This window comes from Halalkalibaculum sp. DA384 (assembly GCF_043951955.1).
Classification (GTDB): domain Bacteria; phylum Bacteroidota; class Rhodothermia; order Balneolales; family Balneolaceae; genus JAMQKA01.
In genome coordinates this window covers 1-57671 of record NZ_JBINJE010000020.1, presented here as the reverse complement: position 1 = coordinate 57671, position 57671 = coordinate 1, and the positions used below count along the sequence as shown (strand labels likewise).

General features: G+C 50.6%; 50 protein-coding genes, 1 tRNA gene and 1 pseudogene (1 of these 52 running past the window's edge). 29 read left to right on the top strand and 23 right to left on the bottom strand.

All coding sequences use genetic code 11. From position 1 onward, the window contains the following. The 12 genes from ACG2E4_RS12235 to msrB form a co-directional block, all read left to right on the top strand. A protein-coding gene (locus ACG2E4_RS12235) for a sensor histidine kinase (RefSeq protein ID WP_395276735.1) crosses the window boundary here: on the top strand, positions 1 to 570 show its final stretch. Its footprint begins 735 nt before the window's first position; only the last 570 of its 1305 coding nucleotides appear in the window; the start codon falls outside the window, past its left edge; the stop codon is at positions 568 to 570. Between the two features lie 353 nt (positions 571 to 923). Further along, positions 924 to 3188, top strand: a complete 2265-nt coding sequence (locus ACG2E4_RS12230; RefSeq protein ID WP_395276734.1) for a DUF5916 domain-containing protein — start codon at positions 924 to 926, stop codon at positions 3186 to 3188. A gap of 164 nt (positions 3189 to 3352) precedes the next feature. Beyond that, positions 3353 to 3949, top strand: coding sequence for an outer membrane protein (locus ACG2E4_RS12225; protein WP_395276733.1), 597 nt, complete (start codon positions 3353 to 3355; stop codon positions 3947 to 3949). 227 nt (positions 3950 to 4176) lie between these two features. Continuing rightward, positions 4177 to 6426 carry a RelA/SpoT family protein gene (locus ACG2E4_RS12220; RefSeq protein WP_395276732.1) on the top strand — a complete coding sequence of 750 codons (2250 nt, stop codon included), beginning with the start codon at positions 4177 to 4179 and terminating at the stop codon, positions 6424 to 6426. A gap of 150 nt (positions 6427 to 6576) precedes the next feature. Next, positions 6577 to 6909, top strand: a complete 333-nt coding sequence (locus ACG2E4_RS12215) for an HU family DNA-binding protein (protein WP_395261749.1) — start codon at positions 6577 to 6579, stop codon at positions 6907 to 6909. Continuing rightward, positions 6910 to 7344 (top strand): Holliday junction resolvase RuvX, encoded by a 435-nt coding sequence (gene ruvX, locus ACG2E4_RS12210; RefSeq protein WP_395261748.1) that lies wholly within the window; start codon positions 6910 to 6912, stop codon positions 7342 to 7344. 1 nt (position 7345) lies between these two features. Beyond that, a complete protein-coding gene (def, locus tag ACG2E4_RS12205; protein WP_395276731.1) occupies positions 7346 to 7927 on the top strand; it encodes a peptide deformylase in 582 nt (193 codons plus the stop codon). 361 nt (positions 7928 to 8288) lie between these two features. Next, complete coding sequence (gene fmt, locus ACG2E4_RS12200) at positions 8289 to 9206, top strand: methionyl-tRNA formyltransferase (protein ID WP_395276730.1); 918 nt, start codon at positions 8289 to 8291, stop codon at positions 9204 to 9206. Between the two features lie 251 nt (positions 9207 to 9457). Continuing rightward, positions 9458 to 10147, top strand: coding sequence for an ankyrin repeat domain-containing protein (locus ACG2E4_RS12195; RefSeq protein ID WP_395276729.1), 690 nt, complete (start codon positions 9458 to 9460; stop codon positions 10145 to 10147). A gap of 200 nt (positions 10148 to 10347) precedes the next feature. Further along, entirely contained in the window at positions 10348 to 11349 is a 1002-nt protein-coding gene (gap, locus tag ACG2E4_RS12190; RefSeq protein ID WP_395261744.1) for a type I glyceraldehyde-3-phosphate dehydrogenase, read from the top strand. A 71-nt stretch (positions 11350 to 11420) separates the two neighbouring features. Then, positions 11421 to 11494 (top strand) — tRNA-Pro (locus ACG2E4_RS12185). A gap of 62 nt (positions 11495 to 11556) precedes the next feature. After that, positions 11557 to 12000, top strand: coding sequence for a peptide-methionine (R)-S-oxide reductase MsrB (gene msrB, locus ACG2E4_RS12180; RefSeq protein ID WP_395261743.1), 444 nt, complete (start codon positions 11557 to 11559; stop codon positions 11998 to 12000). A 64-nt stretch (positions 12001 to 12064) separates the two neighbouring features. Here msrB and moeB read toward each other — a convergent pair whose 3' ends face one another. The 4 genes from moeB to ACG2E4_RS12160 form a co-directional block, all read right to left on the bottom strand. Next, positions 12065 to 13252: a molybdopterin-synthase adenylyltransferase MoeB gene (moeB, locus tag ACG2E4_RS12175; protein WP_395276728.1), complete on the bottom strand. Its 1188-nt coding sequence runs from the start codon at positions 13250 to 13252 to the stop codon at positions 12065 to 12067. 87 nt (positions 13253 to 13339) lie between these two features. Continuing rightward, positions 13340 to 13615: a MoaD/ThiS family protein gene (locus ACG2E4_RS12170; protein ID WP_395276727.1), complete on the bottom strand. Its 276-nt coding sequence runs from the start codon at positions 13613 to 13615 to the stop codon at positions 13340 to 13342. A gap of 17 nt (positions 13616 to 13632) precedes the next feature. Continuing rightward, entirely contained in the window at positions 13633 to 14073 is a 441-nt protein-coding gene (locus ACG2E4_RS12165) for a Mov34/MPN/PAD-1 family protein (protein WP_395261740.1), read from the bottom strand. Between the two features lie 8 nt (positions 14074 to 14081). Beyond that, positions 14082 to 15035: a PLP-dependent cysteine synthase family protein gene (locus ACG2E4_RS12160; protein ID WP_395276726.1), complete on the bottom strand. Its 954-nt coding sequence runs from the start codon at positions 15033 to 15035 to the stop codon at positions 14082 to 14084. 811 nt (positions 15036 to 15846) lie between these two features. Between ACG2E4_RS12160 and ACG2E4_RS12155 the strand changes: the two genes are divergently transcribed. The 6 genes from ACG2E4_RS12155 to ACG2E4_RS12130 all read left to right on the top strand — a co-directional run bounded on the left by ACG2E4_RS12155 (position 15847) and on the right by ACG2E4_RS12130 (position 21287). Then, positions 15847 to 16689 carry a sulfurtransferase gene (locus tag ACG2E4_RS12155; RefSeq protein WP_395261738.1) on the top strand — a complete coding sequence of 281 codons (843 nt, stop codon included), beginning with the start codon at positions 15847 to 15849 and terminating at the stop codon, positions 16687 to 16689. A 36-nt stretch (positions 16690 to 16725) separates the two neighbouring features. Next, positions 16726 to 18405, top strand: coding sequence for an NADPH-dependent assimilatory sulfite reductase hemoprotein subunit (locus ACG2E4_RS12150; protein ID WP_395276725.1), 1680 nt, complete (start codon positions 16726 to 16728; stop codon positions 18403 to 18405). 17 nt (positions 18406 to 18422) lie between these two features. After that, positions 18423 to 19235, top strand: coding sequence for a uroporphyrinogen-III C-methyltransferase (cobA, locus tag ACG2E4_RS12145; protein WP_395276724.1), 813 nt, complete (start codon positions 18423 to 18425; stop codon positions 19233 to 19235). A 15-nt stretch (positions 19236 to 19250) separates the two neighbouring features. Continuing rightward, entirely contained in the window at positions 19251 to 20018 is a 768-nt protein-coding gene (locus tag ACG2E4_RS12140; protein ID WP_395261735.1) for a phosphoadenylyl-sulfate reductase, read from the top strand. A 60-nt stretch (positions 20019 to 20078) separates the two neighbouring features. Then, positions 20079 to 20831 (top strand): bifunctional precorrin-2 dehydrogenase/sirohydrochlorin ferrochelatase, encoded by a 753-nt coding sequence (locus ACG2E4_RS12135; protein WP_395261734.1) that lies wholly within the window; start codon positions 20079 to 20081, stop codon positions 20829 to 20831. A gap of 120 nt (positions 20832 to 20951) precedes the next feature. Next, on the top strand, positions 20952 to 21287 hold the full coding sequence (locus tag ACG2E4_RS12130) for a ferredoxin family protein (RefSeq protein ID WP_395261733.1): 336 nt from the start codon (positions 20952 to 20954) through the stop codon (positions 21285 to 21287). A 563-nt stretch (positions 21288 to 21850) separates the two neighbouring features. On the opposite strand, the gene ACG2E4_RS12125 is transcribed toward ACG2E4_RS12130, so the two are convergent. The 11 genes and pseudogenes from ACG2E4_RS12125 to ilvB form a co-directional block, all read right to left on the bottom strand. Then, on the bottom strand, positions 21851 to 23026 hold the full coding sequence (locus ACG2E4_RS12125) for a trans-sulfuration enzyme family protein (protein ID WP_395261732.1): 1176 nt from the start codon (positions 23024 to 23026) through the stop codon (positions 21851 to 21853). Positions 23027 to 23037: 11 nt separating this feature from the next. Then, on the bottom strand, positions 23038 to 23451 hold the full coding sequence (locus tag ACG2E4_RS12120) for an OsmC family protein (protein WP_395261731.1): 414 nt from the start codon (positions 23449 to 23451) through the stop codon (positions 23038 to 23040). A 258-nt stretch (positions 23452 to 23709) separates the two neighbouring features. Then, positions 23710 to 24831 carry a branched-chain amino acid aminotransferase gene (locus ACG2E4_RS12115; RefSeq protein ID WP_395261730.1) on the bottom strand — a complete coding sequence of 374 codons (1122 nt, stop codon included), beginning with the start codon at positions 24829 to 24831 and terminating at the stop codon, positions 23710 to 23712. Continuing rightward, positions 24828 to 25937, bottom strand: coding sequence for a 3-isopropylmalate dehydrogenase (leuB, locus tag ACG2E4_RS12110; RefSeq protein ID WP_395276723.1), 1110 nt, complete (start codon positions 25935 to 25937; stop codon positions 24828 to 24830). Before leuB ends, ACG2E4_RS12115 begins: the two co-directional genes overlap by 4 nt. Then, positions 25934 to 26500, bottom strand: coding sequence for a 3-isopropylmalate dehydratase (locus ACG2E4_RS12105; RefSeq protein ID WP_395261728.1), 567 nt, complete (start codon positions 26498 to 26500; stop codon positions 25934 to 25936). The genes leuB and ACG2E4_RS12105 overlap by 4 nt, the downstream gene beginning before the upstream one ends. A 136-nt stretch (positions 26501 to 26636) precedes the next feature. After that, entirely contained in the window at positions 26637 to 27938 is a 1302-nt protein-coding gene (locus ACG2E4_RS12100; protein WP_395261727.1) for an aconitase/3-isopropylmalate dehydratase large subunit family protein, read from the bottom strand. A gap of 105 nt (positions 27939 to 28043) precedes the next feature. Next, a pseudogene (locus ACG2E4_RS12095) lies at positions 28044 to 29192 on the bottom strand (2-isopropylmalate synthase); the annotation flags it as partial. 140 nt (positions 29193 to 29332) lie between these two features. Further along, a complete protein-coding gene (gene cimA, locus ACG2E4_RS12090) occupies positions 29333 to 30937 on the bottom strand; it encodes a citramalate synthase (protein WP_395276722.1) in 1605 nt (534 codons plus the stop codon). A gap of 31 nt (positions 30938 to 30968) precedes the next feature. After that, on the bottom strand, positions 30969 to 31985 hold the full coding sequence (gene ilvC, locus ACG2E4_RS12085) for a ketol-acid reductoisomerase (RefSeq protein ID WP_395261725.1): 1017 nt from the start codon (positions 31983 to 31985) through the stop codon (positions 30969 to 30971). A 56-nt stretch (positions 31986 to 32041) separates the two neighbouring features. Further along, positions 32042 to 32566 (bottom strand): acetolactate synthase small subunit, encoded by a 525-nt coding sequence (ilvN, locus tag ACG2E4_RS12080; protein ID WP_395261724.1) that lies wholly within the window; start codon positions 32564 to 32566, stop codon positions 32042 to 32044. Further along, complete coding sequence (gene ilvB / locus ACG2E4_RS12075) at positions 32563 to 34242, bottom strand: biosynthetic-type acetolactate synthase large subunit (protein WP_395261762.1); 1680 nt, start codon at positions 34240 to 34242, stop codon at positions 32563 to 32565. The genes ilvN and ilvB overlap by 4 nt, the downstream gene beginning before the upstream one ends. Before the next feature lie 226 nt (positions 34243 to 34468). Between ilvB and ACG2E4_RS12070 the strand changes: the two genes are divergently transcribed. From ACG2E4_RS12070 to ACG2E4_RS12060, 3 genes are all read left to right on the top strand, one after another. Beyond that, on the top strand, positions 34469 to 34717 hold the full coding sequence (locus tag ACG2E4_RS12070; RefSeq protein ID WP_395261723.1) for a hypothetical protein: 249 nt from the start codon (positions 34469 to 34471) through the stop codon (positions 34715 to 34717). 183 nt (positions 34718 to 34900) lie between these two features. Further along, entirely contained in the window at positions 34901 to 36631 is a 1731-nt protein-coding gene (ilvD, locus tag ACG2E4_RS12065; RefSeq protein WP_395261722.1) for a dihydroxy-acid dehydratase, read from the top strand. 287 nt (positions 36632 to 36918) lie between these two features. Next, positions 36919 to 38967 carry an OPT family oligopeptide transporter gene (locus tag ACG2E4_RS12060; RefSeq protein WP_395276721.1) on the top strand — a complete coding sequence of 683 codons (2049 nt, stop codon included), beginning with the start codon at positions 36919 to 36921 and terminating at the stop codon, positions 38965 to 38967. 55 nt (positions 38968 to 39022) lie between these two features. Here the strand turns inward: ACG2E4_RS12060 and hisIE are convergent, their stop codons facing one another. Together hisIE and hisF are read right to left on the bottom strand one after the other, a co-directional pair. Beyond that, on the bottom strand, positions 39023 to 39661 hold the full coding sequence (gene hisIE, locus ACG2E4_RS12055; RefSeq protein ID WP_395276720.1) for a bifunctional phosphoribosyl-AMP cyclohydrolase/phosphoribosyl-ATP diphosphatase HisIE: 639 nt from the start codon (positions 39659 to 39661) through the stop codon (positions 39023 to 39025). 132 nt (positions 39662 to 39793) lie between these two features. Next, positions 39794 to 40555 (bottom strand): imidazole glycerol phosphate synthase subunit HisF, encoded by a 762-nt coding sequence (gene hisF / locus ACG2E4_RS12050; protein ID WP_395276719.1) that lies wholly within the window; start codon positions 40553 to 40555, stop codon positions 39794 to 39796. Between the two features lie 514 nt (positions 40556 to 41069). Here hisF and ACG2E4_RS12045 point away from each other — a divergent pair. Further along, a complete protein-coding gene (locus ACG2E4_RS12045; RefSeq protein ID WP_395276718.1) occupies positions 41070 to 42065 on the top strand; it encodes a hypothetical protein in 996 nt (331 codons plus the stop codon). Positions 42066 to 42200: 135 nt separating this feature from the next. Next, positions 42201 to 42704: a phosphoheptose isomerase gene (locus ACG2E4_RS12040; RefSeq protein ID WP_395276717.1), complete on the top strand. Its 504-nt coding sequence runs from the start codon at positions 42201 to 42203 to the stop codon at positions 42702 to 42704. A 95-nt stretch (positions 42705 to 42799) separates the two neighbouring features. Here the strand turns inward: ACG2E4_RS12040 and hisA are convergent, their stop codons facing one another. After that, entirely contained in the window at positions 42800 to 43513 is a 714-nt protein-coding gene (gene hisA / locus ACG2E4_RS12035; protein ID WP_395276716.1) for a 1-(5-phosphoribosyl)-5-[(5-phosphoribosylamino)methylideneamino]imidazole-4-carboxamide isomerase, read from the bottom strand. Between the two features lie 139 nt (positions 43514 to 43652). On the opposite strand from hisA, the gene ACG2E4_RS12030 reads away from it, so the two are divergent. The 4 genes from ACG2E4_RS12030 (at position 43653) to ACG2E4_RS12015 (ending at position 50758) form a co-directional block, all read left to right on the top strand. Continuing rightward, a complete protein-coding gene (locus tag ACG2E4_RS12030) occupies positions 43653 to 45236 on the top strand; it encodes a calcineurin-like phosphoesterase C-terminal domain-containing protein (protein WP_395276715.1) in 1584 nt (527 codons plus the stop codon). Positions 45237 to 45928: 692 nt separating this feature from the next. Then, positions 45929 to 46495, top strand: coding sequence for a DUF2267 domain-containing protein (locus ACG2E4_RS12025; RefSeq protein ID WP_395276714.1), 567 nt, complete (start codon positions 45929 to 45931; stop codon positions 46493 to 46495). Between the two features lie 73 nt (positions 46496 to 46568). After that, a complete protein-coding gene (locus ACG2E4_RS12020) occupies positions 46569 to 46916 on the top strand; it encodes a hypothetical protein (RefSeq protein ID WP_395276713.1) in 348 nt (115 codons plus the stop codon). Between the two features lie 464 nt (positions 46917 to 47380). Further along, positions 47381 to 50758: a peptidase MA family metallohydrolase gene (locus ACG2E4_RS12015; protein WP_395276712.1), complete on the top strand. Its 3378-nt coding sequence runs from the start codon at positions 47381 to 47383 to the stop codon at positions 50756 to 50758. A gap of 388 nt (positions 50759 to 51146) precedes the next feature. Here the strand turns inward: ACG2E4_RS12015 and ACG2E4_RS12010 are convergent, their stop codons facing one another. The 4 genes from ACG2E4_RS12010 to ACG2E4_RS11995 form a co-directional block, all read right to left on the bottom strand. Next, complete coding sequence (locus tag ACG2E4_RS12010; RefSeq protein ID WP_395261709.1) at positions 51147 to 51398, bottom strand: hypothetical protein; 252 nt, start codon at positions 51396 to 51398, stop codon at positions 51147 to 51149. A gap of 323 nt (positions 51399 to 51721) precedes the next feature. Further along, complete coding sequence (locus ACG2E4_RS12005) at positions 51722 to 52558, bottom strand: universal stress protein (RefSeq protein WP_395261708.1); 837 nt, start codon at positions 52556 to 52558, stop codon at positions 51722 to 51724. 55 nt (positions 52559 to 52613) lie between these two features. Next, positions 52614 to 53462 (bottom strand): universal stress protein, encoded by an 849-nt coding sequence (locus ACG2E4_RS12000; RefSeq protein WP_395261707.1) that lies wholly within the window; start codon positions 53460 to 53462, stop codon positions 52614 to 52616. A gap of 535 nt (positions 53463 to 53997) precedes the next feature. Then, positions 53998 to 54561: a ferritin-like domain-containing protein gene (locus ACG2E4_RS11995; protein ID WP_395276711.1), complete on the bottom strand. Its 564-nt coding sequence runs from the start codon at positions 54559 to 54561 to the stop codon at positions 53998 to 54000. 330 nt (positions 54562 to 54891) lie between these two features. Between ACG2E4_RS11995 and ACG2E4_RS11990 the strand changes: the two genes are divergently transcribed. Continuing rightward, positions 54892 to 56325 carry a PAS domain S-box protein gene (locus ACG2E4_RS11990; RefSeq protein WP_395276710.1) on the top strand — a complete coding sequence of 478 codons (1434 nt, stop codon included), beginning with the start codon at positions 54892 to 54894 and terminating at the stop codon, positions 56323 to 56325. 4 nt (positions 56326 to 56329) lie between these two features. Next, on the top strand, positions 56330 to 56998 hold the full coding sequence (locus ACG2E4_RS11985) for a response regulator (RefSeq protein WP_395276709.1): 669 nt from the start codon (positions 56330 to 56332) through the stop codon (positions 56996 to 56998). 214 nt (positions 56999 to 57212) lie between these two features. Here the strand turns inward: ACG2E4_RS11985 and ACG2E4_RS11980 are convergent, their stop codons facing one another. Next, a complete protein-coding gene (locus ACG2E4_RS11980; RefSeq protein ID WP_395276708.1) occupies positions 57213 to 57428 on the bottom strand; it encodes a hypothetical protein in 216 nt (71 codons plus the stop codon). Between the last annotated feature and the right edge of the window lie 243 nt (positions 57429 to 57671).

The following is a 57671-nucleotide window of genomic DNA, read 5'->3' as shown; positions in this document are numbered from 1 at the left end:
GAGACCGATCTCAATTCGGAGCAATTTAAGTACGTGGAATCGGCACAGTCGGCCATCCGAAAACTTTCCAAGCTGAGTGAGTCGCTGGGATTACTTACCAAGATAGAAAATCATGAATTCAGCAATTCCCAAAAGGTAAACTTTACAAAGCTGGTCAAAGACAGCCTGGATACGTTTGATGAGTTGATCACCTTAAACGGGGTCAGCGTCACATCCGAGCTGAATGAAGAGGTGGAAGTGCGGATGCACCCGGTATTGGCGGATATACTCTGGACCAACCTGTTTCAAAATGCGATAAAACACAATGTGACCGGGGGCGGCATCGATATCAGCCTCAATAACGAGCGTCTGCTTATTTCCAATACCGGCAAGCCGCTGAAGGTCGATCCCAGTGACCTCTTCAAACGGTTTAAAAAGGCGGATCAAAGCACCAGTTCCATCGGACTGGGCCTCTCCATTGTCAAGAGGATCGCCAACCAGTCCAACCTCGATATCTCTTACACCTATACTGACGAGGATCATCTTCACACGATCCGGGTGGATTTCCCCACCAATGATGAAAGTCAGTAACCCGTATTTCTGCAATTATCCAGGTTGTACTCTCGTAACCTGTTGGCAACCAGTTCGTTGTAAGATATTTAAACTGTTCACCAAGTCGCCGGCCGACGAAGGGTTGAGCTCTTTTGCAACCATGTAATTCTCCATGAGGTATGAGGGTGTACAGAGTATCAACCGATCCGCCGGATAGCCCCTGAACTTGTGATTCATATTGTTATATTCCCGTCGAAATATTTGTTACCAACAGGGAAATTCTCCCATACTTGCAATACGCAAAAAAGCGGGTATGCCTCAAAGGAGAATTTAACTTTAACATTAATCTCAAAAAAACAGGCGGCTTACGGCCATTTAAGATCAAGGAATTTATGGGATTATTCAGGAAATTTGGTGAATGTCAGCTAACGAATTATCTGTATCCGGTACTGCTGTTATGGTTTCTGCCTACGGTTTTATGCGCGCAGGACAACCAGCAAAAAAAGGAAATTGAAGCTCATCAACTGGAGTCGGATGCCGATTTTGTGTTCGATGGCCATGTAAATGAAGATTTTTGGCACCGGATTGAACCCGCTTCGGGATTTCGACAGCAGGAACCCAACGAGGGAGCAGCCGCAACCGAGCGTACTGAAGTGCGGATCGCCTACGACGAGGAGTATTTGTATCTCGGGGTGATTTTATATGACAGCAACCCCTCGGGGATCAAAGCGTACCAGAAGAGACGGGATGTGCGCATCGTTTCTGATGAACGTTTTACCTGGATTTTTGATACGTTTAACGACCAGCGGAGTGCCTACTTCCTGGAAATAAATCCGAACGGCTTGCGCACCGACGGGTTGATTAGCACCGGTCAGGGCAACGAAATCAACCTGAACTGGGACGGTATCTGGGATGCCCGGACCGTGATCGGGGAATTTGGCTGGTCGGCAGAAATCAGAATTCCGTTCCGGACCTTTAATTTTGATGCCGACAGCGACCGCTGGGGGGCTAACTTCATGCGGGTGATACGCCGTAAAAATGAAACGGCACTCTGGACCGGCCATCGCAGAAACCAGGGGATCGACCGGCCGCAGAACGCCGGGGTCCTAACCGGATTGAAAGGGGCTTCCCAGGGTTTGGGCCTGGAGGTCGTACCGTTTGGAATTGTAAATACCAGCGAAGAACGGTTGCCCGGCGGCAGTGGAACCGATACCGATACCAACGTGGATGGCGGCTTCGACGTTAATTACAGTATTACTCCCAGTCTGAAAGCATCAGTGACATTTAATACCGATTTTGCGGAAGCGGAAGTAGACCAGCGGCAGGTGAACTTGACCCGCTTTCCACTGCAGTTCCCCGAACAGCGCGACTTTTTCCTGGAGGGGGCCAATATCTACGAATTTGCCCCCTCCAGCAGGGTGAACCCCTATTTCAGCCGGCGAATTGGCCTGCAGGACGGAGCGCCGATCCCGATCACCTACGGGGCCCGGGTTCTGGGCAATGCAGGAAATTACAACATGGCGCTGCTGCATGTGCGAACCGGGCAGAAGGGTTCGGTAAAACCGGAAAATTTTTCGGTGGCACGCATAAAGCGAAATGTCGGTTCAGAAAGCACCGTCGGAATGATTTACACCCGCCGGTCAACCCAGGAGAGTGAATCGCTGACCCCGGCGCTGCGAGACCGGCACACCCTGGGCGTGGATATGGAACTGGGGACCTCGAACTTCAGGGGAAGTGACAACCTTCAGTTTCAGGCCTTTTTTGTGTTTCACAACTCTCCCTATCTCGCAGATGACGGCACCAATATTTGGGATCGCTCCTCCAGGGGATTTCGGCTGAACTACCCGAATCAACCCTGGGCGGGCCATGTATCCTACCGCGAATTTGGCCGCGCATTTGAACCCGCGGTAGGCTTTACCCCGCGCAACGCCTTCCGGCGGCTGCAACCCTCGGTCGAATATTCACCGCAGTTTACCGAGAGCGACCTGGTCCAGCAGATCGACTGGGAATTCCGGTTTGAGCATCTGACTGATCTCGATTTTGAGCTGCTCACCCAGGAACACCGGCTTACGCTGTTCGACATCACATTTATGACCGGCGATGTGCTGGAGTTTGATGTGGCCCGCAATTTTGAGCGCCTGGAAGAACCATTTGATATCAAGCGGGATGGATCCATTGTTATTCCGGTGGATGAATATGTGACCTGGAGCGCCGAAGCGGCCCTGGAAACGGCTTCATACCGCAGGGTTTCTGCCGAATTGAACTTTTCAAGCGGGGGCTTCTGGTCCGGCACTCAAACCGAATACGGGGGGGAGATAACGGTGCGTCCATATCCGGGAATTGAGCTGGCGCCGGAGTATATTCGTACCGATGTGGATCTTGCCCAGGGGAACTTTTCAACGGACCTGTTCCGGTTTGAGGCCAATATTGATTTGACGACCTCTCTTTTTATAACCAGTAATATCCAGTATGACAACCTGAGCGACCGGCTGGCTATGAACAATCGCCTCCGCTGGATCATCACGCCGGGTTCCGATATGTACCTGGTGTACAATCACAGCTGGATCGGCGACCCGATGGATCGCTTTTTACGCCAACAGTTCCAAACGCTCCAGCGAGCGGGGGCCATAAAGGTGAGCTATACGCACCGTTTTTAAACCGGTGGTTCCCTTTATTTATGCCGGGTTTCCATAACAAAAAAAGTCGGGAACGCGGCCTTCCCTGTGCCGTTTAAATATTTGGAAATCTAGCTTAGTGAACTTAAACTAACGCAAAATCATTAGTACCCATGATACCAATTTTAAATAAGGAGAATATATCTATGGATAACATAAAGAGAGTACTGACAGTCTTGGCCGGCGTATTGCTTATCAGCTCGATGGTTCCGCAGAACGCAGAAGCCCAGTGGGGAATCGGGGCTTCGTATGAAGTAAGGGATGAGGAACCTCAGAACGGTTTTGGGGTGCGCATTGAACGCGGAATTTTAAACAAATTACCGATTGTTCAGCTGGGACTCCGTGCCCACTTCAGCAATTTCAGCGAAGAAAACCAGGTGGACTACCAAAACAGGACCGGCTCGTTCAGCCAGGAGATCAAGGACTATGATTTTGGACTGACAGCCCTGGGCGGGGTCTCCGTCGGATTCCTCAAGCCATACGTGGGGGTGGGGCTTGGCTCCAATACGGTTGATATGGATGTGCCGGACGACGCCTCTGTAGAAGCGGTAGAGGAGAGCAGCTTATACTGGAACGCACTGGTTGGCGCTGAAGTGAGTGCCATTCCCCTGTTGAAACCGTTTGTGGAATATCGTTACACGAATGTTAACGAGGATTTTTTCGAGGATGCCCGTGACATGAACGTGCCGGCCCCCTCATCTTCCAACGGGAGAATTATTTTTGGCGTGCTGTTACAATTTTAGACGGTTTCCAACATTTACCGGGGGGCGGACGTTATCTACTACGTCCGCCTTTTTTGTATCATCCCGCATGACTGCGAGGGGATTTGAACAAGCAGGGCCATTGGCAAGACCTGTGTAGAAAGGCGCAGACTCAATTGGTATTTAAACGGATAGATGGTTTAATTAAATTCTTGAAAGACGTTCATTGTTGTACAACTATAGAAATGAGATAGAAGAGTCGATTATAGATGTCTGAGGTCAAAACGACATATAGCCAGGATCTGGATGCATACGAGCTGGATCCCGCACAGCAGGATGATCTGGATCAGCTGCTGGAGCTTTGTCACCAGCATATCGAATCCACCGACGACCAGATGGTGACCAAGGCATTCAAGCTCTGCTACCTCTCGCACAAAGGGGTAAACCGGGCCTCGGGTGAGCCTTTTTACTACCACCCGGTGTCGGTTGCCAAAATTGTGGCCTCCGAGATCAATATTGACGATGTATCGGTTGCGGCCTCTCTTCTGCATGACACGGTTGAAGATACCGAGGTTACCCTCGACGATATTGAACGGGAGTTCGGGGAGGTGGTGGCTCACCTGATTGACGGCGTCACAAAGATTTCAGGCGTATTCAAGAGTCGCGATACCAAGCAGGCCGAGACGTTCATGAAGCTTCTGTTGTCGATGGCCGAAGATCTGCGGGTGGTGCTGATCAAGTTTGCCGACCGGCTCCACAACATGCGCACAATCCAGCATCTGCCACGAGAAAAGCAGCTCAAAATCGCAACTGAAACCCGGGAGCTCTATGCTCCGCTGGCTCACCGGTTTGGCCTGTTCAATATCAAGAGCGAACTTGAAGATCTCTGTTTCAAGGTTATAGATCCCAACTCGTACAAGTTTATCGCCCGCAAGCTGAGGGAGAAGAAGGAGGCGCGGGAGGCGTTTATCGAAGAGTTTATGCAGCCTATAGAAGAGGAGCTGGCCAAAGAAGGATTTAAATTTGAGATCAAAGGGCGCCCCAAGCATATTTATTCCATCTTCAAGAAGATGCAGCGGCAGCAGAAGCCGTTTGAGGAGATTTATGACCTGTTTGCAATACGGGTAATTTTGGAGGATCCGCATAAGAAAGAAGATTGCTGGAGGGTCTATTCCATTATTACAGACTGGTATACTCCCATCCCCAAACGTTTTCGGGATTTTATATCGGTGCCCAAGGCCAACGGGTACCAGTCGCTGCACACCACGGTGATCACTAAAACTGGCCGCAAGGTAGAGGTGCAGATCCGTACCCGTAAGATGGATGACATTGCTGAACGGGGGCTGGCCGCCCACTGGAAGTACAAGGAGGGCAAAGATGGTTCAGAAACCCTCGACAAGTTTGTGCACTGGGTGCGGGATGTGCTTGAAAATCCGCGTCCGGACGAGGCCAAGGAGTTCGTAAAAGATTTTCAGCTCAATCTCTACCAGGATGAAATCTACGTGTTTACCCCGGACGGGGAGCTGCGTACCCTGCCACAGGGTGCGACCCCGATCGATTTTGCTTTTGATATTCACAGTGAGGTTGGCGAACGGGCCATGGCGGCCAAAATTAACGGGAAAATGGCCCCGTTGCGGCAAAAGCTGGAGATAGGTGACCAGGTTGAAATTATTACCGGCAATAAAATCAACCTGAATCCCGACTGGATTAATGACGTCGTCACACATAAGGCGAAATCGCGCATTCGCCAGTACATCAAGCAAAAAGAGCGCAAAGTGGCGGAAGAGGGCCGCGAATTGTGGGAAAAACGGGCTGAACGGGGCAACATCGAAATTAATGAACAGGAACTGATGCGTGTGGCCCACAAGCACAACTTTGATACCACCCAGAAGATGTTTTACGAGATCGGCCGGGGCCTGTTCGATGTAAACGAGCTGTATGATACCGCTAAACAGCTTACCAGCAAGGGACGTATTGAAGAGGATGAAAAGGATACTCCCGAACAGCGGCCTCTGAGCGAAGAGGAGATCCAGGAAACATATTTTAGTGCGGCCCGTTCGGTTAGTGACAGTAAATCACTGGTTATAAACGGCGAGTTAACCGATGTCAAATATTCGTATGCCAACTGCTGCAACCCCATTCCCGGCGACGACGTGATCGGATTCATAAGTCGTGACGGGGATGTTAAAATACACCGTTCCAACTGTAAAAATGTGCATCATCTTATACAAACTGACGGAGAACGCGTAGTGGATGTGGCATGGGCCAAAAATATCGATACGAAATTTCTCGGCGCTGTGAAGATTATCGGTGAAGACCGGGTCGGACTTGTCAACGATTTGACAGACGTGGTTTCCAAGTCACTCAAGACAAATATGCAAAGTATAAACGTCAGCAGCGACAGCGGAATGTTTGAAGGATTACTTACCGTGTATGTAGATGATATTGAACATCTTGATAAGATTATCTCGAAATTACTTAAAGTGGAGGGGGTTAAGAGCGCGTTCAGATATGAATAAATTCTAATGATTTTCGGGATATTTCCCCGCGATTTTATTTTTATATCTGTAGTAAAAACAATAAGTTTCCTCTCGTTTTTTTAAAAATATTAGAAAAAATTAAAAAACGAACTAAATACTAACTCCGGAAATCTTGACCGATTTTTAATCATGATTACATACACAAAAAGAGATCTTGTTCGTCGAGTGGCTGAAGATATGGACGAGCCGATGGTTCAATCTGAACCATGGGTGGAGGCTGTACTGGTGGCAATTCGAGAGACTATGATGAAAGCTGACCCTGAATGCAGGATTGAATTGAGGGATTTTGGTGTTTTTGAGGTAAAGAAAACCAAGGCCAAACCCAAAGCTCGCAATCCCAAAACGAATGAGGTTATTTACGTACCCCCTCATCGCAAAACACATTTTAAACCCAGCAAGTTGATGAAGGAATTTCTGAAGCAACCGCTGGAAGAAGAGGAACCGGAAGAAGCCGAAGGCTAAGTGTTGACAGAATACGGTAGAATAATCGGAATAGATGTAGGAACGAAGTGTACCGGGCTTGCCCGCACGGATTTATTGCGCACAAGTGCCAACCCCATCGGTACCTATGACAGTCGCCAGGTTTTTGATGAACTGGAGCGGCTTATATACAGCAAGGATGAGCAGGTGATTAAACTGGTGGTCGGCTGGCCGCTGACACCTGATGGCAATGAAGGAAATGCTACCGAGCGTGTTGAAAAGTTTATCACCAAGCTGCGTACACGATTCCCCAATATAGATATCGAGAAAATGGACGAGCGGTACACCTCCAAGGAAGCGGTCCAGGCGATGATCGAGGCGGGTGTCCCCAAGATGAAGCGTCGCGAAAAAGAGCGGATCGATCAGGCGGCGGCCGCCATTATACTGCAAAAATACCTTCAAGTATCGGAGTACTGATATGGCAATTTTACCAATCGTCACATATGATGATGATATTCTTCGGGAGGAGGCCCAGCCGGTTGCTGAAGACTCCGAAGAGCTGCAAACGCTGGTCGATGATATGTTTGAAACGATGTATAATGCGGACGGAGTGGGCCTTGCGGCTCCCCAGGTTGGCAAGCTGTTGCGGGTATTTGTAGCGGATGTGGACCCCATGATAGAGCAGGATGAACGGGATATCCCGAAATACGGACCGCTCGCCATGATAAATCCCGAAATCGTTGAAACCAGTGCGGAGGAGCTCGAAATGGAGGAGGGCTGCCTGAGCATACCGGGCGTCAATGCCGCCGTAAAACGAGCAGCCCGTATAAAAGTCCGTTATTTGGATCGCGATTTCAAAGAGCAGGAGCTCGACCTGGACGGGTGGCCCGCGCGGGTGGTACAGCACGAGAAAGATCATTTGGATGGCGTGCTGTTCCTGGAACACCTTTCTTTCTTCAAGCAAAAGCTGCTGAGTGCCAAGCTCAATGAGATTGCAAAAGGGCAAAAGGAGACCGAATACCCCCTGGCACCCAAAACGCAGCTCCGGGAAAAGGGATAAACGCCTTCCGACAGTGAACCTGCCTCATCCCATCCCGAATGATGCCTGACCGTGGAGCCGCCCCGGGCATATCATAAGGTTCGTGAAACAAAAATGTGAAGATGGCCAGATCTGTCACTCCTTCTTAGATTGCGCTCTATAATTATTTGAAAAACGATCCGGTCCAGAATTTCGAAAATGTCGAAATTGAGCAAAAACACGGTTTTGCAAAATTTTCTTAAAGGGATCTTTACAGAACCTGCTATTTTGCTGGGAGGTGGCTTACCACCGACCGTATCGACCTTTTAAACGGGAGTACAACTCCCTCAGAACGAGGAATTGAGGATTATTGTAAAATCTTCTTAAAATAAATAAGTGACCAATGCGAATAGTGTTCATGGGATCCCCGGAGTTTGCCCTTCCCAGCCTTGAAAAACTTCATGCTTCGGCACACGAAATAGTGTCGGTGGTCAGCAATGTGGACAAGCGGCGCGGCCGGGGGGGAGGGGCCAGTCCCACTCCCGTAAAGGCGCGGGCTCTGGAAATGGGTCTGCCGGTGATTGAAGTTCAGGACCTGTCGGCGCCCTCTTTTGTTCAAGAGCTGCAGACCCTGAATGCTGACCTGTTTGTGGTTGTGGCCTTTCGCATTCTTCCCCCCGCTGTTCTTGACATTCCAGCGAAGGGGGCGATCAACCTGCATGCTTCCCTGTTACCCAAATACCGTGGAGCAGCGCCTATTCACTGGGCGATCATCAACGGGGAGGAGGAGACCGGGTGCACCGTTTTTTTCCTGAATGAAAAGGTTGATACCGGGCGCATCATCAAGCAGGAGCGCACGCCGGTGGGTATCAATGAAACGACGGGAGACCTCTATGAAAGACTCAAAGTTCTGGGTGGCGATCTTTTGCTGGAGACGGTCAATGAAATCGAAAACGAAACCTACAGTACAGAGGTCCAGGACCACAGCAAGGCCACGCCGGCCCCGAAGTTGCATACAGAAGACTGCCGGGTCAATTTCAAAGAGCCGGCGATCAAGGTGCACAACAAGATACGCGGTCTGAGCCCGTTCCCAACCGCCTGGGCAGAACTGGATGATCTGAAATTTAATATGTACCGGTCTGAGCTGGGGCCGGATAACGAGTCGCTAAAACCCGGAGAGCTCCGGATGGTTAAAGACAAGCTGCTTGTTGGATGCGACGACGGCACGGTGGAGCTTAAGGAGGTGCAAATTGCAGGCAAACGCCGGATGAGCGGCAAAGATTTCATGAACGGTTACAGCGGAATAGGTGTACTACACTAGTGAACGATCTCCTGACCGAATAGGGCAAATATCCGGGGATATAGCCGCGGATATTCGTATCGTAATCCGTTTTTAGTGAGAGAAAAAAGACTGACGCGGGTTTATTCCCTTTGATGAAGGAAAAACACGAGTTTTGACACGGTACAATTTTTTTGGATTCTATTGTATTCTGCTTGACTAATTACCCAGATATTTGGATATACCTGTCGACTTGTATTACCGCATAAAATTGATACTAAATTTTGTTTATTATGGCACTTTCACCACTACTTCAGGCCGCGAAAGAAGGCAATTTATCCCAGTTGAAAAAAAGGTTGAGTGAAGGAATAGATATTAATGAAACCAGTAAAAATGGTTCCTCAGCCTTGATTTTGGCCGCCCAGGAGAACCAGGCTGAAATCGTCAGGTACTTGTTGGAGAACGGGGCCGATCCCAACCTGTCGACTTCCATGGGGGCGACGGCGCTGAACCGGGCGGCGGAGAACGGCAATATTGAGATCCTGCAACTGCTGCTTGATCACGGCGCGGAAGTAGTGGGAGGGGTACCTCTGGTTGTGGCGGCACGTGAAGGGCATCTAAAAGCTGTGAAACTGTTAGTTGAGCATGGTGCGGATGTCAACGCCAGGCAGCGATGGGGGCAAACCGCGCTCATGCAGTCTGCGCGAGAAGGCCACTCAATGATTGTCAAATTTTTAATTGAGAAGGGGGCCAACGTAAGGCTGCGCGACCGAAATGGAGATACTGCGCTGTCTATTGCGCTGGATAACGACCAGCAGGAAATTGCCAACCAGCTCAAGAGGGCGGGGGCTACCGAGGTCAACAAAAGAGTGAATGCCGGAAACCCGGATGACGGGGAAGATGATGAGGATGTTGCGTCCGACTTTGAGGATATCCTGGATGACGACACAATGCCCGGGGATGTAGACCTGGATGATGAATGACACCACCTCTTTCTGGTGTTGGAACCTGCTGTGAATTAATGTAAAAGCGGGGAACCGACCAATTTGTAATACAAAATAGTTATTGAAAATTGAACAATGGAATGATACTTTTCGACCGACTTGCACGGAAAGGATATTGATTGTAATGATTTACTCAGGAAACGAACCAAGAATAAAGGATAAGAAAGGTTATACTATTTATGGCTAAAACTAAGGTAGGAATTAACGGATTTGGACGCATCGGGCGCCTGGTGGCTCGTTCTATACTGGCCTATCACGAAGATGAAATTGAAATTGTGGGCATTAATGATCTGACCGACGCGAATACGTTGGCCCACCTTTTCAAATACGATTCGGTTCACGGAACTTATCAGGGCGAAGTAAGTGCCACCGAAGACAGTATTACGATTGATGGGCACAAAATTGGAATTTCTTCTGAACGCAATCCCGCAGATCTGAAATGGGATGAGCGCGGAGCGCAAGTGGTGGTTGAATCCACTGGTTTTTTCCGTACCAAGGAAGACGCCTCAAAACACCTGGAGGCCGGGGCTGAAAAAGTAATTATCTCTGCACCTGCCCGCGGCGGTGATGTTAAAACCATCGTGCTCGGCGTCAATGACGATGAGATCAACGACGATACCAAGGTGTTTTCCAACGCCAGCTGTACCACCAACTGCCTGGCGCCAATGGCCAAGGTACTCAACGACAGCTTTGGTCTGACCAAGGGATTTATCACAACTATTCACGCCTACACCAGCAGCCAGCAGATTGTTGACGGTCCGCACAAAGACCTTCGTCGTGGCCGAACTGCCGCGCACAACATTGTGCCAACCACCACCGGAGCGGCCAAGGCGGTCGGGCTCGTACTTCCCGAGCTGGACGGCAAGCTGGACGGCAGCGCGGTCCGCGTTCCAGTGCCGGATGGATCACTGACAGATTTTACGGCAACCCTGGAAAAAGACGTGACGGTTGAAGAAATTCACGAGGCGTTCAAAGCTGCTGCCGAAGGACCGATGAAAGGGGTGCTGGAGTATACCGAGGAGGAGTTCGTCTCAACGGACATTCTGGGTAACCCGCACTCATGCATCTATGACAGTGGCTTTACCAAGGCCGAAGGAAACCTGGTTAAGCTCCTCGGATGGTATGACAATGAAGCTGGATATTCCGCCCGAACAGCTGATTTGATTACCAAAATCAGTTAATTTAATTTTCTTTACTGGTGCGGCAAACTCGTGGAGTGGGCCGCACCTACTACATATATCGTTATTTAGATCGGGACGTAGCGCAGTCCGGTAGCGCACTTCGTTCGGGACGAAGGGGTCGCTGGTTCAAATCCAGTCGTCCCGACTAATCATACAAGGTCAGGCTTTCGGGTCTGGCCTTTTCTTTTACAATGTAACCCTGGTATCATGATCGATTGGAAAAAAATACACAGCTACGCCCTGAAGGGAAGTCCTGAACCGCCGCGCCGTGTGGAGAAAACGGAAGAAGAGTGGAGGGAACAGCTTTCTGAAGAACAGTTCATGGTTACCCGGAAGAGCGGTACCGAAAAGCCATTTTCCGGTGAATACTGTGAATCGCACAGGCCGGGACTGTACGCCTGTGTCTGCTGCGGTACGGAGCTGTTCGATTCTACCGAAAAGTTTGATTCAGGAACCGGCTGGCCGAGTTTTACTGAGCCCGTTGTAGACAATGTGGTTCGCTACGAAGAGGATAACAGCCACGGCATGCACCGTATAGAAGTGCTCTGCAATGTTTGTGATGCCCACCTCGGCCACGTTTTTCCAGATGGACCGGAACCTACCGGCTTGCGATACTGCATAAATTCGGCCTCTCTCAAACTGGTAGAATAAAAAGTGCGACGCACCTTTACGGTACGTCGCACATGTGGTAAAGCATATAAAAATAGTAGTATGCTTAATATTGCGGCACGCTTTCATCAATCTCCTCAGACCAGGCCAGGATACCGCCTTTTAGATTATAAAGGTTGTCGAAACCGTATTTCTCCCTGAGTTTTTTGATCGCATCTGCGCTGCGCTGACCGCTGCGGCAGTGTACCACGACTTTCTTTTGGCGATCGATTTTGTCAGCCTGGTCAAGAATATGATCCAGGGGGATCAGCTCGCCGCCGATTTCCGCAATTTCTGCTTCATACGGTTCGCGCACGTCAATGAGTTGGACGTCCTCCCCGTTGTCAACCCAAGACTTGTATTCGGCGACGGTTACTTCCGGTACTTCAGATTCCTGCTGCTCATCTTCCTCTTCACCCAGCGGCGGCAGCCCGCAGAACTCCTGGTAGTCGATCAGTTCCGTAATTTCGGGATCGTCTCCGGTAAGAGGATTATCCGGGTTTTTCTGCACTTTTACAGTGCGGGTGCTGAAATTGAGCGCATCAAACAGAAACAACTTTCCGGCAAGAGGCTCACCAATACCGGTAATTACCTTGATTACCTCGCTGGCCTGTATACAACCGATGATGCCGGGCAGCACTCCCAGAACTCCGGCTTCCGCACAGCTGGGCACCAGGCCGGGAGGCGGAGGTTCAGGAAAAAGGTCGCGGTAATTGGGTCCGCGGTTCCCCTCCTTGTCCAGGTAATTAAATACGGAAACCTGGCCTTCAAACTGAAAGATGGAACCGTGCACGTTGGGTTTGTCCAGCATAACACAGGCATCATTTATCAAATACCGGGTGGGGAAATTGTCCGTGCCGTCGGCTATAACATCGTAATCTTCGATAATTTCGATCGCATTGTCGCTTGTTAGGCGCGTTTCATGCACGTTGATGGTGATATGGGGATTAATCTCCCGGAGGCGCTCTTTGGCGACCTCCACCTTTTTACGTCCAACATCAGACGCACCAAACAGCACCTGACGGTGCAGGTTGCTCGCTTCAATAACATCAAAATCCACAAGGCCGATGGTACCTACGCCCGCGGCTGCCAGGTACTGCAGCATCGGGGCTCCGAGTCCACCGGTTCCGACTGCCAGCACGCTGGCGGCTTTTAATTTTTTTTGTCCCTCCATGCCAAATTCGGGGATGGAGAGATGCCGGCTGTAGTGCCCCAGCTCTTCTGGTGAAAATTCCATGTTTTGCCAGTCTTTCATAGCGGTTATTTCCTTAATCCTTCAACTCACAGTTTGTAAATAGTAGCAAATTCAGTAATCAGCATTCCCGGTTTATCGATTCATGATTCAACAACCGCCCGCGATAGCGGGAACAATACTGATTTCGGTATCCTTGGCCAGTTCAACAGAGCCGTTTTCATTGGGATCGACTTCATCATCTCCGATATAGACCTTGATGAATGAGCGGACATTCCCGTCATCATCCAGCAGATTGCTTTTTACATCGGGATATTCTTCTATAAGCTGTTGTATGGCACCCGAAAGTGTATCCTCGGTTGTGATGAAACTGCGATTTTGGTCAGTAAATTTTCGCAACGGGGTTGGAATTATAATCTTAGCCATGATTGAACATCAGTTTTTTAAGTTATCTGGTTTTCTTTAGTCTCGTGAATTTCAACAGTTTCTTCCTCAAACTGACGCGAATCGTTCAGTTGCCAGGACCGCGTATTTTCCGCTTCTCCTTCCCTGACAGAAACAATGATATAGGAAAAATAGGGCATTGCCACTTTACGGTCGTGCTCGGAGGGTTCGGCCGGATGATCGGGATGAGAATGGTACACCCCCAGCAGATCCAGGTCGTTGTTAATGGCAAAACGTTCGGCATCGCGATAATCTTTTGGGTCTATTTGAAAGCGCCGGCGTTGATCTCCCTCCCGGGCATTGTTGACTCGTTGGGCCAGCGTAATCTTACGCACACTGTCTTCGCGTCCGTAGAAGAACCCGCAACACTCGTTGGGATAATATTCTTCTGCATGCTCCAGCATTTCGTTTAACGCAGTTTGTTCTATAACGACCTTCATTCGATGTATTATTGCTGTTTGAATAGTTGATTCATGACTTCACCATATTTGCTGCCGTCATCGGGAAAGATAGTTACAATGACTCCCTCATCCAGCTCTTCTGCAAGGTCCAGCGCCCCGGCAAGATTGGCCGCAGAAGACGGGCTTATAAGCAATCCCTCTTTACGGGCTACCATTTTGATGATTTCGTGTGCTCGTTCAGTAGGGACAGTGCGCATCTGGTCGGCAACCGAATCATCATAAATACCCGGCGTATGGGCTGTTTCAAGATGTTTCCAGCCTTCCAGTCCATGCATGGCCAGTTCCGGTTGCAGGCCGATCAGTTCGATTTTACTGTTGTACTCTTTTAGGCGCCGTCCGGTACCGGTAAATGTACCGGTCGTGCCGAGTCCGGCAACAAAATGGGTGACCTCATATCCAGACTGTTCGAGAATTTCGGGTGCGGTGGTATAGTAATGAGACTTCCAGTTGCTCGGGTTGCTGTACTGGTCGGCGTAATAATATTTTTCCGGTTCCTCCTCAAACAGGGCCTCGGCGATTTCCTGCGCTTCGTCGGTACTGCCGGTACGGGAAGTGTATTTGATGTTTACCCCCAGTGCCGTAAGGATCTGCTTGCGTTCCTCTGAAGCGTTTTCAGGCAGGCACAACGTCACAGGAATACCCAGGGCGGCCCCGATATGTGCATAGGCGATACCGGTATTTCCGCTGCTGGCATCAAGCAGGTGTTTATCCGGCGTTAAATCGCCTCTGCGTATGGCATCCCGTACAATGCGATACGCGGGACGGGCCTTGACACTGCCTCCGAATTGCTGCCACTCCAGCTTGGCAAATACCTTGACGTCGGTATTTGGATTGACATTGGAAATAGGGAACAGGGGGGTACCCCCGATAAAGGAGCTCAGCTTGTCACTGCGTTGACCGAGATCTTTGTCTGAGTGTTCTAGTAATTTCAGAGCGTTCATAATTAAATCAAGTTGTTGCTAATTTATTGCCAGAATTGCTAAATACAGGTTCCTGCGTCCACTGCTCCGTGGAATCTGATGTTGTTACCGGTAATTGTGGATGGAAAATGCAGGGCAGAGTCTATTCCGGTAACGAGATACAACAACAGCAACAACAACACGCGCAGTGATTACGTGGCTGAAGGAGGGAGAATAATTTGTTCTGTACTGTTGTCACTGTATCCATAATTATTTTGCTGACATTTTATAATGTCAGATTGCGTTAAAAGTAAGAAAAAAAAAGATATATACAATGGGTAAAACCGGTGGTAAAGACCAGATCGGTAGTTATTGCTTTATTGAATCAATTGCCTGCATGCAGTTTTGATGCCATAAACATGGCAATATCATTCAAAAGAGCGTAACAAAACTCCCGAAAACAGTAACGATGGGTTAAAAAAAATCGTTCAAATGGGTACCGGAGTGGGCAACGCGTGTAAAATTTTAAAAATTAATGTTGATTTATACCGGCAGGGTTGTTATCCTAGGCTTGCAGATAAGCAAAGACCTAATTTTTTTGCAAATGAGTTCACAAAATTACATTCACAACTTTTCAGTACGCGCACAGATGGACATCTGCTGTAGCTGTTGTTGTATGAATACTGCAAAAGGTAGTGGATGTAATATGCTTACATAGGTGTAAAGAAACTGAACCAAAGCCCACTACCTGAAGCAGGTGGTGGGCTTTTTGTTTGCTGCCCCTCCATCCTGCTTCAAACGGGTTTTGTGAAATGGCAATTCAACCCTAACTAATAAAACAGATAAATCAATCATGTCAGAAGTATTAACTAATAGTAAAGTACTCGTATCAACCGATTGGGCCGCCGACCATCTTAACGATGAAGGTGTCCGTTTCGTAGAAGTGGATGTTGATACGGAAGCGTATGAATCGGGACATATTCCCGGAGCCGTAGGATGGAACTGGAAAGAGGAGCTGCAGGATCAACTGCGCAGAACGATCGCTTCAAAAGAGGATTTTGAAGCACTGTTGCAGAATTCCGGCGTATCCAATGACACTACGCTGGTGCTCTACGGAGATAACAATAACTGGTTTGCCGCGTGGGCTTACTGGCTGCTCAAATATTACGGCCACGAAGATGTAAAAATTCTCGATGGCGGCCGTAAGAAGTGGGAAGCTGAGGATCGCGAACTTACGACGGAGGTTCCGGAGTATGAGAAAGCAGACTACACCATTACCGGTGCCAAAGAGGAATACCGTGCATACCGTGACGATATCAAGGAGCAGCTCGAAAGTGATAACTTCGGCCTCGTGGATGTACGCTCACCGGATGAATTCCAGGGCAAAATTCTGGCACCTCCGGGTCTGAATGAGCTTTCGCAGCGAGCGGGCCACATTCCGGGCGCTTCCAATATTCCCTGGTCAAAAGCGGTAAATGAAGATGGTACCTTCAAGAGCAAGGAAGAGCTGAAGGAGATCTACGAAAACGAAGGCATAACGCCAGATAAGGATATTGTAGCTTACTGCCGCATTGGGGAACGCTCGGCTCATTCCTGGTTTGTACTCAATGAGCTGCTCGAATATCCGAATGTAAAAAACTACGACGGGTCATGGACCGAGTGGGGCAATCTTATTGATGCTCCGATTGAACGGTAACCATAACTTGCTTTTAAACAGATAAGAACATCCTTTATGCCAAGACGAAAAAAGACAAAAAGTAAGATTGAGGTCATAAAGGAGAACAGCGATTATCTGCGGGCGCCTCTTGCTGAAGAAGTGGGAAACGATTCTTCCCACTTCGGCAAGGAGGCTATCCAGGTGCTGAAATTTCACGGCACCTACCAGCAGGATGATCGCGATCTCCGGGAAGGCAGAGACCGCCATTATATCTTTATGATCCGCGGCCGGCTGCCCGGCGGCAAAATGACCGCTGACCAATATCTGGCTATCGACGACATAGCTGATAATTACGCCGATGGCACCCTGCGTGTCACGACACGACAGGCCTTTCAACTCCACGGCGTAATAAAACAGGAGTTAAAAGAGACGCTGCAGGAGATCAACAATTCGCTCATCACCACCCTGGGGGCCTGTGGCGATATTGTGCGGAATGTAATGGCCACGCCCGCCCCCGATATCGACGGGCGGCAAAAAAAGGTGCAGGATTTTGCCGATGAACTTTCTGATATTCTTCTGCCCGCCAGCAAGGCCTATCACGAGGTGTGGCTGAATGGAGACAAGGTCTATTCCGGGAAGGAAGAGGTTGAGGAGAAAGAGCCGCTCTACGGCCACAGCTACCTTCCCCGAAAATTCAAGATCGGGATTGCACTGCCGCGTGATAACAGCGTTGACATCTATACCCAGGATATCGGCCTGGTCGCCCTCTTCGATGACCGTAATGAAATTGAAGGGTTTAATATTACAGTCGGAGGCGGCATGGGCATGAACCACCGCAAGGAAAATACATTTCCGCGCCTGGGAGATGATCTCGGGTATGTTCCCAAAGAGAAGGTGGTCGAGGTTGTCAAGGCGATTATCGGCATCCAGCGGGATCACGGCAACCGGAAGAATCGCAAGCAGGCCCGCATGAAGTATCTTATCCACAAATGGGGGCTGGATAAATTTGAAGAGGAGCTGGTATCACGCCTCGGGTACGAGCTGGAACCGTTCCGCGAGCTTCCCCCGTTTGATCTCGACCTTTATCTCGGGTGGAATCAACAGTCGGATGGCGATTGGTTCCTGGGGCTTTCCATTGAAAACGGCCGTATAAAAAATGACGGCGCGCTTCAGTTGAAAACGGCGCTCCGAAAAGTGGTCCGAAAATATAACGCCGGGGTTCGCTTGACGCCCAACCACAACGTAATACTGACCGGCTTTGACGAGGACGAAAAAGAAGAGGTAGAAGATATTTTTCACGATCACGGGGTTCTGCTGCACGATGAAATTGCCAACGTGATCAAATATTCGATGGCCTGCCCGGCACTGCCTACCTGTGGATTGGCCATCACCGAATCTGAACGCGCGCTTCCCGATATTATCCGGGAGCTGGATAGCGTGCTGCAGGAACTCGGCCTTGAGGAGGAAAAGCTTTCCGTACGCATGACGGGATGCCCCAACGGTTGTTCCCGTCCTTATGTAGCCGATATCGGCTTCGTGGGTCGTTCCCTCGACAAATACACGATCTTTATCGGCGGGAATCCCGAGGGAACCCGGTTGAATAAGGAGTACAAGGACTTGGTAGACCGCGAAAACCTGGTCGACGAAATCCGTCCATTGCTGAAGCACTTCAAAGAAAACCGGTCCAACGGTGAAACCTTCAGCGATTTCTGGAACCGGGTTGGGATAGAGGAAACCGAACAAGTTCCCGCATAACATGAATAGATTTAATTATGAGTGAACAAAAATACCCGGCGTACGGCAAAGTTTATCTGGTGGGAGCAGGCCCGGGCGATCCGGAACTGATCACGGTGAAGGGCTCCAACATTTTACAGGAGGCCGATGTGATTGTCTACGACCGCCTGGCCAACCCGGAACTGCTTTCCATCACCTCTGAGGAATCAGAGCATATCTACGTGGGCAAGAGACCGGGTAAACCCTCAGTTTCTCAAAAACAGATCAACCATATTCTGGTGACCAAGGCACGTGAAGGTAAAAAGGTGGCGCGACTGAAGGGGGGAGACTCCTTCGTTTTTGGTCGCGGCGGTGAAGAGTGCATCGCTCTTAAGGCAGCCAATGTTCGATATGAAGTGGTGCCCGGAATCAGTTCGGCCCTGGCCGCCCCGGCCTATGCCGGCATCCCGGTGACCCATCGCAAGGTGGCCCGTTCATTTACGGTGGTCACTGGCCACACAATTAAGAAAAGCGATTCTTTTGAGAACTGGTGCCACCTGGTCAATTCCGACACCCTTGTTATACTGATGGGAATGCGAAATTTGCATAAAATCGCCGAACAACTGGTCCGCCTGGGACGGAGCGAAGATACCCCGGTGGCTGTCATCCAGAACGCCACATACGGCGATCAAAAAGTAGTCAGGGGCACGCTGGAAACTATAGCAGAGGAAGCAGAGGGGTTGTCTTCCCCAGCCACAATTGTTGTGGGCGAACTGGCTTCCCAAAGCAGAGAGCTGAGCTGGTTCCAGGCCGATACCGGAGAAACAGGCGTTGCCAGGGAAGATCACATTCTTACAAATTTTGCAGGATAACCAACAACTAATGCAATGCAGGATTTAAAAGAGCCGATAACATTTTTACAACAGAATTTAACGCAGGAACTGCTAGATAACCTCAACCAGCAGTTCGAAGAGGCCAGTCCCGACCGGATACTTTCCTGGGGTTTTCAAACCTTTGGTACGGAGATGGTATTGGGTACGGGATTCGGCCCTTCGGGAGTATTCCTGATCGACCGGTTGCAACGAACCGGTATCGATATACCGATTTTTTACCTGGATACCCACCTGTTTTTCGAGGAAACATATGAGTTGCGGGACCGGCTGGAAGCCCGGTACAACATCGACATAACGCGGGTGAGTACCGACCTGTCGCTGGATGAGCAGGCCGAGCTCTACGGCGAAGAGCTCTGGAACCGGAACCCCAACCGCTGCTGCTACCTTCGAAAGGTGCGTCCCCTGCGTAACTACCTTTCAGATAAGAAGGCCTGGGTAACCGGGGTACGCCGCAGCCAGTCTGAAACCCGCAAGCAGACGAACGTGGTGGAATGGGATCCGGAAAATGAAGTGATCAAAATCAACCCGCTGGCCAACTGGACCGCCGACGAGGTGTGGAGCTATATCAACACCCGCGGGCTGCCCTATAATCCGCTCCACGATGACGGGTACCCCAGCATCGGCTGTATTCCATGTACACAACCGGTGGATGCCGAAGAGGAAGAAGATGAACGCGCGGGCCGGTGGAACGGTTCGGAGAAGACTGAGTGCGGCATCCATCTTCCGACCCAGAACTATAATAAAAGTATGACCGGTTCCTGATGGCATTACACCGATGAAGGTGGAAAAATAAAGACCTCTTTCGGCACATGCGATCCCCGGGTGAGTATTTTATATACCGCTCGGGGACGTATTTTGTATGAACAGCAATCACAGTTTACACCGCATAATCCCATGAAAATGTTCCCGATTTATCTGCGCCGGCTTGATGAACGAAAAACCGTACTCATCGGCGGAGATGAGGAAGCAGAAGAGAAGGTGGAACAGCTCCTGGAGCGTGACGCAAACCTGACGGTGATCAGCCCGCATATTACGGACAGGATGAAACAGCTTGCGGAACAGGAAAAGTTTACCTGGTTGGATCGCGAATACCGGGAGGGCGATCTTGAGGGGGCGTTCATGGCGATCGTCGCAGAGTATGAGGGGAACCTCAACGAACGCGTGTACAACGAGGCGGTTGAGCGGGATATCCTCGTCAATGTGATGGACGACTTGCCCCATGCCAACTTTGCATTTGGATCGATTGTACGGCAGGGACCGTTAACAATTTCTATTTCCACCAGCGGTGCGGCTCCCGCCCTGGCGGTGCGGCTCCGGCAGCGTTTTGAAGAGGAGTTTGGACCGGCGTATGGTCATTTCCTGAAGTTTACGCAGCGCCTGCGCAAGCCGATGGCGAAGGCGCATCCCGATTTTGAGTCCCGCAAAAATATATGGTATGCGTTGATCGATTCCGATGTTATTGAGTATTTTCGCTCGGATCAGCTTTTAAAAGCCTATGAGGAAACGGCACGTATTGTTGGAAGAGATGTAGTCGATGAGGCTTTAAAAGTGGAAAATACGCTCAAAGAAGATTAGATTAACCCATCAGTTTTTTTCGTTTTCAGAACATAAATTTGTAAACCTGTGTGCAGTTTCTGACGATATCATGCTGCATGTGGAAAGAAAATAATCTTAAAAAGATAATTATTACAAAGCATGGCTTATATAGTAGCTGAACCCTGCATTAATTGTAAATACACCAACTGCGCGGCGGTGTGCCCGGTCGATGCATTTCGTGAGGGCCCCAACTTTTTGGTTATCGATCCTTTTGAATGTATCGATTGCGATGCCTGTGTGCCGGAGTGTCCCGTAGAGGCGATCTATCCAGATGATGAGCTTCCAATGGAATGGGAGCACTATATTGATCTGAATGACAAACTGTCTGAAGAATGGATGGATCACCTGATCAACGAGACCACTGACCCGCTGCCGGATGCGGATGAGTGGGCGGAAAAGGAAAAGACGGTGGACATGATCGAAGACTGGGATTAACAGTTGAGAGACCCGGTTATACATTTCGTATCTTGACCGAATTATCCTGTATGAGATTTAAAACCCATCGGACGGCAATGAGCTGCTCGATGGGTTTGTTATATGAAAGAAGGTTTTAAAACCAGGAGTTTTATTCAGGCCAACGCCTGAGCATTTTTAAAACCGCAGTTTATAAGTCCATAAATGAGGATCTCGAATCCAGAAAAATGCTAAAACCGGGCCAGAAAACGATTTTCTAAAGTCCTCTACCAGGCGTTTAAAGAGAGTCCTAATTATATTAACCTGGGTTCGATATAACTTTCAGTTTTAACATTGCTTTTTGGGGCAGGCCTTTATTCTCCCCATCAGGGGAGCATCGCCCAAGGCGGGGGGGGTATTCTCTATTTTAGAGGTACAGCTCCCACCCCAATCGCTAAAGCCTAAACCCACGTCACGCTATTGGCCACCCTTCAAGGAGAGACTGTTTTTTTTGCCATTCCAAGGTAACCAGGCATTCTGGTTGACATAAATATGTCGAACTCAGGTTGTATCAGGCAAATAGAGTACAGTTGCCTGTGCCTGCTTTACATACTGAGAGCATTTTCTACATCCTCAATAATATCCTCGATATCTTCCAGACCCACTGCGATACGTACCAGGCCGGGCGTGATGTTTACAGCGGCTCGTTCCTCATCGGTCAGCTTGGAATGCGTGGTGGATGCCGGGTGCGTGGCGATAGTCCGTGTATCGCCCAGGTTGGCGGAAAGTGACAGCATCTCCAGGTTATCAAGGAAGCTTTTAGCTCGCTCATAGCCACCCTCGATATTAAAGGCAACAACCCCGCCACCGGCGCTCATCTGTTTTTTGGCCAGCTCGTACTGCGGATGACTTGGCAGGAAAGGATATTTTACCCACTCCACATCCTGGTGGCCTTCAAGAAATTCGGCCAGGGCAAGAGCATTGGAGCAGTGGCGGTCCATGCGGGCGGGCAGCGTTTCAAGGCTTTTGGAAAACAACCAGGCATTAAACGGAGACATCGCCGGACCCGAATGGCGCGTAAAGTTTTCGATCTCATCGATATACCGGGATTTGCCGACGACAGCGCCCCCAATAGCCCGCCCCTGACCGTCAATGAATTTTGTGGCTGAGTGCACGACAATATCTGCACCATAGACCATCGGTTTTTGCAGGTAAGGCGTGGCAAAACAGTTATCTACAATCGTAATCAGGTTATGCTGTTTGGCCAGCTCGCAGGCCCACTCCAGGTCGATCAGGTCGAGCCCCGGATTCGAGGGGGTCTCCAGGAAAAGAACGCGTGTATTGTCCCTAATGAGCGATTCCCATCCATCGGGGTTGTCGATATCGGCGTAGGAGTGGCTGATGCCCCAGCGCGGGAAAATTGAGTTTAGAATCTGGTGACTCGAGCCAAACAGGGAGCGACATGCAAGCAGGTGATCATCCTGGTCGAGCAGAGCTGCCAGGCTGGAGAAGACAGCCGCCATGCCCGAAGCGGTGGCAATGCCGCTTTCGGCCTCCTCCATGTTGCACATCTTGGCGATAAACTCATTGGTATTGGGATTGGAGTAGCGGCTGTAGACGTTGCCTTCCATTTCGTTGGCAAACAGGGCCCGAGCGTGTTCCGCTGAATCAAATATAAAACTCGAAGTCATGAACAGGGGAGTAGAGTGCTCCCGCTGCTCACTTCGTTCCGTTTGGGTGCGTATCGCCTTGGTGCCGGTTTTTTTGGTAGAGTCTGACATAAAAAGAATGTTTATTGAATCGTGTAGCTGTGAGTGATCTCGGATGTTTTTTCCAGGGCTTTTGAAACGGAACAGTATTTATCGATCGACAGATTTATGGCCCGCTCCACTTTTTTGGGATCCAGTTCACCCTCCAAAATATAGTGCATATGGATAGTTTTGAATTCGGAGTAGGTTCCTGTTTTCTGGCGGTCTCCGTCAATTTCCACCGTGATATCTTTCAGCTCCTGTTTCTGTTTTTTGAGAATGCCGATAATATCGATCGTACTGCACCCCCCAATGCCGGCAAGGAGCAGCTGCATCGGACTCATGCCTCCTTCAATGCCCCCTATCGAGCGGGTCCCGTCAATCCTTATGGCCCCCCCTTCTTCATTTTGGGCTTCCATGTGCAGTTCTTCCTCAAGCTTGTTAATCGTTATTCTCATAGAAAGTACGAGTTATTCTGGATTGTAAATAAAGTCAGCAGGAAAGTAATAAATGGCCATGGGCATAGAAAGGAAAATACTAAAACATGTACCAAACACAGTACGCATTGTTCAGAGTAAGTTGGAGCCCCATCCCTGTATCGACTGCACCGTAGTGCCGGGAAATTTAACTAATTGGTCTGAAACAGCACCAGGTAAAACAGATCGACAAGTGAGACAGAAAAGAAATCTACCCGACTATCAATCGGGTAGATTAGGTCAGCTAATAGTGGACATCCAGTGATAGATGTCCTCGTGAGTTGAATATTGTATGCCGGTTATCGTATCAAAAAGCTTCTTGGCAAAGGGCCCGATTTCATTTTCATCTGTCACCAGCGTATTTCCCTGGTGGTGGATCGACCCGACCGGGGAGATGACGGCCGCCGTACCCGTTCCGAAGACCTCTTCCAGCGTTTTATTTTTATCCGCCTCAAAGATTTCGTCGATGGTAATAGGTCGCTCATGAACAGGAATATTCCAGTGTTCCGCCAGCTTGATGACCGAATCCCGGGTAATGCCTCCGAGTATGGAGCCGTTCAGCGGGGGGGTGTGCAACTCACCGTCAATTTTAAAGAAGATATTCATTGTGCCCACTTCCTCAATGTATTTGTGCTCCTTGGCATCGAGCCAGATAATCTGGGTGAAGCCCTTCTGTTTTGCTTTTTGGGCCGGCAGCAGGGTGGGACCGTAATTGCAGGCTGTTTTGATAAAACCGGTTCCACCCTTGGCACCCCGAATATAATCATCCGATGTAGTCAGGCTTACCGGGTCAAAGCCCTCCTTGTAATAAGCTCCCACGGGTGAGGTCATAATCAACAGCCGGTAGTGTTCGGCGGGTCGCACGCCCAGGCAGGCATCAGTTGCAAATGCAAGGGGACGGATATAGAGGGCGTTACCATGTTTCTCCGGAACCCATTCCTTGTCGATGGAAACCAGTTTTTTGAGGGCCCTTTTTAGCAAACCGGTATCAACCTGGGGAATGCACATCCGTTCGCAGGAGGTGTTGAGCCGGTCCAGGTGCCGATCCATGCGGAAAAAGCGAATTTCGCCATCTTTTCCCCGGAAAGCCTTCATCCCTTCAAATACGGTTTGCCCGTAGTGAAGAGTCGACATCGCCGGAGAAACTTTCAGGTCTTCAAACGGGATAATCCGGGCATCCTGCCATTCTCCATCCGCGTATTGCAGGCTGAACATGTGATCCGAAAACAGGTCTCCAAATCCCGGATGGTCCAGGTCCACCTCATTCACTCTGCTTGAAGATCGCAGTTGAAGCAAAATTTTGGAGGAATTGGTGTCGGTATCCGTTTGTTTAGCGAACGTTTTGGCTGATGATTGTTTCATAAGAACGTGCCTGGTTGTAAATCAGGATTTAAGTGTTTCATGATAGCACTACCCATCTCGGATGTGCTGACCAAATATTCCTTGGGTGATTTCGTGTAGATATCGCCGGTGCGGAAACCGTCATCCAGCGTAGAGAGTATGGCAGCTTCAATTTCTTGAGCCGCTTCTTCCATATCGAGGGAGTGGCGGCAGAGCATAGCCACCGAGGCGATTGTGGCCAGTGGATTGGCCTTGTTTTGGCCCGCGATATCGGGTGCGGAGCCGTGAACCGGTTCGTACATGGCGTATTCCTCACCGATACTGGCGGAGGGCAGCATGCCGATGGAGCCGGTGATCATCGCCGCCTCGTCACTGAGAATATCTCCAAACATGTTGCCGGTCAGAATTACGTCAAATTGCTTTGGGTAGCGGACCAGCTGCATGGCACAGTTGTCGACCAGGACATGCTCCAGCTCGATCTCCGGCCATTGTTTAGCGGCTTCGATAACGGTTTTTCTCCACAACCTTGAGCTGTCGAGGACATTGGCTTTATCCACATTTGCCACTTTCTTTTTGCGGTGGGTAGCCATTTCAAACGCCTTGTGAGCTATGCGGGAGACATCCCTGGTAGTATATTCCATCGTGTCAACGCCGCGTTCTCCGTCATCGGTTTTCTCAATCAGCCGCGGACGTCCAAAATAAATTCCGCCGGTTAGTTCACGCAGTATCATGATGTCGACGCCTTCTACAATCTCCCGTTTAAGAGTGGAGGCATCTATCAGAGGTTTGTAGACTTTGATGGGACGCAGGTTGGCAAAAAGGTCAAGTTCTTTTCGCAGTCCCAGCAGCGCCGCTTCCGGTCGCCTGTCTTTCGGTTCGTCGTCCCATTGTGGTCCTCCCACGGCACCGAGCAGCACGGCGGGCACCTCCTTGCAGGCCTTCAGCGTTTCTTTAGTCAGGGGGCGCCCATAGCGATCGATGCTGGCCCCGCCGACGTCGAAACTGCGTGTTTTTAGTTTGTACCCATGTCGTTTGCAGACGGCTTTTAAAATTTCAATCCCCTCCTGGGTAACCTCGGGGCCGATACCGTCACCGGGTAGTACAACGATTTCCTTGGTTGCGGTCATGCGATCATCCCCTCTTTTCGTGCGAATTCAAAAATACCACCGGCGTTTACGATTTCAGCAACACTGCCCAGCGGACGAATTTCATAAGTTTCGTCCTGGGTGAGGTTGCGCACTTCTCGCTTGGCGCGGTCGATTTCGAGAACATCGTGGGTTTCTACTTTGGAACTCAGGTCTTCAATACTTTCATACGGAACGACGAACCCTCCGTCGACCGAGTTGCGGTAGAATATCCGGGCAAACGTGGGAGCGATAATTGCCTGAATGCCTGCAATTTTAAGTGAGGCGGGAGCGTGTTCGCGGGAGGAACCACAACCGAAGTTGTGTCCACCTACGATGATATCAAACTCACTTTCAAACTTGTCCTCTTCCACCAGCGGGATGTTTCCCTGGGGAAGCCCGGATTCCGCGTCAGGAACGCCGGAGAGGGCATAGCGCCCGTAAAATTTTCGTTCTTCAGGATCGTCAAGACTGTATACCAGGTGTTCCGCCGGTATAATCTGGTCCGTGTCGATATTTTTACCGAGCACAAACGCTTTTCCTTTAATTATGTCTGAATCTGCCATTAATTGGTTGAATTAGCTTTTAAGTAATTTCGTATTACGTCTTTGATTGTTGAGTTCTTCAACTCTGTACGATTAGTTATGAGTTATTGGTCTATCCGAGTTCAACTCATCGCCTACTAATAGCCAATAACAGAAACTAATTGATAAATGCCCGCGGATCGGTGATGCTTCCGGTGACGGCCGAGGCAGCCACAGTGTAGGGCGAAGCGAGGTATACCTGTGCCTGCTTGGAACCCATGCGGCCCGGGTAGTTCCGGTTGGTGCTGGAGATACAGCGCTCTTCGTTGTTCAGCCGGCCAAAGGTATCAGAAGGTCCACCAAGGCAGGCCGCGCAGGAGGCGTTGCCGATGTGGCACCCGGCCTCTTCAAAAATATCCAGCAGCGTTCTGCCATTCACTTTGGTCGTCTTCAGGCCGTCTTTGATCTCAGTCGTGGCCGGAACGATAAAGGTTTCCAGCTTTAATTCCTGTCCGTCAATAATTTCAGCGGCAGCCACGAAATCGGACAATTTTCCACCGGTACATGAGCCGATATAGGCGCGGTCGAGCTCCGTGCCTTCGAGCTCTTCGGCGGTGGCCTTGTTATCCGGGCTGTGTGGTTTGGCTACCATCGGTACCAGCTTGTCGAGCTGGTAGGTGTACTCGCTGTGGTAGTTGGCGTCTTCATCACTGTAGACCGGTTCAAACGGTTTGTCGGTGCGTTCTTTTACATACGCTTCTGTTTTTTCATCCGGTTCAACCACGCCATTTTTACCGCCGGCTTCAATCACCATGTTGGTGATGGTCATGCGGTCTTCCATCGTCATGGCGCTGATACCTTCGCCGGCGAATTCCATCGTTCGGTACGTGGCGCCATCCACGCCGATATCCCCGATAATTTGCAGGATGATATCCTTGGCCATCAGGTACTCCGGCATTTTGTTGCCTTCAAATACGAACCGCATCGTTTCGGGCACTTTTACCCAAAGCTTGCCGGTGCCCATGATAAAAGCGGCATCGGTGTTCCCGATTCCCGTGGCAAACTGCCCGAAGGCGCCGGCCGTACAAGTGTGGGAGTCGGTCCCGAACAGAACCTCACCCGGACGGGTGAAGCCCTCTTCAGGAAGCGCGATATGACAAACTCCTTTATAGTCGTCCGATCCTACATCATAGTAGTAGGGGAGATCCTGGTCGGCGGCAAACGCCCGCAGGATGTCGACATTGCGGTTGGCATATTTGTCTTTGGTAAAGATATAGTGGTCTGGGATAATAACAAGCTTCTCTTTATCCCAGACTCTGGCATCTTCGCCGAATTCGTTTCTGAAAATGGAGATGGAGGGCGGCCCGCACACGTCGTGGGTCATCAAGACGTCCACATCAACCCAGACACTTTCTCCGGGTTCAACCGAAGAGGCGCCGCTGTGTTTCGCTAATATTTTCTCTGTAAGAGTCATTCCCATGGTAATTCGAACTCTGTAGTTTTATCAGTTATGATTAATATTCCTGGATGGTTTAATTCTTCATTCCCGGGTAACGGTGGTATCGCCGGAAACTTTTTTGTGATTCAGTGTTTCATCCACCAGCATGAGCAGGTCACTGTCTGTCACGACCTTTTTCTGGTCGGCAAGCCGGGTTACTTTGGTATAAATCTGATCGAGCTCTTCTTTTACCAGGGAGTACCCGAGATCTTCAAGTTTTTTGTTCAGTGCAAACCGGCCGGAATGTTTGCCCAGCACAATGCGGTTGCCGGTAAGTCCCACCGATTTGGGGGTCATGATTTCGTAGGTCATCGGGTTGTTCAACACTCCGTGTTGATGGATGCCCGCCTCGTGCGCAAACGCGTTTTCGCCGACAATAGCCTTGTTGGGCTGCACCGGGTTGCCGGTGATCTTGGTCAGCAGCTGGCTGGCCGGGTAGAGCTCTTCGGTCACGATATTGGTTTTTTTGCCAATATTGTTTTCGCGGGTGGCCATTGCCATGACTATTTCTTCCAGTGAGGCGTTACCGGCGCGTTCTCCAATTCCGTTGATGGTACATTCAATCTGCTGAGCACCATTCTGCACGGCGACCAGCGAGTTGGCCACGGCCAACCCAAGATCATTGTGGCAGTGCACGCTGATGGTCGCACTGTCGATATTGGGCACGTTTTCCTTAATGCCTTTAATCAGCTCGCCATATTCCCAGGGAAGGGCGTAGCCCACCGTATCGGGCACGTTGATCACTTCAGCCCCGGCGTCGATTACGGCTTCAAAAATTTCGTAGAGAAATTCAGGATCACTGCGCGAGGCATCCTCTGCTGAAAACTCCACTTCGTCGCACAGTGCGTGGGCGTATTCCACCGCTTCCACCGCCGACTCCAGCACTTCCTCGCGCGACTTCTTGAGCTTGTACTGCATATGGATGTCGGACGTGGCGATAAAGGTGTGGATACGGGGTTTTTCAGCAAACTCCAGGGCGGAGGCGGCCCGGTCAATATCCTGCTTCTTGGTCCGGCAGAGCGCGGCAACCGTGCTCTGTTTGATTTTTTTACCGATCTCGCGGACGGTTTCATAGTCACCTTCGGATGCAATTGGAAAACCGGCCTCGATAACATCGGCCTTTAGACGCTCAAGCTGGAGGGCAAGCTTTAATTTTTCTTCCTGGTTCATGCTAAACCCGGGAGATTGTTCTCCATCTCTGAGCGTGGTGTCGAAAATTTGAATTTGGTTTTCCATGATTCTGTGATCTATGACTTAAACTTAATGGTTTAGATTATGCCTCGATTGTTATTTGGTGATTATTTGATCGCTCTTTTTGGGTGATATTGCCGTCAGAAGGCTGTATCGATATAGTTGAATAAAAATATTGATTGCCCTCAACTTGCTTTATTGGCCTGGGTGTCCAGCACTTCCTGACCCTGTTTCATCAAAAAATAGCTGAAGCTGTCAGAAAGCGCCTGCCAGCTCGCTTCAATGATGTTTTCCGATACACCGACAGTTCCCCAGGAATCCTCGCTCCCGGCAGAATCGATCAGCACCCGAACACGTGCGCCGGTGCCATCTTTTTCATTGAGGACCCGCACCTTGTAATCCTGCAGGTGCATATTGTCAATTTCAGGGAAAAACTTGTGAAGCGCCTTGCGCATCGCCCCGTCCAGGGCATTGACCGGTCCATTGCCTTCGGCAGCACAATGTTCGATCTGGTCGCCGACCTTCAGGCGGATGGTGGCCTCTGAACGGGCCCCGCCCGAGACATTTTTTTCTACGATGATGCGAAACCCTTCTAAAGCAAAATATTCCTCCCACGGTTCCGTCATCTTTTTAACCAGCAGTTCGAACGAGGCTTCGGCGGCTTCAAACTGGTATCCCTGGTTTTCAAGTTCTTTCAGTTTCTGAACAATTTGAGGAGCGTCATCTCCGTGTTTGTCCAGTTCAATGCCGAGCTCATCAGATTTGTAGTAGACATTACTCTTTCCGGAGAGGTCTGACACCAGCACCCGCCGCCGGTTTCCGACCTTCTCAGGGACAACATGTTCGTATGTCTGCTCATTTTTCATAATGGCGTTGACATGAATACCGCCCTTGTGGGCAAAAGCGCTGCGCCCGACATAGGGTTGACGGATGTCCGGGCTCACATTGGCCAGTTCGCTGACAAAGTGCGAAAGGGAAGAGAGCTGGTCCATCTTTCCCGGGGGAATGCAGCTGTAATCCTGCTTAAGCTGCAAGTTGGGCACGACTGAGCAAAGGTTTGCATTCCCACATCGTTCTCCGTACCCATTGACGGTCCCCTGCACATGTACACATCCGGCTGCGACCGCGGCCAGGGTATTGGCCACCGCCAGTTCACTGTCGTTGTGAGCGTGGATTCCCAGCCTGGTATCGGTCTGTGCCCGCACTTCCGAGACGATCTGCGTAACCTCGTGGGTCAGCGTTCCCCCGTTGGTATCGCAGAGCACCAGCACATCGGCGCCCGCCTGTTCGGCGGCCTTGAGCGTTTTGACGGCATATTCCGGGTTGTCCTTGTATCCGTCGAAAAAATGTTCGGCATCATAGATAACCTCTTTCCCGTGATTTTTCAGGAAAGCCACGGAATCAGAGATGATGTCGAGGTTATCTTGTGCAGAAATTTTCAACGCCTTTTTTACATGCAGCAACCAGCTTTTGCCGAAAAGAGAGACGGCGGGGGTGTCAGCCCCTACGAGTGCACAAAGGTTGGCATCGTCTTCAGCGGCATTTCCCGCGCGGCACGTGCTGCCAAACGCCACAATCCTGGCATTGTTGAAGCTGTGATGTTTCGCCAGTTCAAAAAACTCCATGTCCTTGGGATTGGAGCCGGGCCATCCCCCTTCGATATAGTCGAATCCAAATTCATCAAGCTTGTGGGCGATACGTATTTTATCCTCGGCAGAAAAAGCGATTTTTTCTCCCTGGGTGCCGTCGCGCAGCGTGGTGTCAAAAATTTGGATATTCGTTGCTGTCATTCTGTTAATGGTTTTGAAGCTGTCTTGAAAACTATTCAGCCGGTTCCGTTTCCCTGTTGCCGATCCAGTCCATCATGGACCGGAGATCTTTTCCAACGGTCTCAATTTTATGGTCACCGAGTTGTGAACGCAGCTTGGTAAGGTTGGGCAGTCCATCCTTGTTCTCCTTGATCCACTCCTCGGCAAAGGAACCATCCTGCACGTCCTTCAACATTTTCTCCATGCGCTTCTTGGTTTCATCATCAATGACATCGGTGCCGCGGGTCAACCCACCATATTCAGCGGTGTCACTGACCGAGTAATACATGCCTTCAATGCCTCCTTCGTACATCAGGTCAACAATCAACTTCAGCTCATGGAGGCACTCGAAATAGGCAATTTCGGGCTGGTAGCCTGCTTCAACCAGTACTTCAAATCCCTTTTTGACCAGCTCGGAAGTACCGCCACAAAGCACGGCCTGTTCCCCAAAAAGGTCGGTTTCGGTCTCTTCTTTAAAAGTGGTTTCAATAACACCGGCGTGGGTTCCGCCAAGTCCCTTGGCATAAGCCAGGGCGGTATCTTTGGCCGACCCGGTATAATCCTGGTGGACAGCCACGAGGCACGGAACGCCTGATCCCTGCTCATACACGCGACGAACCAGGTGACCGGGGCTCTTGGGAGCGATCATGAAAACATCTACGTTTTCTTCCGGTTCAATAGCTCCGAAATGGATGTTGAACCCGTGCGCAAAAGCGAGGGCATTGCCTTCCTCGAGATTGGGTTTTACGTTTTCCTCATAAAAATCGGCCTGGTGCTGGTCGGGGATAAGGATCATAACGATGTCGCCTGCCCGGGCGGCTTCGGCGGGGTTGAGCACTTTGAGACCGGCTTTTTTGGCATTATCCCTTGAGGAACTGCCTTCCCGAAGCCCGACGACCACGTCAACTCCACTCTCTTTCAGGTTAAGGGCGTGTGCATGTCCCTGGCTTCCATACCCCATAATGGCTACAGTTTTATCGGCCAGAAACTGAAGGTCGGCATCATCGTTATAATAGGTCTTCGCTTTCATTAAAATATATCCTGCTTTTAATTATGTGTTGAGTTAATACTGGTTTCTAATAGTGTCTATACTGTTCCGCTGTATTCTCTTTTCAGGGCTACCGTACCGGTTCGGGCCACTTCCGATATTCCAAACGGTTCCATCATGCCGATGAAGGCGTCTACTTTATCGCGGTTGCCCGTCACCTCTATGGAGAGCTTTTCGGGACTGATGTCGATCACCTTGGCACGAAACACCTGGGCTACCTGCATCACCTCGGTACGGCTGGAAGCGGTGGCCGCCACCTTGACCAGGGCAAGCTCGCGTTCCACGAAGTGTTCATACGTCAGGTCGGTGACCTTTACCACGTCGATGATCTTGTTGAGCTGCTTGGTGATCTGCTCAATGATATGTTCGTCGCCGTGCGTGGTAATGGTGATTCGGGCAAGCCCCGATTCCTCTCCCGGTCCAAAACTGACACTGTCGATCTCAAACCCTTTTCCGCTGAAAATTCCAATGATTCTGGAAAGAGCGTTGAGATTATAGTTGACCAGAACCGAGAGGGTATGCTTGTTTTTCGTCTCTGTCTTCCCGTTCTGTGTAGATATCATTCTTCTTCTCCTTCTACCATTTCATTCAATGCTGCTCCCGAGGGTACCATCGGGTAGCAATTTTCATGTTCTTCAACCTGAAAGTCCATAACCACGGGCCGATCATTGATCTTCATCGCTTTTTCGAGCACCTCGGTCATCTCTTTGGGGTTGACAGCCCGCATTCCGATGGCCCCATAACTTTCGGCCAGCTTGACAAAGTCCGGATTTCCCTTCTTGAGGATAGAGTGGCTGTAGCGCTTGTTAAAGAAGAGCTCCTGCCACTGCCGGACCATACCGAGGCAGTTATTGTTCATGATGGCAATTTTCAGCGGCACTTCATATTCCACAGCTGTGGCCAGCTCATAGGCGGTCATCTGGAAGCCGCCGTCTCCGGTGATGCAGACGACCGGACGATCGGGACAGCCAAAGGCAGCACCCATGGCGGCTGGAAATCCGTACCCCATGGTGCCGAGTCCTCCCGAAGAGAGCCAGGAGCGCGGGTGGTTAAAGTTGTAGTGCTGTGCAGCCCACATCTGGTGCTGACCAACATCCGTAACAACAATCGCTTCCCCCTTGGTAATGCGGGAGATCTCCTCAACCATGTGCTGGGGATAGATCGTTTCATCCGATTTGGGGATTCGAAGCGGATGCTCCTTTTTCCACGTTTCGATCGTATTCCACCACTCGCTGGTATCGGGAACGTCGGTCAGTTCATCAATTTGCGGCAGTACGTTTTTGACGTCTCCCACAATGGGAACCTCCACCTCTACATTCTTTCCGATGTTTGAGGGATCAATATCGATATGAATTTTTTGGGAGTGGGGAGAAAATCCATCCAGGCGCCCTGTTACGCGGTCATCAAAGCGAGCGCCGACCGCCAGCAGCACATCACACTCAGTGGTTGCCATGTTGGCATAGTACGTGCCGTGCATGCCCAGCATGCCCAGCGACTGTTTCTTGCTTTCCGGGAAAGCACCGAGCCCCATAAGGGTGGTGGTCACCGGGATGTTAAGGCGCTCGGCCATGGCGGTCAATTCCTCCCATGCTTCGCCGAGGATCGCTCCCCCACCGGCGTAGATCAACGGCTTTTTCGCCTCGCTCAGCAACTTCGCTGCTTTTCGTATCTGGGATTTGTGCCCTTCGGTAACCGGGTTGTAGTTGGGCATCGAAATTTTCTTGAGTCCGCTGTAGCGACCATCCGTGTTCAGCATATCTTTGGGAAGGTCGACCAGTACAGGCCCGGGGCGGCCGCTGGTGGCTACATGAAAGGCCTCTCGAATGACATGCTCCAGCTCATCCACATCCTTCACCAGGTAATTATGCTTGGTGATCGGGCGGGTTATGCCCACGATATCCGCTTCCTGGAAGGCATCATTGCCAATAAGGCTGGAGGGCACCTGCCCGGTAAAAACAACCAGCGGAATGGAGTCCATGGCCGCGGTGGCAATACCGGTAACGGTATTGGTACCGCCCGGACCGGAAGTAACCAGGACTACGCCTGGTTTTCCGGTAGCTCGGGCGTATCCGTCGGCAGCATGTGTTCCGGCTTGTTCGTGTCGAATTAAAACATGCCGGATATCATGACTATCAAAAAGTTTATCGTAAATCGGTAATACAGCTCCCCCCGGATACCCAAAAAGAGTATCTACCTCCAGGTCTTCCAGCGTATTAATCAAAATTTCTGCCCCGTTCATTACGTGCGTTTCCGAGGCCTCAATTGGTTGTTCATCGGTGCCGTGTTCGAGTTTTTGAGCTTTTAAGTGGTTCATATGACCTCGTTAATGTACTTTTCCCGCCAGAGGTCAGAATTTAAGTTAAATCTTTTGTAAAAAGAGCTTGATTTAAGTTCTAACCTCTGGCTGTTTTGGTTAGCTAATTAGTAGATTTAGAATTAGAATGCCAGAAATCAGAACCTGTAGAATGGATAGTACGGCTACAACAATACCTGCTGTTCCGATACTATTGATAAGCTCTACTACAGGAGAGACGGATATAGCTAAAGAGATAGAAAGGGAAGCAACAAGGGAAATCGCTACCAACACGGTGATGGAAAAATCACGATCTGCAGGCCGGGAAACGGCGTTTGCATTGGTGTTGGCGACAACGGTATGTATTGTTTTGTTTCCCAAAAGTAGTTTTTGCTTGCTTTCCAATGAAGCTCTTCAATAATAGGTAACCATTGCTCTGATGTCAAGCAAAAAAGAAAAAAAGTATCAAAAAAATTTCTCTTGTAAAGTTTGACGATTATTATAGCTTTAGACTTTCCTTTTCCACTGTATATTGTAGAACTATTTTAATACCCTTGACGGTTGCGTTAACAGAAATTGGTTATTAAAGAATATTCTGAATTTTATGGCTGAAAAACTCAATAAATACAGTTCCCGACTTACACAGGAAGAATCACAGGTTGGCTCACGCGCCATGCTCTACGGTGCCGGTCTTGACGACGAAGATATGGACAAGGCCCAGGTGGGTATCGCCAGCACGGGCTGGGAGGGCAATCCCTGCAACATGCACCTGAACGGGCTGGCGGAGCAGATACGCGACAGTGTTTGGGATGCCGGACTGGTTGGCTTTGTGTTCCACAGTATTGGGGTTAGCGATGGAATTTCGATGGGAACGCAGGGAATGAAATATTCACTTCAGTCCCGCGATATCATCGCAGATTCAATTGAAACCGTTATGCGGGCCCAATGGTACGATGCCAATATTTCGGTGGTGGGCTGCGACAAGAACATGCCGGGTTCGGTGATGGCGATGGCGCGGTTTAACCGCCCCTCTATCATGGTATACGGGGGAACGATCCGTCCTGGAAAGTGGAAAGGGGAGGATCTGAATATTGTATCGGCATTTGAATCGTATGGCGAATACCTTTCTGAGAATATTGACAAGGATGAACTCAACAACGTGATCAAGCATGCGTGTCCCGGAGCGGGAGCTTGTGGTGGGATGTATACAGCGAATACGATGGCTTCAGCCATAGAAACCATGGGAATGAGCCTGCCGTTCAGTTCATCGATTCCGGCCACTCATCAGCAAAAAATGGAGGAGTGCCGGCGGGCTGGCAAGGCGGTCCTGAACTTGCTGGAGCAGGATCTGAAACCGCGGGATATCATCACCAGGGAGTCGCTGACCAACGCGGTACGGATGATTGTGGCGCTGGGGGGATCGACCAATGCCGTCATGCATATGCTGGCTATTGCCCATGCGGCCGAGGTGGATTTCACTATTGACGATTTCCAGGAGATCAGCAACGACACCCCGTTTATTGCTGATCTTAAACCCAGTGGCAAGTATGTGATGGAGGATCTCTTCAACGTGGGAGGGGTGCCGGCCGTGCAGAAGCTGTTGCTGGAGGAAGGATACCTGAACGGAGATTGTATTACGGTGACGGGTAAAACGCTGGCTGAAAATGTAGCCGAAGTTCCCGGTTTGCTGAAGGAACAAAATATTATTCAACCGATATCGGATCCGATTAAGGAGACCGGTCACCTGCAGGTGCTCTATGGAAATCTTGCTCCTGAAGGGGCCGTGGCGAAAATAACCGGGAAAGAGGGATTGCGCTTTGAAGGATCTGCAAAGGTGTTTGAGTCTGAAGAAGAGAGCCTGAAAGCGATTCAGAATGGAAAAGTGCAGGCGGGCGATGTGGTTGTAATCCGCTACGAGGGCCCAAAAGGCGGACCCGGAATGCGTGAAATGTTGTCTATTACGGCTGCCATCATGGGTGCGGGACTCGGTAAGGAGGTGGCCCTGATCACCGATGGTCGCTTTTCCGGCGGATCACACGGGTTTGTCATCGGCCACGTAACTCCTGAAGCCCAGGTGGGCGGACCCATTGCACTGCTCGAGGACGGAGACCCGATTGTTATTGATGCTGAGGAGCGGGTCCTGCAGATTGACATCCCGGAGCAGGAGCTGGAGGCGCGTCGCGAAAAATGGGAGGCTCCGCCGCTTAAAGTAAACAGCGGGGCCCTGTATAAATATGCACTGCTGGTCTCCTCGGCTTCTGAGGGGTGCGTAACTGACAAACTCCCGTATGAGGTTGTCGATCCGGTTGAGCGGAAGAAAAGTGTAGCAGATTAACAAGAGATCTTTGCAAAACCTCTGTTTTTACCCAATCCCGGGTTTTTACCCTTAATGGAAGTTGGTTTCATCCGGGATACAGGCCATTGGGCCCGGCCGACCAGCGCGGGGTAGGTGAGCTATGGAATCTTTCACTCAACGCCAGCTGGGCTGTACCGGAGGAACGTTCATTATCCTGCTGTTATACAATGAATTACACAAATACGGGGTGCACCCGGTCTTCCGGGACTACCATCACAAGTAAATCAAGTCAATAGACAAAGAGTAGAGAATTATGGAGGTCAGCTTTGGGCAATCAACCTGAAAAATTTACTCCCTATGTTCGACCGGAAGACGATCTCCCCCAGATAACAATCAAGGCCGTAATTTTGGGGATTCTGTTGTCGGCTATCCTGGCAGGGGCAAATGCCTATTTGGGGCTGAAGGTGGGGATGACCGTTTCAGCCTCGATACCGGCTGCCGTTATCTCTATGGCGGTGCTTCGGCTGTTCAGGGAGTCGAATATCCTGGAAAATAATATTGTGCAAACGGCCGCTTCGGCCGGCGAATCGCTGGCGGCCGGGGTGATTTTCACATTGCCGGCGCTGATTTTACTGCAGTACTGGACTGATTTCCCATTTATAGATACCATGGCCATTGCCCTGTTTGGAGGCGTACTGGGAGTGCTTTTTACCATCCCCTTGCGACGAGCGCTTATCATTGAGCAGGGGTTGAAGTTTCCGGAGGGGATAGCCACCGGAGAGGTGCTGAAGGCCGGTTCCGAGGGCGGCAAGGGTATCAAATATATATTATGGGCGGGCTTGTTTGGTGGATTGTATAAACTGGGTCAAACAGGATTCAAACTTTTTTCCGGTTCTGTTTCCGGCTCAGTTACCGCCGGTCGGTCTGTTTTTGGGATGGGAACCGAGCTCTCTGTGGCCTTGTTGGGAGTGGGATATATCGTTGGACTGAATATTGCAGTCCTTGTATTTTCCGGCGGACTTATTTCCTGGCTGTTTGGAATTCCGATCTATACAGCGCTGGCTGATCCGGAAGTTCTGAAGCAGGTCACCGGGAGCGCAACCGGCTATACCGCCGCGCTGGAAGTCTGGAGCCAGAAGATCCGCTATATGGGAGTGGGGGCTATGGTGGTTGGTGGCATTTGGGCGCTTGTTTCACTGGCAAAACCGCTGGTGGATGGCATCAAGTCATCCTGGGAGGCGGTCAAAAAAGTCCGTGCGGGTGAGGGGATCGATATACCACGAACTGAGAAGGATGCCCCGATCAATTATGTTCTGTGGGGGGTAATCGGCCTTGCTGTCCCGATTTTTATCGTGTTTACGCAAGTGATTGATACGGCCCATCTGCCGGTCAGCAGCGGACTGTATTGGACAACAATGGCGATTGGAACCCTGTTTTCACTGGTGGCCGGTTTCCTGTTTTCCTCGGTGGCCGGCTATATGGCGGGTCTGGTAGGCTCCTCCAACAACCCGATTTCAGGGGTCACGATTGCAACAATTCTCGCCACGGCCTTGATACTGTTGGCACTGCTGGGAACACAACTGGAATTCGGTGTCGACACCGAGCGGGCCGGGGCTGCTGCTGCCGCAGCGGTTGTAGTTGGTGCGATGGTCGCCTGTGCCGCAGCCATCGCCGGGGATAATATGCAGGATTTGAAAGCGGGACAACTGGTTGGGGCCACCCCCTACAAGCAGCAGATTATGCAGGTGGTCGGGGTTATTGCGTCGGCGCTGGTGATTGCCCCCATCCTGAGCTTGTTATTTAACGCCTACGGCATGGGCGGGGTTTTCCCAAGGGAGGGAATGAACCCTGAGGAGATGCTCAGTGCCCCCCAGGCCACCCTGATGCAGTCGGTGGCGGAGGGCGTGTTTGCCCAGAACCTGGAATGGACCATGATCATTATAGGATGTGTGATAGCGATAGCGATTATCCTTTTTGATAAATACCTGGAGGCCCGCGGTTCTGATTTCAGGGCCCCGGTGCTGGCGGTAGCTGTGGGAATATATCTGCCACTGGAGCTGACGGTGCCGATCTTTATCGGGGGACTGATTGCCTGGTATGCCGGTAAAAGAATTGCTGACAGGGCTGCCCGGGAGGGGAAAGATCCTGAAGAAGCACAAGAACTGGGTGAGCGCCGCGGGCTGCTGTTTTCATCCGGACTTATCACCGGGGAAGCCTTAATCGGTATTATTCTCGCCATTCCTTTTGCCCTTCAGGAAAGCACCGACGCGCTGCGCCTTGTACCGGAGTCATTCGTTCCCTACGCCGACTGGCTGGGTGCGATTGCCGGTATGCTCTTTATTGTCTGGCTCTATAAAATTGTAACCAGGAAATAGCTACAAATGACAGAATAGACCAGCATGGCCGGGCAATGCCGAATAACTAAATCTATCACCCGAGGTGCTTGTGGTTCCCCTTGTTGTGGCGTTTTTTAAGTTTTTTAACCACTTTTTTGAGTGATATCCCTTTTTCCACCATCAGGACCATCAGGTGAAAAAACAGGTCGGCCACTTCTCCGACAAATTTTTTCTTTTTGTCATTTTTTGCTTCGATGACCGTTTCCACGGCTTCTTCACCCACCTTTTGGGCCATTTTGTCGATCCCTTTTTTGAAGAGGTAGGTAGTATATGAATCTTCCGGCAGGTTGGCTTTACGGTTTTTAATCAGGTCTTCAAGCTCTTTCAGGAACGCATACCGCTCTTTTTTGGGACGAAATTCTTTTTCGTGGAAACAGGAGGTGTTTCCCGTGTGGCAGGTCGGTCCCTGGGGATGGGTAAAAATCAGCAGCGTATCATTGTCACAGTCGGCCTGGATCTCAACCAGGTCGAGGTAGTTTTCGGACGTCTCTCCCTTGGTCCACAGGCGTTCTTTGCTGCGGCTGTAAAACGTGACCCGCCTCTGGTCAATCGTTTTTTTTAGTGCGGGTTTGTTCATATAGCCGAGCATCAGGACCTGGTAGGTATCGGCGTCCTGTATGATTGCGGGAACGAGTCCATCCCCCTTGTTAAAATCTATTTTGTCGATGTCCATCTGGCAAGTAAAAAAATTAAGCTGTCGGTTTTACAATTATTTCGGTGAGAAAGTACACAATTAACGGCGGAATTAATACCGGGGTTGCCACAGCATCAGGGCAGGATCCCGTGATGTTTGGAAGGTTCCATTCTACGGTACGATCCGCACGGGAATATCCTCGTTGTTAAAAGAAGCTTTGAGATCTTTGATATCGATTTCCTGGAAGTGAAAGATACTGGCAGCCAGCACAGCATCGGCAGCCCCTTCCCGGATGGCCTCTATACAGTGCTGGATGGTTCCGGCGCCACCACTCGCGATGACGGGGATACGCACCTCTTTATTCACTTTGCGGAGAAGGTCCACGTCAAATCCCGATTTGGTTCCGTCGCGGTCCATGCTGGTCAGCAGTATTTCTCCCGCACCCCGTTGCTCCACCTCTTTCATCCATTGCAGTGCGTCCTTTCCGGTATCTTCCGTGCCTCCTTTGATAAATACCGACCAGGAGTCGCCCCTGCGTTTGGCGTCTACGGCAGCAACGATGCACTGGGCTCCAAACCGCTCGGATGCCCGGTTGATGAGATCCGGATTTTTAACGATGGCACTGTTCAGTGAAACCTTGTCGGCCCCGGCATGCAGTATCTCCTCGATCTCATCCAGCTTGCGGATGCCCCCTCCCACGGTAAAGGGGATATCGATTTCACGGGCGATCCGCCGAACCAGCTGAACCAGTGTTTTTCGCTTTTCCTGGGTGGCGGTAATATCCAGAAATACGAGTTCATCCGCGCCTTCATCGGCATATCGCCTGGCAAGTTCAACAGGGTCGCCAGCATCCCGCAGATCTACGAAGTTGACTCCTTTAACCGTTCTGCCGTCTTTGATGTCTAAACATGGAATAATGCGTTTAGCAAGCATATGATCCTAATTTTTGGAAGATTTTTCGTGGTAAATATAGCCATTTGCGTCAACATATCTGAATACCGGAGGAGGTTAAAATGAAGCTATTTAAACCACATTTAAATAAACCGCTTAACTGGAATTTTTTTGCAGGGTTAAATAAAATATAGTCTAATCCAAAACAAAAACGGGAGGTTGTTATGAGTAAACCAGTTGAATGTCCGGAATGTGGCGCAACCGCAGTAGAACCTTGCCACAAAGAACCTGTAAGTGATTGCGTCAGAGAAGAGAACAACTAAAATAATAAATAACCAACCTTGTGGCCCCGGACTTTCCGGGGCTTTTTTGATTTTCCTTTCTCTTAAACCGTTGTAGCCCCTGCTGTTACCCCAGTCAATTTGTAACAAGTACTGAAGACAGCACTCTTGTGAATAAACGGCTTACTACCCAAAAATGGGACCGCACCATGCAGGTTCTCAGGGGAAGGACTACGTCTGTTGAGCTAGTACCTTGGCAATAACAAAATTTCGCTATGACGCTTAAAATTTTCGGGGAATTCGTAAGTAAAATTGTACTGGCTGTTGTTGAGTTTGTTGTAAAATGTGGTGCCGTTTTGGCTTCTCTTTTAACCCTGGGGTCGCAGGGCTCATTTGCAGATAGAGTGTTGTACAGCTTCAGTGCCTTTCCAGCCCTGTTGGAGCAGATATCCGAGGTATCCGCGCAACTTAAAAATCTGGAAAGCACGATTCCCGATTATACCACGCTGTCGCCGGCTGAGTTTGTCGACCTTCACGGAACAGGTGCCTTCGACAGCATAATGCTGATCCTGAATGGGGCCACAAAATTTTTAGTGGCTGTACACCGGAATTTGGAAGCGGCTCCGCTCACTACGTTGGCGACAGCCGGCACAATGTTTTGCAGCATCTTCGCAGTCAGCGTGTTACTGGGATTTATACGACGTGCCGGCGAAGATTCGGTTTGGATCCGGGCAGAGAGGAGGCTCTGGAAAAAGCTGACGAAGCAGGAGAAACGGGAACCGGAGGATAAACTTGAAACAGCAGCACCGCCGGGAGGGGAAAGCAGCAATATTGAGCCCGAGCCTGATGCCGGGGACGGAGAAGGGATGGGACCGGGCGAGCGTGAGAAGTCGCCGGATCCATCAGCTTCAACTACATCCGGATCTCCATCTCTGGCCGTGGAGGGAGTACGGGAAGATGCTTCGGACCTTCCGGTCGATACCCGAGCGGATGATTTCAAAGAGGAGCAATCAACAGTGTCCACCACCGATGATCAGCAGTCAAAAACGGGTGATCTTGAATCGGCAAAAGGGGACAAGCGGGCGGAAGAACCGGGGACAAAAGGAACGGCTCTACTTGCATCAGAAGAAGAGATCCACACTGAAAGTAAACTGGAAGAAGAACTGGCTAATGCGGGAAAAGCTAAAGCCGGCGATTCCCAAAGCGACGTGGAATCCCCACAGGAGTACAGCCTGCAGGAATACCTGGAGAGGGCACGGTCGTCCGGGTAATATCCTTGGTCAGACAATTTTCAGCGGGCGACATTGGATAACCTCGAAAAATTAAAATGGTTTAGATACGCTTTCTTTATTAAGTTCGCTCGTTCGAAAAAAATACTTGTAATGATACGATTCAAAACGATTTGAATGGGTTCTGAAGACGCCAGGCCACAGATCTTTGAAGATACCAAGCAGAAAATTCAGGAGCAGGGTTTTACCATCATTGACCAGGACCGGGAGCGCCCCTGGGGGGGATTTTTTGTAATTAAAGAGTCAGAGGCTCCGCAATTCGCCGATACCTATTTTGAGGACGTGCCGGTGGATGAACTCAAGATTGCAGGAAAATTGAGTCCCAAAATTTTGATTGTGGAGCCGGAAAAGCGGCTTTCCTGGCAATACCATCATCGGCGGGCAGAAATCTGGAAAGTGATTGAGGGACCCGTCGGTGTGATGAGGAGCGATACCGACAAGCAGGGACCGGTTGAGACGTTTGATACCGGGGATCTTGTAAAGCTGAAGCAGGGAGAGCGTCACCGGTTGGTCGGGCTGAAAAACTGGGGCGTACTCGCTGAAATTTGGCAACACACCGATGCCCAAAACCCCTCCGATGAAGATGACATCGTCCGTGTACAGGACGATTTCGGGCGGTAGTACGTGTACGCGTTCAGCGGATAAGGTTTTCAATAAATCGGGGGAAAGCCCCCTGTAGCACCGGAAAATCGGAATAAATGAATTTGGGTCAGATTTTAAGCAAAATCGGCCAGCTGCTCCAGCGAAATTTTACCATCGTAATACGCACGACCCACCACAACAGATCCAATACCGGTTTTCTGCAATTCAAGCAGGTCGGAGTAGCTGCCCACGCCGCCTGAAGCGATAAAATCAAGATCGGGGAACTGCTGCATCAGGGATCGGTATAGGTCGATGTTGGGGCCTTCAAGGGTTCCGTCCCGGCTGATGTCTGTGGTGAGTACATGCCTGAGACCGTGCTTGATCATGGGTTTCAAAAAGTCGTTGAGCGAGTCGTCGGAGGTCTCTTCCCAGCCGGCATACGCCACTTTTCCTTCTTTCAGGTCCATGCCCAGGATCGCTCGTTCCGCCCGTTCCCCGATGAGCTTGAGCCAGTCCGCCGGTTTTCGCACCGCCATGGAGCTGCAGATAACGCGGTCGATCCCCCTTTTTAACAACATGTCAGCATCTTCATAACTTCGGATGCCTCCGCCGGTCTGTACGGACAACCCGGTATTTTCAATGATGGAGGAGATCTGTTTCAGATTGACAAATTCGCCCTGCCGGGCTCCATTCAGGTCTACGACATGAATATGAGAAAACCCCGCTTTTTTGAACTTTTGAGCCTCATCCAGCGGATTGTCATTGTAAATGGTAGCTTGGTCATAATCTCCTTTGTGGAGTCGTACAACCTGGCCGTTCAGCAGGTCAATGGCGGGTATTACCTTCACGATATGATATATTGGTTGTTGTGTTAAAAATTTGAAGAACCAAAGGTAAAGAAAATTTAACTTTAATTTTCTTTACCCTTGATATACCAGAGGTATAATTGTTTCCTTTAAGTACTTTAGAATTAATAGCGTTATTGATATGAAACACGCGGGAACTCTTATTGTATTCTTCCTACTGACGGTAACGGGCGCCCTGGCCCAGCAAACGGCCAAAGGCACGGTCTTTGAAGATACCAACGGGAATGGGCAAAAAGAGAGGGGGGAGAGCGGAGTAGCTTCTGTGGCTGTCTCCAACGGCCGGGATGTGGTACTCACGGATGACCGGGGGCGCTACACGTTGCCGGTGGATGACGACGATATCCTTTTCGTGATTAAACCCTCGGGCTACAAGCTGCCGACAGATGATCAAAACCTGCCACAGTTTTATTATATCCACAAGCCCGCGGGATCGCCGGAGCTGGAATACGCCGGTGTGGAGCCGACGGGACCGCTGCCGGAATCGGTTGATTTCCCGTTGATAAAGACCGAAAAAAAGCAGCAGTTCAGGATGCTGGTGTTTGGGGATCCCCAGCCGTATACCGAGCAGCAGGTCGAGTATTTTGACCGCGACATCGTCTCTGAAGTAGCGGGGATTGAAGGCTACGATATGGGAATTACCCTCGGCGATATCGTGGGTGACGATCTCGACCTGTTTGCCCCCTACATCCAGTCGGTGGCCCGGGCGGGCATTCCCTGGTTCCATGTATACGGCAACCATGACATGAATTTTGATGCGGAATCCGACCGGTTCGCCGACGAGACGTTCGAGCGCGTTTTTGGTCCCGCTACCTATTCTTTCAACCACGGTCAGGTCCATTTTATCGTGCTGGATGATGTAGTGTACCCGCGCAGCGACGGCAAATCGGGCTATATCGGTGGATTTACCGACGAACAGCTCACATTTTTAGAAAATGACCTGAAACACGTATCCAAAGACAAGCTGGTGGTGCTGGCGTTTCATATCCCTCTCATCGTGCCGGAAGGTCGTCGCACGTTCCGTATTGAAGACAGGAGCCGGCTTTTTGACCTGCTGAAGGATTACCCGCATACCCTGTCGCTGTCGGCCCACACGCATATTCAGCAATTTGCGTTTTATGGGGAGGATAGAGGCTGGCACCGGGAAAATCCCCATATTCACTACAATGTGGGTACGACCTCCGGCGACTGGTGGTCGGGCGTGCCGGATGAGCGCGGTATTCCTCCCACCTTGATGCGCGACGGCACCCCCAACGGCTATGCCATCATTAATTTTACCGGCAACGAGTTTACACTGGATTACCGGGCGGCGGGTTATGAGGAGTCGTACCGCATGAGTATCTGGGGTCCCAAAGTAGTTCCCCAGGACAGCTGGCACGGCGCTGAGATTTTTGTGAATTATTTTATGGGTTCAGAGAAGACCAGGGTAGAGTACAACGTTGCGAACAGCGGGTGGCGACCTATGGGCAAGGTTGAGGAAAGCGATCCGTATGTGGCACAGCTCCGGGAAAAATGGGATACTTCGGAATCTCTGCTTGCGGGAAAACGCCCTTCGAATCCGGTAACATCCACACATCTGTGGAGTGTTGGCGTGCCGAATAACCTCCCCACAGGAAAGCATACTGTTCAGATCCGGGTCACCGACATGTTTGGACGAACGTTCTACGGTACGTTTGACTATGAGGTCGTGCGGCCGGGGGGCAACTGAGGAGTTGGAACGTGAGCGGAACATCCATATAGTCTTGCGCCATGGGTAGCAGGTTCCCTGTAATGCGTAATAAAGGCGCAATGTTACCCCTCACCTGGTGAAAAGATACGGTTCTAAAAAATTAATCTTGACACAAAATCATAAAGCCACCACTCTCTTGTCCGGATATCGACCCGGGAGATGCCAATACAATCAGCTACAGCAAGAGCAGCTTTGGCGGCCCCTCGTTGACCGGAAATGTTAGACCTCTTCAGGTCGGGGACAAGGGCAAACAGCGGTGCGGGATATCTTCTCTGTTGAATTTCCAATGGCCGACCCGGAAAATGGATTCGGTACAGGGGGGAATGGGATGGTATGTCCGGCTTTGAAAAGGTTGAAGTGGCAGATGGATCGTATCGTGTGTTACCGGAGTTGCGTGCATAGTTAGTTCAACTACAGTGCCGGATCCTGGTGTAAAATCAACCGCAGGTCAATTGGAGCACAAGACAATGACTGCGATCTGGTATTTACTGTTATAGCGGTAAACACATGGAATCGATTTGGCAGCAGTGTAGTGGAAGCTCCTTCAAGAAAGTGTGGGAATACCTGTATTTGCCCTCCCGCTAATATAGGTATATACAATACAATCCCGCATGGTAAGCAGTCTGTGCGGAAGAATTTTTAAAAATGTGGAACATATGAAACCCGCCATTATGGATAAAGAAAAGGAAGAACTTCACTGGTTTGAAAAGCTCCCGAAAAAGAAGCGTGAGCAGCGGAAACGGCGCGCAAACAATGAGGGTAACCCAGCCTCCGGCAACCGGCAGCAGCGGGCAGTCAAGAAAGAAGTCAACCTGGTAAAATATGTAAACGAGGTTGAGCGGTGGATCGACGAGGTGTCAGCATACCTGAAGACCGGGGATCGCAAAGATTGGGCGTGGAATGCACTGCGGGGCGTACTCCAGGGTCTGCGGGACCGGGTGCCCCCGGCAGAAGTTTTCCAGCTGTCTGCCCAATTTCCGATGCTTATTCGCGGGCTGTTTTTAGAAGGATATCAGCTTGGCAACAAGCCGGAAAAATTTAATCGCAGCGAGCTGGAAACACGGATCGATATGGCAGTGGGCCCGGCGGTTGATTTTGATTCTTCGACCGCCTTCAAAGCGGTACTGCTGGTGTTATACGACCATGTGAGCGAGGGAGAGCTGCAAGATGTCTACGCTACACTGCCCAAAGATATTCGTCAGCTTTGGGACAGCAGCCTGGAGAAACATTCCGTCTGAGTGGGCGTTGAAAATACAGAAATCGGGTGAAACAGCGGTTTACTAAGACCACTACAATAAAAAGGAGAAAGCTATGGAACCAACAGAAGAGAATGAGAAATCCATGACAAAGGCCAAAAAAATGACTAAACGATCCAAACGTGATGAGTATATCGAAAAACTCTCAGCGCAGCTCAAAAAATGGGATACAGAGCTCGAAGAGTTGGAGGATAAGAGCGAAAAGCAGGTGGAAAAAATGAAGGCGGGTTTTGCCAAAAGGATGGAAGCGCTCAAAACCAGCCGGGATCAGCTCCGGGAGAAGATGCATCGCCTCGAGGAGGTGGGAGAAGCGGCATTCAGCGATCTCCGAAAAGATGCGGAAAAGCTGTGGAAGGATACTAAAAAAGGATTTGAAGCGCTCAGGAAAGAACTCAAAAAATAAAGCAGAATCTCCCAGGAGGGACTGTTGAAAAACTTGCTATTTTGTTGAGAGGTAGTTGTATCACCGACCTTGGTGGGGGGGGATATCCCCCCTCAGAACGAGGAGTTGAGGGTTTTGCGAAGGCCCTCTCAAGAGAGGGCTAACGGATGATGCCGTCTCATTGGAGCTGGCATCGGTTTTATGTGATGAAGCGATATCCCGGAGAGATTGAAATGGGCGAACATGCCGGAATCGGGCAAAACAACGGTTCTTCAAGGTCCTCATAAAATAATTCAGGATCCTGCAATAATTCCACGATTTGAGCGTAAGAAACAGACTGGAAACCCGGTCTTATAAATACGGGAATCGTGCTGCTCCTTTTGAACACAAGCGGGACATTACCGGATCAAAGGGAACAACACACAGGATGTGTGCCTGGCGAAAAGGATATACTGACGAAACAACGACATACGAGAGGTCCCCCCTTGAAATTTAACAAATACTATTTTCAACAAGCGAAGCGGCTCCTGTGGATCGCATGTATGCTCCTTCTTGCGACAGAAACCGCAGATGCCCAATATTTTGGGTTTGGCAAAAACAGGGTACAGTACAACAGCTTCGACTGGCGATATATTCAGTCCGATCATTTTGACGTGCATTATTACGATCCCCTCAACTATGAACTGGCCGACTTTACGGTGCGTACGCTCGAATCCTCACTGAAGCAGCTTAATGAGGATTTCAACCACGAAATCGCGAACCGGATCCGGGTTATTATCTATGATTCCCACAACGATTTTTCCCAGACAAACGTCGTGAACCTGCCTATAGATGCGCAGGGCATCGGCGGGGTTACGGATCTGTACAAAAACCGGATCACGATGCCGTTCAGCGGCAACTACACCGAATTTCGCAGCACCCTGCACCATGAACTGCTGCACGCCGTATTCAACGACATGTTTTACGGTGGCAGCATTCAGTCAATCATCAGCAATAATGTGCAGCTTATCTTTCCCAACTGGTTTGATGAAGGGCTGGCGGAATATGTGTCGAACGGCTGGGATACCAACACGGATATGTGGATCCGGGACGCTGTCATCAACGACTACCTGCCGGACCTGCCGCAGCTGGGGGGCTATTTTGCCTACCGCGGGGGACAGTCGCTCTGGAATTTTATCGTGGAGGAATACGGGCGGGCAAAAATCGGGGAGATCCTCCAGATCATCAAGACCCGGCGCAGCGTGGAGGTCGGATTCGAGCAGGCACTGGGACTCTCCATAGAGCAGCTTAATGACCGGTGGAAAGATTACTACCGCAAGCGTTACCTGCCGGAAGTGGCGGAACGGGAAAATATCCGGAATTTTGCCACGCATGTGACGGAATGGACCCGTGATAACACCTACAATACGAGTCCCGCTATTTCGCCGCAGGGCGACAAGATCGCCATGATTACCAATGACCGGGGTTATTTTGATGTCGTCGTTATCAGCGCCATTACAGGCAACAAGTTGAAAACGCTGATCAGGGGAAGCGACAACATCAATTTCGAGGAGTTAAATATCCTGAATCCCAACCTGAGCTGGTCGCCGGACGGTTCAAAATTAACCTTGTCGGCCAAATCGAAGGGGGCGGATGACCTGGCTATTGTGGATTACGAGACCGGTGAGATACAGAAGATCAAGTTCCCGCGCCTCGATGCGATAGGCTCGGTCTCCTGGTCGCCGGACGGACAGAAAATTGCGTTTGACGGGAATATCGGTCCCTACCAGGATATCTTTATCTACAACCTGCAAACCCGCGAGTTTATGAATCTGACCAACGATGTGATATCCGACATGGAACCCGCCTGGAGCAGCGATTCCCGGTCGGTGTATTTTGTCTCGGCCCGCGGCGACAATGTGGAGCTCAACAGTTTTAAGGAAAATTACCGCCTGTTGCTGAGCAACGACCTCTATTCTACCGATATCTACCGCGTGGAACTGGGAGCGTCGAGGGCGGTCAGGCTGACCAAAACACCGCAGTGGTCGGAACGGCAACCGATAACCACGCGGGACGGACGGCTGGTCTTTATATCGGATCAGAACGGGATTCCGAATATCTACCGGATGAACCTGGATGACCGAACGACGGCTCCGCTGACCAACCTGCAGTCGGGTGTCATGCAGATATCAATAAGTGCCGACGGCAGCCGGCTGGCGGTGAACTCGGTGGATGAAGGTACGCTGGATATCTTTTTGATCACCTCTCCCTTCCAGCGTATGCAGGAACGCGAGCTAACGCCGAATGAGTGGGCCCTGCGTCGACAACGAGAATCGGAAATTGAACGGGTCCCGGCCACGCTGTATGTCCGCCAGATGTTCGGTGCCCCGGTCGCCCGTGCCGAGACGGTCAGTGATGATCCGTTGCTGCCGGCAGAATCTGTGGATGTTCCCGAAGCTGAGCAGCCGGTGCCGGAAGCGGAACCACAACCGGAGCAGGCCCCCGCCGATACCACAGGGGATGATACAATTGATTTCCGTAATTATGTATTTTCGCCCGAAGTGGAGCAGGATACGGCATTCGCCAATAAATACCTCGATGCCCAGCGGTTTTCTCCTCCAAACAGCATAACCGATGACGGGCGATATCAACCAAAAGCGTATCGCCTGCAGTTTACCACCGACTACACCTATGCCGGCGGCTCTTTTTCCACCTATTACGGGACGTACGGGCTGGTACAGGTGGTATTCAGCGATCTCCTGGGAGATCATCAAATTACCTTTGGCAGCAACCTGGTGTTTGACCTGCGCAACAGCGACTATTTTCTCTCCTACGGGTACTTCAAACGGCGAACCAACTGGCTGGCCAGCTTCTTTCATTCGTCCACCAACTATCAGACCTTCAGCGGACAGCTTTACAGGTTCCGCTCCATGGGCGGGGGCATAACGGCCCAATACCCGATTGACAAGTTCCGCAGGGTTGACTTTAACATGAGCGCGCTCTCCATCAACCGGGATTACACGATCCTGGGATACAACTTTTCAGATAACAGGGCCACCACCTTTCTGTACCCTCAGGCCACGTACACGGTAGACCGGACGCTGCCCGGATTCATTACGCCGGTGGGTGGGCACCGGTACGCAGTAGGACTGTCGGGAAGTCCCCCCGTAATCGGCGAAAAGCTGGAGTTTGTATCGATGATGGCTGACTATCGCAAGTATTTCAACCTGCGCTATGGATACTCATTTGCGGTACGTGGTTCAGGGGCTGTTTCGATCGGGGGCGACTCGCAGACCTATTTTATGGGTGGCATGCTGGGGTGGATCAACCAGCGCTGGTCCGGCAACTCCATTCCCATCGACAAGCTGGCTGAAACGTTCCTGACGCTCCCGGCGCTCCCCCTTCGCGGGCATGAATACAATACCCTCTATGGCGACAAGTTTTCCCTGATCAATGCCGAGTTCAGGTTTCCCCTGTTTGCCGCCATCCTGCCGGGCCCCATCCCGTTTCTCCCGCTGTACAATATGACCGGGGTCGCTTTCCTCGATGCCGGTATGGCCTGGGGAAAGGATATTCCGCTGGAATATTTTGACCTGACCGGCAACACAAACAGCGTTACGCTGAATGATGCCGATCTTAACGTGAAAGTGGCCGAAGAGGTTCAGTATTATTTGACCGGTGACGGGCAGCTGGGAACCGGCACGCCTCCCTCCGGCGCCAGTACCTTCAACGCCATTGACGGGGACATACTGATCGGCGCGGGATTTGGTATCAGAACCATATTGCTGGGACTTCCCTTCCGCTATGATGTAGGGTGGCCCTATTACCGGGATGGATTCGCGGGAAAACCGATACACTATTTTTCCATCGGTATCGACTTCTGATGTTTGGTGCAGGGGCATGGGCTAAAAATTGCTACCCTGCCCTTCCCGGCCTTGAATGGGGCGCGGAGGCCGAAGCAGGCGGGGGTGGATGCCCTGCCGGTGAGAACCTTGATAGCGAGCAGCCGGCGTGACGGACCATCAACATCCACGCCTGCACAGGCGGCAGCGGGTGCCCCATTCACCGCCTTGATTTTTTTCGCCCCTTTTGTATCAAGACAAAAGGGACACCTCGGTTGGAGAAAATCGTCTCCTGTTTCATATTAAGGCTGCTTAATCATCTTTCCTTGTTTTTAGGGAAAAAAGAAAAAAACCTCGGCCGATCTATTACCCGTAAACCCAAAAGGGGCTACCCGTGTTTGCAGCTAATAAAAAACAGCCAGTAACGGAATTAGTGATGAGAAAGGATGTTGATATCCGCTTTCAGGTAGAGCTTCCCATCCTCTATGATGACTTCGCTGTCAATTACCTCAAAAATCTCTTTTTTGTGCAGAGGCAGGGGAAGTTCCAATGATGAAATTGCATCCGGCTTGTTGTCGGGGTGTCCACCCTCATCTTCCCATCGTTGCAGATCCGCCAGGTCCTCCGGGGTAATAGAGGATTGGTCCAGCTTAATTTTGATGTTTTTATACCGTGGTTTCATATCAGGAGTATTTGTTAAAAAGCATGAGTTCCCAGTGAATAAAAATATCTGATCTGCGCGATGTTACAGTAAGAGATCCCGGACGATGTTTGTAGGGAAAAGGAGGCAGCGGGGAAATCATCAAGCTTAAGCTGCCGCATCTCCTCCGCCGGGAGCCAAGAGACTTTACGGCTGTTGAATACCCCGTTGTGCCACAACACTTTCCAGTTCCAGACTCCTGATCTTCAGGGATCTTTGCAGAGCCTGCTATAGGTGGTTGTACTACCGACCGTATTGACCTTTAAATGGGAGTGCAACTCCCTCGGAACGGTTTTGCAAAGCCCTCATTCATTCAGCACAAGGAGTGGAACCTTGGTATAATAGCTGAGCTCTTTGGTATGATCTTTCTTAAGCAGTGCTTCGATCCTTTTCTTCTTGTAGCGAACCAGCACGAGCAGCCCCATTCGGTGATCAGTGAGATAGTCGGCCACCCCCGCCAGGAACTCTTTCTGGATGACTATGTCGAATTGGATGGGGCGGTCCCGGTTTCCCGTCTTTTCCCTGACTAGGTCCCTGAATCCCCGGAATTTGATTTCGGTCTGCATGTCGCGGTCTGCCGCCACGTGCAGTACATTCAAATCTGCGTTAAACGTGTCGGCCCATTCGATGGTTTGCTTGAGGGCCGCCCAGTCACCTGAACGAAAATCAGTGGCAAAAGTCATCGGGTCAAAGGTCGCCTGCGTGCTGTTCTCGGGAATCGCCAGAACTGGTATGCTCGATTCAAGGATCACGTGAGAGGCGATACTGCCATAAAGAATGCGGTTCATTTTAGATCTGCCCTTGGTCCCCATCACGACAAGATCAAAATCCTTGGAATTGGCGTGCTCGAGGATCGAGGATACAACGTTCCCGTTTTGAAGCACAAGGTCCACCTGGAGCTCACTGTATCGTTCAGATTTGCGGATGGAATCAGCCGTTTTTTCTAGGAGTGTACGCGCTTTCTGCGAATGGCTTTTGGGGAGTCCGCCGGAGTCATGCGGGATATAGGAGGGGGCCTCAATGACGTGGAACAGGGTGATTGCAGCCCCGGTCTGGCTGGCCAGTTCGAGGGCAAAAGACAGGGCGTTTTCGGCATTGTCAGAAAAATCGGTCGGAAACAAGATGCGGTTAAGTTGTAGCATAATGAAGGTCCCGTATAACAGGTTGAAGGTTACTCTTTGGCATGTGGAGCTTAAATCACTTGGTCTTGTGGTCTCCCATCATCACCAGCAGTGGCACTTTCGTATAGAATCCCATCTCCTTGGAGAAGCTGCGGGAGACCAGCGATTCCCAAAATGTCTTTTTATACCGCACCATCGCCAGCAGGTCAACCGGATGCTTGTCCAGGTAATCGGCAATACCGCTGAAAAAATCGAACTCCCGGACCAGGTCAAAGGATAAATCGGCTTCCGGGTGCGTTTCCCTGACCAAGTCCCGGAACCCCCTGAATTTAATCTCCGTCTCCAGGCTCTGGTCAACCGCGACATGAACCACCTTGAGGTTTGATTTAAAAAGCCGGGCCAGGCTGAGAACTTCATTCAGGGTGTTCAGGTCATCTTCGTGAAAGTCGGTCGTAAATACGATCTGCTTAAACTGGTTGAATGTGCTGCCTTCAGGTATGGCCAGCACCGGAATATTGGAGTGCAGGATCGTTTCGGTTGTAAAACTGCCGAAAAGCAGTTTCCGTGATCCGGTGGCCCCCTTGGTCCCCATGACGATGAGACCGGCATCGCTGCTGCGGGCCTCATCGAGGATATTTACCACCGGGTGACCAGGCAGCAGCTTGGTGTCGATTTTGAGTTGTTTGAACCGTTCATTGCGTCTCAGCCCGGCAACCAGCTGCTCAAAAAGTTCCGATACTTTTTCAGTAAGTTTCTCCTTGTCATGGGCATGCATCGGGGCAAAATCAAAGGGTTCTTCCAGGCAATACAAAAGGGATAGCCGGGCCTCTGTCTTGAGTGCCAGCTCAGCGGCAAACGGCAGGGCCTGGTTTGCATTCTCGGAAAAATCGGTCGGAAAAAAAATAGTGTCAATATCTGCAAGCATGACAGAATCTCTTCTTAAATGATTTGCGAGTATCTGTTTTGGCATATAAGGTATTGAAGCTTTGCAGAACCTGATCCTTTGTTGGGAGGTAGTTGTACCACCGACCTTCTTTAGCACATAAAGCGGGTGTAGAACTCCCTCCGAACGGTGCTTTGAATGTTTTGCAAAGGCCTCTATCCCGGATTTCTCACGAGTATGTTGGATAAATATCATGTAACTTCATGGATGACCATAACTTATACTATTTTTTACTGCCAAATTATCATTACAGTCTGTAACAGGCTGCGAAATGGGCCTTTCAGCTGCGTTGAAGGACAAATCACCTGCTCAACGTACCAACGTACGTCTGTGCGGCCATTTGCCCTTCGCCTTGCTGAAAAACAAATTTCTTGGTGAGAAATCCAGGCTATAAGGTATTGAAAAAAAGTTGATCTGTCACTCCCCTCACATGAAGGCGGAACCGGACAGATCGTTTATGGGTATGTCCCGTGGAACAGTACCAACGTAATGATCAACAATCTACAGACCAGCCATGCTATGCGGGTCGTTCTTTCTGCTGCTCCCGGCTTTCGATCTTTTTGATAAGTGAGCTCCATTTGGCATCCGGGTTGATCTGGCCCTCGGCAAGGTCACTCAGCCCATAATCGGCCTGCCGTTCCTCACCTAATGATTTCAGCAGGAGTTCGGCCACCTCATGTCGTTCCAGCGCCTTGGCATAAGCTATCGCCGTGCCGTACCCGGCAATTTCGTAATGGTTGATATGCTGGATGGCTGTAATCAGGGCGGCATCACACACCTCCGGGTTTTGGCAGCGTGCATGTAGTTTGTAAGCCTCCGAAATCAGCCCCTTGATGCCGTCGCAGTGTTCTCCCTCCGGCTGTTCCTGCAGAATGTTGAAGATACTGTCCAGCCGCACGAGCTGTCGTTTGGTCTCCCCTTCGTGCCATTCAATAATCTCGCGCAGTTCAAATGAGAACGCCTTCTTGTTAAAGGTGGGCAGGGCTTCAAGTTGTTGCTGCTCGCCGTCATACAGGTCGCGAAGCTGCTCGAGCATCAGGTCGTAGAGGTCAAAAATTTCTGTTTCTTTTTTTTTAGCCATGACTTCATTCCTTGTGAGGTGAAAAATAGAGGATACTACCACCTGGTATTCCCCTTTTGTTTGTACCGTGTGATGTTACGGAGAACTCCATATATTGCACGCCGGTAGTCCGTGTTTAAATCTTTTTATCTGCTTCTCTATAAGTATGGTAAGGGTCGGCAGGGCAGGCAGGGAAGAGAGGAAGCGGTATTGTAAAAGTAGGGGAAAAGAGCGCACCGTTGTGGGGGAAATTCGCCCATCAAATTTTTATTTATATGGGGAAGTGTGAATAATTACTTTTATTGAATATAATTGAGAGGTGACGACCATTTGATGCTTACACATGTGCCTATGGATGACGGAAAAAACAGTTCCAGCTATAAGATGAGGGGCAGCGACTGCCGGCGTATCCTCAATGCACTGCCTCGTTTGGCCATGCTTATCGATCTCGAGGGGCGCATACGGTTTTGGAATGAGGGGGGAGAGCATGTATTTGGCTACACGCCCGTAGAGGCGGAGGGACAGCATGTGTGGTTCCTGTACCCGGATCGCAATGAAGCGATATTCCGGGAAGAGCTCATTCGGTTAAAGAGGGGAGAAAGCATCGATGCCACCTTCAGGGGGCGCCACAAAGATGGATCCCGGATATGGGTGGATGTCAAGCGCCATATATTGACGATGGGCGACGGAGAAGAGCTGATCCTGGGCACTGCCAGCGATATCACGGAGGCGGTGGAGACCAAAAGGGATTTTGCCCGAAACGAGAGAAAGATGCAATCGATCCTGGATACTGCTGTTGAAGGCATTATCACGATTGATGAGACGGCAACCATCGAAAGTTTTAACAAGGCCGCGGAAAAAATTTTTGGATACTCAGCGGCGGAGGTGATCGGCAAAAATGTGAAGATACTGATGCCGTCGCCCTATTACGAAGAGCACGATCAGTACATGCAAAACTACCTGGAGACCGGGGAGAAGAGAATCATAGGAATCGGCCGGGAGGTGAGGGGCAAGCGAAAAAATGGCGATATTTTCCCGATGAGCCTGGCCGTAAGCGAGGTAAAGGTTGACGGGGAGACGATATTTACCGGCATCGTGCGTGATATCAGCAGCCGGCGCCGGCTCGAGAATGAGATACTGCAGATCAGCGAAGAGGAACGCCGGAAAATTGGCCAGGAATTGCATGACGGGCTGGGCCAGATGCTGACCGGGATAGGACTGATCGCCCAGAATCTGGCAAACAAGCTGAAGTCGAATGAACTGCCCGGGGCCGAGGATGTGCAGGAGATTGCCGATATGGTTCGGGAGGCCGATCAGCAGGCGCGGTCGCTCTCTCATGGACTGGTACACATGGAAATTGAAGAAGAGGGGCTGGAGGTTGCCCTGAAACAACTCTGCCGGCGGGCCCGCCGGCTCTTCAACATAGAGTGCCACCTGAACCTCGACTCCATGCCGGCCGTAGAGGACAAGGTCGCGATCCTTCATCTGTACAGGATTGTGCAGGAGGCGATCAGCAACGCGGTCAAACACGGGTATGCCACCACTGTAAACGTGCAGGTTCAGATGGAAAAGCGGTACCTGGAACTCAGGGTTTTGGACAACGGGGTCGGGTTTTCCAATACCAAAGACAGCAGTAAGGAGAAGGGAATCGGCGTCAATACCATGATATACCGGGCCAATATGCTGGGAGGATACCTGAATATCGGTGAAAACAGCGAGGGACAGACCGTTGTGAACTGCCGGTTCCCGCTCAGTGAATTTGAAAACTCCAATAAACAGGACTAACACCATGTCGAACGGATATAAACGGAAAGTAATCATAGTTGATGATCATCCGATGATGCGGAAAGGGCTGGCACAAACCCTGGATAACGAGCTGGAATTTGATGTTGTGGCCCAGTTTGACCGGGCGGAAGAGGCGATTCAGAAGTTCGAGGAGCTGTCGCCTGACCTTATGATCGTGGATATCTCGTTGCCCGGCATGAGTGGCCTGGAGCTCGTCAAACACCTGACCGCCCGGGATGAAGAGGTGAAGATTTTGGTGGTCTCCCGCCACGATGAAACGCTTTACGCCGAGCGGGTGATTCGCGCGGGGGCCAAGGGATACGTCATGAAGCTGGAGGCCGGAGAGGTGTTGGTCAAAGCCCTTCGAAAGATTATGAAAGGAGGCATATATGTGAGCAGCGAAGTAAGCGAGAAGCTGCTGATGGGCATGGCTCGTGGCCAGAAAGATATGAACGAGTCACCGATCGATCAGCTGAGCGACCGCGAGCTGGAGGTATTTGAACTGACCGGCAAGGGGAACAGTACCCGCGAAATAGCCGAAAAACTGCATCTTTCGATAAAGACCGTGGAGTCGTATCGCGCCCGTATCAAAACCAAGCTAAACCTCGAGAACGCCACCGAACTGATGGTTCACGCCGTCAAATGGGCAGAAAACGAAGACGCCGACCTGTAATCCCCTTCCCGGAAAGGCTTTGGCATCGACGGGGGCCGTCCCATCGCGCGTATAAATTATGCAGGTCACATTCTGATCCGAATACGGTAGCCAGGCAGCGATTTTCTCCAATAGAGTTGTCCCTCGTATGTCTTGATACAAAAGGAACCAAAAGATCAAGGCGGTGAATGGGGCAAACGCTGCAGCCTCAGCAGGCGTGGATGTTGATGGTCCGTCACGCCGGTTGCCCGCTATCAAAGTCCTCACCGGTGCAACATCCACAAACGCCTGCTTCGGCCTCCGCACCCCATTCAAGGCCGGGAAAGACCAGGTTGTATATTTTGTAGCTCGCTCCCTCGTCAGACAGAACTTCTTCCGGTTTCGGAATAATTGCTTGACACGTTAATACGATCTCCCCTTCGAAATTCATCATTTTTAATTCTTCATTCATAATTCCAGCCGCCTTCCGGCCTTGGATTTATGAGCCGCCCGGGACAAGCGCAGCGGCGGCGCGGGTTAGTTATTTGTTCTCGGTTACTAGTATTGGATTGTTGACAATATGGTAGCAAGCACCCTCGGGGTCTGGGGAATGGCGGCACGCAAAAGGGGAGAGGCGGCCGGCGCTTGAAAGCAACCGGCCGGGAACGAGCTGGTAAGGGGAACATCTACCATTCCCCAGCGGCTTTTTTGGTTC

What these genes read in the sequence shown, in the direction of transcription:
- ACG2E4_RS12230 (WP_395276734.1), top strand. Translation starts at nt 924, where the DNA reads ATGGGATTATTCAGGAAATTTGGTGAATGTCAGCTAACGAATTATCTG.
- ACG2E4_RS12225 (WP_395276733.1), top strand. Translation starts at nt 3,353, where the DNA reads ATGGATAACATAAAGAGAGTACTGACAGTCTTGGCCGGCGTATTGCTT.
- ACG2E4_RS12220 (WP_395276732.1), top strand. Translation starts at nt 4,177, where the DNA reads ATGTCTGAGGTCAAAACGACATATAGCCAGGATCTGGATGCATACGAG.
- ACG2E4_RS12215 (WP_395261749.1), top strand. Translation starts at nt 6,577, where the DNA reads ATGATTACATACACAAAAAGAGATCTTGTTCGTCGAGTGGCTGAAGAT.
- def (WP_395276731.1), top strand. Translation starts at nt 7,346, where the DNA reads ATGGCAATTTTACCAATCGTCACATATGATGATGATATTCTTCGGGAG.
- fmt (WP_395276730.1), top strand. Translation starts at nt 8,289, where the DNA reads ATGCGAATAGTGTTCATGGGATCCCCGGAGTTTGCCCTTCCCAGCCTT.
- ACG2E4_RS12195 (WP_395276729.1), top strand. Translation starts at nt 9,458, where the DNA reads ATGGCACTTTCACCACTACTTCAGGCCGCGAAAGAAGGCAATTTATCC.
- gap (WP_395261744.1), top strand. Translation starts at nt 10,348, where the DNA reads ATGGCTAAAACTAAGGTAGGAATTAACGGATTTGGACGCATCGGGCGC.
- msrB (WP_395261743.1), top strand. Translation starts at nt 11,557, where the DNA reads ATGATCGATTGGAAAAAAATACACAGCTACGCCCTGAAGGGAAGTCCT.
- moeB (WP_395276728.1), bottom strand. Translation starts at nt 13,252, where the DNA reads ATGAAAGACTGGCAAAACATGGAATTTTCACCAGAAGAGCTGGGGCAC.
- ACG2E4_RS12170 (WP_395276727.1), bottom strand. Translation starts at nt 13,615, where the DNA reads ATGGCTAAGATTATAATTCCAACCCCGTTGCGAAAATTTACTGACCAA.
- ACG2E4_RS12165 (WP_395261740.1), bottom strand. Translation starts at nt 14,073, where the DNA reads ATGAAGGTCGTTATAGAACAAACTGCGTTAAACGAAATGCTGGAGCAT.
- ACG2E4_RS12160 (WP_395276726.1), bottom strand. Translation starts at nt 15,035, where the DNA reads ATGAACGCTCTGAAATTACTAGAACACTCAGACAAAGATCTCGGTCAA.
- ACG2E4_RS12155 (WP_395261738.1), top strand. Translation starts at nt 15,847, where the DNA reads ATGTCAGAAGTATTAACTAATAGTAAAGTACTCGTATCAACCGATTGG.
- ACG2E4_RS12150 (WP_395276725.1), top strand. Translation starts at nt 16,726, where the DNA reads ATGCCAAGACGAAAAAAGACAAAAAGTAAGATTGAGGTCATAAAGGAG.
- cobA (WP_395276724.1), top strand. Translation starts at nt 18,423, where the DNA reads ATGAGTGAACAAAAATACCCGGCGTACGGCAAAGTTTATCTGGTGGGA.
- ACG2E4_RS12140 (WP_395261735.1), top strand. Translation starts at nt 19,251, where the DNA reads ATGCAGGATTTAAAAGAGCCGATAACATTTTTACAACAGAATTTAACG.
- ACG2E4_RS12130 (WP_395261733.1), top strand. Translation starts at nt 20,952, where the DNA reads ATGGCTTATATAGTAGCTGAACCCTGCATTAATTGTAAATACACCAAC.
- ACG2E4_RS12125 (WP_395261732.1), bottom strand. Translation starts at nt 23,026, where the DNA reads ATGTCAGACTCTACCAAAAAAACCGGCACCAAGGCGATACGCACCCAA.
- ACG2E4_RS12120 (WP_395261731.1), bottom strand. Translation starts at nt 23,451, where the DNA reads ATGAGAATAACGATTAACAAGCTTGAGGAAGAACTGCACATGGAAGCC.
- ACG2E4_RS12115 (WP_395261730.1), bottom strand. Translation starts at nt 24,831, where the DNA reads ATGAAACAATCATCAGCCAAAACGTTCGCTAAACAAACGGATACCGAC.
- leuB (WP_395276723.1), bottom strand. Translation starts at nt 25,937, where the DNA reads ATGACCGCAACCAAGGAAATCGTTGTACTACCCGGTGACGGTATCGGC.
- ACG2E4_RS12105 (WP_395261728.1), bottom strand. Translation starts at nt 26,500, where the DNA reads ATGGCAGATTCAGACATAATTAAAGGAAAAGCGTTTGTGCTCGGTAAA.
- ACG2E4_RS12100 (WP_395261727.1), bottom strand. Translation starts at nt 27,938, where the DNA reads ATGGGAATGACTCTTACAGAGAAAATATTAGCGAAACACAGCGGCGCC.
- cimA (WP_395276722.1), bottom strand. Translation starts at nt 30,937, where the DNA reads ATGACAGCAACGAATATCCAAATTTTTGACACCACGCTGCGCGACGGC.
- ilvC (WP_395261725.1), bottom strand. Translation starts at nt 31,985, where the DNA reads ATGAAAGCGAAGACCTATTATAACGATGATGCCGACCTTCAGTTTCTG.
- ilvN (WP_395261724.1), bottom strand. Translation starts at nt 32,566, where the DNA reads ATGATATCTACACAGAACGGGAAGACAGAGACGAAAAACAAGCATACC.
- ilvB (WP_395261762.1), bottom strand. Translation starts at nt 34,242, where the DNA reads ATGAACGGGGCAGAAATTTTGATTAATACGCTGGAAGACCTGGAGGTA.
- ACG2E4_RS12070 (WP_395261723.1), top strand. Translation starts at nt 34,469, where the DNA reads ATGGATAGTACGGCTACAACAATACCTGCTGTTCCGATACTATTGATA.
- ilvD (WP_395261722.1), top strand. Translation starts at nt 34,901, where the DNA reads ATGGCTGAAAAACTCAATAAATACAGTTCCCGACTTACACAGGAAGAA.
- hisIE (WP_395276720.1), bottom strand. Translation starts at nt 39,661, where the DNA reads ATGGACATCGACAAAATAGATTTTAACAAGGGGGATGGACTCGTTCCC.
- hisF (WP_395276719.1), bottom strand. Translation starts at nt 40,555, where the DNA reads ATGCTTGCTAAACGCATTATTCCATGTTTAGACATCAAAGACGGCAGA.
- ACG2E4_RS12045 (WP_395276718.1), top strand. Translation starts at nt 41,070, where the DNA reads ATGACGCTTAAAATTTTCGGGGAATTCGTAAGTAAAATTGTACTGGCT.
- ACG2E4_RS12040 (WP_395276717.1), top strand. Translation starts at nt 42,201, where the DNA reads ATGGGTTCTGAAGACGCCAGGCCACAGATCTTTGAAGATACCAAGCAG.
- ACG2E4_RS12030 (WP_395276715.1), top strand. Translation starts at nt 43,653, where the DNA reads ATGAAACACGCGGGAACTCTTATTGTATTCTTCCTACTGACGGTAACG.
- ACG2E4_RS12025 (WP_395276714.1), top strand. Translation starts at nt 45,929, where the DNA reads ATGGATAAAGAAAAGGAAGAACTTCACTGGTTTGAAAAGCTCCCGAAA.
- ACG2E4_RS12020 (WP_395276713.1), top strand. Translation starts at nt 46,569, where the DNA reads ATGGAACCAACAGAAGAGAATGAGAAATCCATGACAAAGGCCAAAAAA.
- ACG2E4_RS12010 (WP_395261709.1), bottom strand. Translation starts at nt 51,398, where the DNA reads ATGAAACCACGGTATAAAAACATCAAAATTAAGCTGGACCAATCCTCT.
- ACG2E4_RS12005 (WP_395261708.1), bottom strand. Translation starts at nt 52,558, where the DNA reads ATGCTACAACTTAACCGCATCTTGTTTCCGACCGATTTTTCTGACAAT.
- ACG2E4_RS12000 (WP_395261707.1), bottom strand. Translation starts at nt 53,462, where the DNA reads ATGCTTGCAGATATTGACACTATTTTTTTTCCGACCGATTTTTCCGAG.
- ACG2E4_RS11995 (WP_395276711.1), bottom strand. Translation starts at nt 54,561, where the DNA reads ATGGCTAAAAAAAAAGAAACAGAAATTTTTGACCTCTACGACCTGATG.
- ACG2E4_RS11990 (WP_395276710.1), top strand. Translation starts at nt 54,892, where the DNA reads ATGGATGACGGAAAAAACAGTTCCAGCTATAAGATGAGGGGCAGCGAC.
- ACG2E4_RS11985 (WP_395276709.1), top strand. Translation starts at nt 56,330, where the DNA reads ATGTCGAACGGATATAAACGGAAAGTAATCATAGTTGATGATCATCCG.
- ACG2E4_RS11980 (WP_395276708.1), bottom strand. Translation starts at nt 57,428, where the DNA reads ATGAATGAAGAATTAAAAATGATGAATTTCGAAGGGGAGATCGTATTA.